Source organism: Pseudonocardia charpentierae, from assembly GCF_031845345.1.
Classification (GTDB): Bacteria; Actinomycetota; Actinomycetes; order Mycobacteriales; family Pseudonocardiaceae; genus Pseudonocardia; species Pseudonocardia charpentierae.
This window is the reverse complement of record NZ_JAVREJ010000005.1, coordinates 57,196-113,778: the sequence shown is the minus strand read 5'-3', so window position 1 is coordinate 113,778 and position 56,583 is coordinate 57,196. Positions and strand designations below refer to the sequence as shown.

The following is a 56,583-nucleotide window of genomic DNA, read 5'->3' as shown; positions in this document are numbered from 1 at the left end:
GGGAGCGACGCCAGCGTGGCGCCGCGGTCCGCGAACGGGAGCGGCTGCGGCGGGTCCATGTGCACCGCGTCGATCGCGGCGTAGGGCATCTCGCCGACGGCGTCGAGCAGCGGCTCGGCGACCGCACGCATCGGGGCCAGCAGCACCTCGCCCTCGGCCGCCGTGCCGAGGTGGGTGAACCGCACGTGCACGGCGTACCGCCCGCGCAGCGGCTCGGGCAGCGCCGGGTCCGGCGGCAGCTGGAGCAGCGCGACCGAGGTGGATGCGTCGTCCGGCAGGGTCGGGGCCCAGGTCCGCCAGGCGTGCAGCACCTCCCGCGCGGCCGCCGCCGGCAAGAAGATCCCGCCGCCGTAGAAGCGGGCGACCGGCATCAGGTCGAACTCCATCTCGGTGACGATCCCGAGGTTGCCCTTGCCGCCGCGCACCGCCCAGAACAGGTCGGCGTTCCGCTCGGGGTCGACCTCGCGGACCTGCCCGTCCGCGGTGACGATCTCCAGGCGCCGGACGTGGTCGGCGGCGAACCCGAAGCGGCGGCTCAGCGGGCCGAGGCCGCCACCGGTGGTGTAGCCGACCACGCCCACGGTCGACGACGAGCCGTTCAGCGGGGCGAGCCCGTGCGGGGCGGCGGCGTCGATCACGGCGCGCCAGCGTGCACCGGCACCGACGCGCGCGGTCCGCGCGTCGGGGTCGACGTTCACCGTGTCCATCCGGCGGGTCGAGATCAGCACGGTGTCGCCGAGGTCGGCGTACAGGCCGTGCCCGGTGGCCTGGACCGCGACCTTGCGGTCGTTCACGACGGCCCAGCGGACGGCCTCGGCGACGTCGTCGGCGCTGGTCGCACCCACGACGACGGCCGGTGCGGTGACGGCGGCGAGGTTGTAGCCGGTGACCTCCTCGGCGAAGCCGGGATCGCCCGGCACGAGGACCGGGCCGGCCACGGCCGCTGCGAGAGCGGTGGTGTCGGGGAGGGAGGAGGCGGTGCTCACGGACGTGTTTCTCCTGTCGGGAAGGGGTTCAGCGGCCGGCCTGGACGGTGATCTCCACGTTCATGCCGGGGATCGCGAGGCGGGTGACGCCGACGAGAGTCGCCGGCGGCGTGGCCCCGGCCAGCGTGAGGCGCTCGACGATCGCGCCGTAGCCGGCGAGGGCGGCGTCGACGTCGGTCGTGTGGACGGTCATCGACAGCACGTCGCGCAGGTCCATGCCGCCCAGGGCGAGCAGGGCCTCGACGTTCGCCATTGCCAGCGCGAGCTGTGCGGTGACGTCGCCCTCGTGCAGCAGGGCACCGGACTCGTCCACCGGACCCTGGCCGGCCAGGGTGAGCAGCCGCTCGGGGGCGCTGCGCAGCTGGGCCTGGTCGAACCCGAGCGGGACGTTCCAGCTGGTCGGGTTGATGCGGACCGGGGTGTGGGTCGCCGTCGTCATGGGCACAACCCTGGTGCCGGTCGGCCGGGCAGCCCATCCCACCGAGCTGGGGAACCGCACCCCCAGAAACCTGGGATGGTCATCCCGCACGCGCGTCACGCAGACTGGATGCCATGCCTCTGATGCCGGCCGAGCGCGCCCGGAGCCGGGTGGAGAGCCTCGCCGTCGCCGGCCTGGACGTCCCGACGTTCTCCCTCGCCGCGACCGAGGTCCTGCGCTCCGCGCTCCCGTTCACCGCGGCCTGCATGGCGCCGGTCGACCCGGCCACCGAGATCCTCACAGGCACGGTCAAGTGGGGCGGCCTGACCGACAACGAGGACGAGATCTGGGCGTACCACGAGTACGAACGAGAAGACCTCTACGACTTCCGCGACGTCCTGCAGCGCCCGGGCGCGGTCCTGGCCGTCCGGCACGAGACCGGCGACGACCCCCGCCGCTCGCCGCGCTTCGCGGAGTTCTACGAGCCGACCTACGGCTTCGCGGACGAGCTGCGCGCCGGATGCCGGACGGACGGCGTCACCTGGGGCTTCTTCGCGCTGTTCCGCGACGGCGGTGGCGCCTTCACCCCTGCTGAGCAGGCGTTCGCCAGCAGCGTCGCACCGGCCTTCGCCCTCGGCTTCCGCACGGGCATCCTCGCCGGCGCCGCGGAGGCGACGCTGACCGCCGTCGAGGGGCCCGGCGTGATCGTGGTCGCCGCGTCGGGCGACGTCGTGCAGGCGAACCCGGCCGCGCACGCCCGCGTCGCGGACCTGCCCGACGGCGGCGACCTCGACATCGGCCCGCTGCCGTTCTCCCTGCGCACCCTCGTGGGGTCCGCCCGCATGCTCGCGCAGGGCCGCACACCGCGGATCCCGCGGGCGCGGCTGCGCACCCGCAGCGGGCAGTGGGTCGTCGCGCACGCGTCGCCGCTGCTGTCGCGGGACGGGACGGGCACGGACGTGGTCGTCACGATCGAGGAGGCCCGGCCGCCGGAGATCGTGCCGCTGGTCGTGGCGGCGTTCGGGCTGACTTCGCGGGAGCAGGACGTCGTCGCGCTCGTGCTGCGCGGCGTCGACACCGCCGAGATCGCCCGCACCCTGCACCTGTCGGCCTACACCGTGCAGGACCACCTGAAGTCGATCTTCGCGAAGGTCGGGGTGCGCAGCAGGCGTGAGCTGACGGCGAAGGTGTTCTTCGACCAGTACGCTGCGCGACTGGCCGCGCAGGAGTCGGTCGGGCCGTCGGGCTGGTTCACGCCGTCGGCCTAGTTCTTCCGAACGCCCACGGGCGCGGGTCTCGCTGTGCCACCGTCGTCGAGTGCAGGTGACGGTCGAGCCCGAGGCGCTGGCGGAGTGGTCCGCCCACGCGCGGCGCACCGGCACACAGCTGCACGCCCGGCTCGCCGCGCTCGATCGCGACCTCGCGCCGCTCGCCCGCAACTGGCACGGCGCCGCGGCCGGCGGGTTCGTCGACCGGCACCGGCAGTGGCGGCACGCCGCGGCGGGCCTGTTCCGCACCCTCGATCGACTCGCCGCGCTGGTGGAGGCCGCCAGGACCAACTACCTCGCCGCTGAGACGGCGAACCACCGGACGTGGCAGCCGTCGTCCGTCGTCGTCGTGCACGCGATGGCGGCCGGGCGCGGCCGCATCCGGGCCGATGTGCAGGACATCCGGGCGTCGGTCCGGGCCGTGCTCCTCGCCTCGGACGACCTGGTCGCCGCGTGGACCGCACTGGCGGCGCGGCTCACCGGCTCCGCGGCGATGGCGGGAGGCGACGACGCCGGCGCGATGTTCGGCGCCGACTACGACGTGATGGCCGCGGCCGCGTGGCAGGGCTGGCGCAGCTGCCAGCTCATGATCGACGGGATCGCCGGCGGCCTCGCCCTGACCGGGAACAACCTGGCCGACGCCGAGCGGAAGTCGACTGCCGGACCGACGGCACCGTTCCTCCCGATCGCCGCGCGCGGGGCATCGGTCCCGGGTCCCGGCCCACCTCCGGCGGCGGGCGGCGCCCCTGCCCAACAGCTCGAGGTGTTCTGGCCGACCGCCGATCCCGATCGGCTGAGGAGCGCCGCCGACGCCTGGCGGGCCTCCCCGGCGGCCGTGCACCGATCCGCCGACGCCGTGTTCGCCGCGGTCGACAGGCTGACGGCGGCGAACACCGATGCGACGCTCGCGGAGGTGCGCCGGTTCACGAGGGCAGCGCTGTCCACCGACCCGACGTCGGGGCTCGCCGGAGTCCTCGCGGGGACGGGCGGGCGGATCGCGTCGGCGTGCTCCGGGCTCGCCGACCTCACCGAGCGCACGCGGGGACGCATCCGCGACACCGTCGTCCACTACGCGTCGGGCGACGAGTGGTACCACCCGGTGGCCGACGTGCTCGACGTGTTCGTGCGGTTCAAGCCGGGCCGGTTCCTGGCGACCGCGGAGGACGCCTACCTGCTGCAGCTGGCCCTGTCCTCCATCCGCGACGACCATCTCCGTGCGGTCGCCTCGCTGCGCGGCGAGCTGCACCCGGCGGGGGCGGACCGGCTGGCGCGGCTCGCCACGGCGATGGCGCCGCCGACCCCGGTGCCGGCGGACACCTGCATGCTGGCGTCGCCGGACGGCGGGGCGGGTGAAGCGGTGCCCGGAGCTCAGCGACAGACGCTGGTCGACGAGGTCGTCGCGGCCGGGCACAAGATCACCCCGACGGACGTCGTGCAGATCGCGCGGGCGCCGGACGGGCGGGTCGTGTGGCTGGAACGGGGCGACGACCGGTCCGGGCTGAGCCACATCCTGCGGGCCGGGCGGATCGGCGACTTCGCCCGGCGCGGGGTGGCGTACGCCGACATCCCCGGGCTGGCGCTCCGGGCCGTCACGCAGGGCCGGTCGCTCGGACAGGTGCGCGACGGCGGCGTCGCGTACGACGTCGACCTCGGTGGCGGCCGCCACACACCGGTCGTCGTAGTGGTCGCCTCCAACGGCTACATCGTGACGGCGCGCCCGCTGAGCGTCGACGAGATGGACCTCCTGCAGCAGGGAGGTCACCGATGACGGTCACGATCCGCCTCGAAGCCGACTGGGGGCTCCTTCCCTACTTCGTCGACGAGGGCGACGACAGGTTCGAGGCCCGCACCGACGCGGGCTTCGCGCGGCGGTTCGCCCTGCCGGACCACGTCATGTCCGCCATCGAGGACTGGAACCAGCTCTACCAGCGCATCCTCGACTGGGACGACCCCCGGAGCTCGGCCTTCGCCGGCCCCGAGGAGGAGCAGCACTTCTACGAGCAGGGCCGGGTCGTGTGCCGCCTCCTGCGCCGGCACGTGCCTACGGAGGTGCGGATCATGTACGTGGGCGACGGCAACATCCCGGCCGAGTACTACTGATTGCCCAACTTCTCCGGTGTGCGGGCCGTGTGGGCCACACTGCTCCCGATGGACGGTGTCCTCTGTCCGGTGGTCGTCGGCCGGTCTGAAGAGCTGGCAGCCCTCGCCGGGCTCGTCGCGGACGCAGCCGACGGTCGAGGCGGGCTCGCCGCTCTGGTGGGCGAGGCCGGCGTCGGCAAGTCGCGGCTGGCCAGGGAGGCAGCAGCGCTCGCCGCCGATCGCGGCCTTCTCGTGCTGTTCGGCCGTGCCGTCCCGGCCGGGTCCCCGCTCCCGTTCCGTCCGCTGAGCGAGGCCCTGCTCGTGGCGAGCCGAGGGAAGGAGCCTCCCGACGCACCCGAGCTGGCCGGCTTCGGCCCCCAGCTCGCCCGGCTCGTGCCGGACTGGGGGACGCGCAACGCGACCGACGGCGCCGACGACTCCCCCGTGCTCGTCGGCGAAGCGGTGGTCCGGCTCCTCCGGGTGCTCGGCGGTACCACCGGGTGCCTGCTCGTGCTGGAGGATCTGCACTGGGCGGACCCGGAGACGCTGGCGGTGGTCGACTACCTCGCCGACACCCTCGCCGCCGAGCGGGTGCTGTGCCTGACCACCACCCGGTCCGTCCGGCCCTCGCGCATCGCGGACCTGCTCGACGGGCTGCGAAGCCGGCGGATCGGCACGGTCCTGCCCCTCACCCCCTTGGCGGACGCCGAGTGCGCGGACATGGTGCACGCCTGCCTGTCGGATGCCGAGGTCGACCGTGCCGTGCCGGCCTTCGTCGCCGAGCACAGCGACGGGTTGCCGTTCCTGATCGAGGAGCTCCTGGCCGGGCTCGTGACGTCGGGTGCCCTGGTCCGGGAGGACGGCCGGTGGCGGGCCGAGCAGGCGCCCACCCCGTCGGTTCCCGCCAGCTTCGCCGGATCCCTGCGCACCCGGCTGCAGGTGCTCGACGCGGACGCCCGGCAGGTGCTCGCCGCCGCGGCCGTGCTGGGCCGGCGCTTCGACTGGGATCTGCTCCCCGGCGTGGCCGCCGTCGACGGCGCGACGGCCGTCGCGTCTCTACGTCGGGCGGTCGACGCCCAGCTCGTCACCGTCGACGGGCAGCGGTTCCGGTTCCGCCACGCACTGACACGGGAAGCCGTGCTCGCCGAGCTGTTGCCACCCGAGCGCGCCGAGCTGTCGGCACGGGCACTCGTCGTGGTGCAGCGGGCGCACCCGGGTCTGCCCGGCCCGTGGTGCGAGCTGGCGGCCGAACTCGCCGAGGGCGCCGGGGACCGTGACTCGGCCGCGTCGCTCACGACCGAGAGCGCCCGGCGCGCCCTGATCCGTGGAGCGTTGGCCAGCGCCGAGCTGACGGCCGAACGCGCGCGTTCCCTGGCTGCGCCCGGCTCCATGGGTGCCGCGGAAGCCGAGGAGGTCCTGGTGGCCGTCCTCGCCGCCGCCGGCAAGCCCGGTCCGGCCCGCATGCTCGGGCACGGGTTGCTGAACCGGCTCGACGAGCTGGGAGCACCGCCCGCGCGGCGCGTCGAGCTCCTGCTCGTCCTCGTCCGGGCCGCCCTCGCCGCGGGCGACGCCGAGGCCGCGGCAGCCGACGTCGAGCAGGCACGAGCCGCAGGCGATCCCGGTGACGCTGCCGGCTCGTCCCTGGACGCCGTCGACGCGCACGTCGCGCTGGCCCGGGGCCGGCTCGTCGACGCCCGACGGCTCGCAACGGCGGCGATCAGCCGTGCAGCCGCCGCGGGGCGACCCGCCGTCGAGTGCGAGGCGCTCGAAGTGCTCGGCCGCCTCACGCAGACGGTGCCCGACGCCGCTGCACTGTTCCGGCAGGCCGCCGACCTCGCCGGGCGACACGGGCTCACCACCTGGCGGCTGCGCGCCCTGCAGGAGCTGGCGCTCGTCGAGGCGCGGACACCCGGTGAAGATCGGGTGCTCGAGGTCCGTCGGGTCGCCGCGGACGCCGGTGCACATCTCACGGTCGCCCAGATGGACCTCGTCCTCGCTGACATCGCGCTGGGCGTGCTCGACCACGACGGCTGCCTGGAGGCGGCACAGCGTTGCGTCGACGCCAGCCGCCGCTACGGGCTCGCCAGCCTGCCCGTGGCGCTGCTCTGGCTTGCGGGAGCGCATGCGCTCGGGGGTCGCGAGGCCGCGATGGAGGCCGTCCTGGCCGAGGCGGCTGCCGCGGCGCCGGGCGACCCCCGGGTCGAGGCCGACGCGTGGGGCCGCGTCCGCGCGACGTACCACGCGCTCCGCGAGGACCGGTCCGCTTTCTGTCACGCCCTCGACCGGTCGATGGAGTTCACCCGCGTGGCGCCGGACGCGGAGTCGGTCTATCCGGGACAGATGCTGTGGGCTCTGGTGCGCGCGCTGTCCGACGACGACCTCGGACTGCACGCCCGCGCCGAGGTGGCGGGGTCGCGGTTCGTCCGGGCGGGCTTCGGTGAACCGATGCTCGCTCTCATCGACGCCGTGGCACTCGGTCGCCGCGGGCGCGGAGACGAGGCTGCCGCAGCGGTGGAGGCCACCTTCACCGCGGTCGGGCGCCGCGAATGGTCGTGGTACGCCCTGCGTCTGACCGCCGAGGCCGCCGTCCGCGACGGCTGGGGTGAACCCGCCGGCTGGCTCCGCGAGGCGGAGGCGTTCTTCGCCGAGCGCGGCTACGACCGCGTCGCCCGCAGATGCCGGGCGCTCCTGGTCGAGGCCGGCGCTCCGGCGATCCGTCGCGGGCGCGGGCAGTCGAGCGTCCCGCCGGGCCTGCGCCGGCTCGGGATCACCAGCCGGGAGCTCGACGTACTCGCACTGGTCGCGGACGACCTGCCCACCCGGGAGATCGCCGCCCGGCTGTTCCTCTCGCCGCGGACCGTCGAGCACCACGTCGCCAGCCTGCTCGCCCGCACCGGCTCCCCGTCGCGCACCGAGCTGGCCGCATTCGGCCGCGCAAACCGGGTAGCGGCCGCTCCCTAACCGGGTAGGACGACGCCCACGACCGGAGGCGCGCTCCCCACCAGGATCGTCGCCATGGAGACCACCGTGCACGAGATCGCCGACGGCTTCTACCGGCTCTCGACCTACCTGCCCGACATCACGCCTGCCGGCTTCACCATGAACCAGTTCCTCGTCGACGCCGAGGAGCCGCTGCTCTTCCACTGCGGCCCGCGCGCGCTGTTCCCGCTCGTGTCGGAGGCCGTGTCGCGGGTGATGCCGGTCGAGCAGCTGCGCTGGATCACCTTCGGCCACGTCGAGGCGGACGAGTGCGGGTCGATGAACCAGTGGCTGGCCGCCGCGCCGGCCGCTCAGGTGGCGCACGGCGAGCTGGGCTGCATGATCTCGATCGCCGACATGGCCGACCGACCACCGCGGCCGCTGGCCGAGGGCGAGGTGCTCGACATCGGCGGGCACCGGCTGCGCCAGATCTCCACCCCGCACGTGCCGCACGCCTGGGAGGCGCAGGTCCTGTTCGACGAGTCGACCGGGACGCTGCTGTGCGGCGACCTGTTCACCCGGGTCGGGAACGACGCCGCGCTGGTGCACGACACGGACATGGTCACCCCGGCGCTCGCGGCCGAGGACATGTTCCACGACACGTGCCTGACGCCGTCGACGGCGCCGACGATGCGCACGCTGGCCGATCTCGCCCCCCGGACCCTCGCACTCATGCACGGCCCGTCCTTCACCGGCGACTGCGCCGCCGCGTTGCGCGACCTCGCCGACGGCTACGCGCAGCGACTGACTCTGGCCAGTGCAGCGGCCGAGGTGTGAGATGGCTGCCGTGACCCGCACCGCGGTCCAAGACGTCCCACCGATCGGCCGACCGGAGGCCGCACGTCTGGCCCGTGCCGAGTACCAGCGGTTCCTCGAGATGTTGCGCGGCCTGGACCCGGACGGCTGGGAGCGCCCCACCGACTGCACCCGGTGGACGGTCAAGGACGTCGCCGCACACATCGTCGGCGAGACCGAGGCGTTCGCGTCCCTGCGGGAGTTCGTCCACCAGTGGCGGCTCGCACCCCGGGTCCGCCGGGAGATCGGCGCGCACGAGCTGATCGACGGGGTCAACGAGGTGCAGGTCCGCGAGCGCCGGGCGCTGTCGCCCGCACAGCTGATCGAGCGGATGGCGGATCGCACGGAGGCCGCCGCCCGGCTGCGGGAGCGACTGCCGCGCCCGGTGCGCGCCGTGCCGGTGACGTTCCCCGTGGTCGGCCGGCGCTCCGTCGGCTACCTCGTCGACCTCGTCATCACCCGCGACGTCTGGATGCACCGCGTGGACATCTCCCGCGCGACGGGCGCGAATCTCGACCTCACCTCCAAGCACGACGGACGGCTGGTGGCCGACATGGTGTCCGACTGGGCAGCGACGCACGTCGACCCATTCGTCCTGGAGCTCACGGGCCCTGCCGGTGGCGTCTTCGTACGCGGCGACGCCGTCCCGACCCGGGTCGACGCCGTCGAGTTCCTCCGTGTCGTGTCCGGGCGTGGATCGGGCGACGGCGTCCTGGCGCACCCGCTCCCGCTGTGAACGCCGCCCGAGCCGTCGAGGAGATCCCGTTCCTCGACCACGACGAGGCCATGGCACTGGCGGAGGCGGAGGCGGAGTGACGACGGCGCGGCAGGAGTGCATCGGGGTCGTCAGAACGGGGGCGGATCGGGGTCGAGATCGTCGCACCGTGACCCGGAGGCCGGACCCGGCGGGGGTGGAGGGTCCGGGCGGTAGTCGTGAGGTGCGGTGGTGTGCCGGCGCCCGGTCGGAGTCGTCCAGGCCAGAACACCGCCGGACTCGGCTTCGACGCGCCAGCCAGCTCGGTGTTTGAGCCGGTGGTGGTGCGTGCAGTAGCCGCGCAGGTTCTGCTCGCTGGTCTCCCCGCCGTCGGCCCAGGCCACGACGTGATCCAGTTCGGCGTCGACGGCTCTTCGGCGACACCCCGGGAACCGGCAGTACACGTCGCGGGCTCTCACGTGGTCGGCGAGCCCGACGGGTGGGTGGTAGGTGCTGCGGCCGTGATCGAGCAGCGTCCCTGACAGCGGGTCGGTGACCAGCCGCCGCCAGACACTGTCGGCGGCGACCTCACGGGCCAGGCTCGCAGGGATCGGGCCGTGTCCAACCAACTCGCACGGTTGGTCGTCGGCGCCGGTCAGGGTCGAGTAGGGGATCACGACCTGGATCAGCGGCTTGCCCGGCGCGACGGGCTGAACCGGCCGGCCGGGCTCCGCAGCGGGCGTGGCGCCCGTACCCGCATCGGCCCGGCGAGTTCCGGCGTCGCCACTCCCGCCGGTCCCGCCACCGTTCTCGTTGCCGCTGGTCTCGCTGGCGCTGGGCTCGTCGCCGCTGGGCTTGTGGCTCTCGATCTGGTCGGTGGTGCTCGGGTCGGCGGTGCTGTCGGGATCGGCCACGGGGCGGCCGGTGAGCAGGGCGGCGAGGATGTCCGCACGGCGGGCATCTGTTGATCGTGGGTCGTCCGGGCCCAGCCCGCGGGCCAACCGGGTCAGCCAGGTGAACGCCCCCATTGCCTGGGGGGCGGTCAGCAAAGCCCACAACGAGGCCATCCCGTCGGCCTCGGGCGTGACCACCACCCGCCGGTCCCGACGGGCCTCCCGATGCCGAGCCTCGGCACCCTCCGGGTCGACCGCAAGCACAGCCCGCCCGAGCGCTGCCTTCAGCTCGGCCAACGTCTGCCCAGGCGCCTCCGGCAGGACCCGGTCCTGCACCGCCCGCGCCAACGCCGGGGCCAGCATCCAGGTCGCGTCGTCCACCGTCCGCGCCTTGGAGGTGTCGATCCGCCCCGCTTCCCACGCCGCGTGGGTTTCCGGCAGCACCGCCAGCAGCCGACACGCGGTGCCGATCCGGGCGCAGGCGGTACCCCGGGACAGGTGCAGAGCGACTCCGGCCTCGTCCGGGGCGTACTCGCTCCCGATGCACGCCCACCGCGCCGAGTGCGGCGCCAGATCCGAAGGCCGCCGCGCGGCCAGCTCCGCAAGCAACCGGGCCTGCCGCGCCGCCGCCCACGACGCCAGGCGGTCGAACCCGACCATCGCCTCGATCAGCGTTGCGTCGTCGAGCAGGCGGGGGTCGGCGGTGGCGGAGTCCAGATCCAGCGCCAGCCACCCCGACGGCTCGCAACTCCCGAATCCCGGCTCCGACTGGTTGATCGCCCACTCGACGGGCAAGAAGTCGGACATCGGCTCGTCGGTCGGGTCCGACAGCCACTCCGGAACGCCGTCGACGTCGGCGAGCAGCCGCTCGCACGCCCCGTCGAGATCGTCAGCGGTCAGGTGGTCGCCGCACCCCGCACAACGCTCGCCGACAACGCTTTCGAACATGTGTTCGATTCCATCGCAAGATCGCTATCTCCCCCTCGGCAGGTCAACCGACCGACGGCTTCTCCGGCGCCCCGCGGTCCGTGTCCGACGCCGTGAAGAACGAGACCTTGCCGTCGGTCTCCAGCACCGCGAGGTCCACCTCCGTCAGCCGTCGGACCCCCCTTCTCCCGCGCCGACGCCATGAGGTCGGAGATCGACATCCGCTCGCGGGTCATGACGTCCAGCAGCGGCTCGCCCGCCTTCATGATCACCACCGGCACCCCGTGCACCAGCGGCCGGATCCGCCGCCAGCGGGTGTTCGCCCACGAGACGAGGATCGTGAGCAGGGCGAACACACTCACCGCGAGCACCCCGGACGTCACGGAGTAGTCCTGCTGCGTGACCGACTGCTGGACGAGGTCGCCCATCGTCACGTAGAGCAGGAGCTGGAAGGTGCTCAGCTCCCCCAGCGTCGACCGCCCGACGACCCGGGTCACCAGCCACAGGAACAGGAAGATCACGACCGCGCGGACGACGACCTCCATCAGGGCACCAGCCAGGTCCGGAAGGGCACGGTGACGATCTCGGAACCGCCGTCGAGGACGGTCACCTCACCGGAGGCGCCGAGCTGGCTCGACGGCTGGATGTAGGCGTCGAAGTGCACCAGCACGACAGGCACCTCCTCGCGAACTGTCGGTCCTCCGGGGCAGGATGAAGTGGTGACCAACCCGACGCGTTCCGGGCTCGACCTGCGCTGGGTCGACGCCGCCGTCCGCCCGCAGGACGACCTGTTCACCCACCTCAACGGCGTCTACCTGCGCGAGCATGAGATGCCGGCCGACCGCTCCCAGGACGGTGCGTTCCGCGACCTGCGCGACCGCGCCGAGGAGGACGTGCGCGCGATCGTCGACGAGTCGGCGTCGGCGGACGGCCCCGATGCACAGCGGATCGCCGCGCTGTACGCGTCGTTCATGGACGTCGAGCGCGTCGAGGTCCTCGGCGTCACACCACTGCAGCCGCTGCTCGACGAGGTCGCCGCGGCTGACGACAAAGCCGCGCTCGCCGCCGTGCTGGGCCGTCGGCAACGGCAGGGTCGCGTGGCGCTGTTCGGCACGTACGTCGGCACGGACGCGAAGAACTCCAGCCGCTACCTGGTGCACCTGAGCCAGTCCGGGCTGGGCCTGCCGGACGAGTCGTACTACCGCGACGACGCGAACGCCGAGATCCGCACCGAGTACGTCGCGCACCTCGCCCGGCTCGCCGAGCTGGTCGGCATCGAGGGTCCTCAGGAGATCGCCGAGCAGGTCATGGACCTGGAGACGGCGCTGGCGGCCGCCTCCTGGGACCGGGTCACCAACCGTGACGCCGAGAAGACCTACACGCTCATGACGCTGCCTGCGCTGCAGACCAACGCACCCGGCTTCGACTGGGAGCCCTGGCTCGCGGCGCTGCAGGCCCCCGACGGCGCCCTCGCCGAGATCGTGGTGCGCCAGGCCAGCTTCGTCGCTGCGGCAGCGGCCCTGTGGGCCGACCGTCCGCTCGCGCAATGGAAGGCGTGGCTCGCGATCCGCACGGCGTCGGCCTGCGCCGACTACCTGAACGACGCCGTGGTGCATGAAGACTTCGCCTTCTACGGCCGCACCCTGTCGGGCACCCCGGAGCTGCGCGAGCGGTGGAAGCGCGGCGTGTCGCTGGTGGAGGGCGCGCTCGGCGAGGCGGTCGGCAAGCTCTACGTCGAGCGGCACTTCCCCGCGGCGGCCAAGGAGCGGATGGTCACCCTCGTCGCGAATCTCGTCGAGGCGTACCGGCAGAGCATCTCGACGCTCGACTGGATGGGCTCGGCGACGCGGGAGCGGGCGCTGGCGAAGCTCGCGAAGTTCACGCCCAAGATCGGTTACCCGGACGTGTGGAAGGACTACTCGGCGCTGCACGTGCAGGCGGACGACCTGCTCGGCAACGTGTTGCGGGCGGGCGAGTGGGAGACGGACCAGGAGCTGGCCAAGATCGGTAAACCGGTCGACCGCGACGAGTGGCTGATGACCCCGCAGACGGTCAACGCCTACTACCACCCGCGCATGAACGAGATCGTGTTCCCGGCCGCCATCCTGCAGCCGCCGTTCTTCGACGCCGAGGCCGACGACGCCGCGAACTACGGCGGGATCGGCGCGGTGATCGGGCACGAGATCGGGCACGGCTTCGACGACCAGGGCAGCAAGTACGACGGCGACGGCAACCTCACCGACTGGTGGGAGCCGGAGGACCGGGCCGAGTTCGAGCGCCGCTCCAAGGCCCTGATCGCCCAGTACGACGCGCTGACCCCGGCGGGGTTGTCCGAGCACCACGTCAACGGCGCGCTGACCGTCGGGGAGAACATCGGCGACCTCGGCGGGCTCACGATCGCGCTCAAGGCCTACCGGATCGCGACCGAGGGCAGCGAGCCTCCGGTGCTCGACGGGTTCACGGGGCTGCAGCGGGTGCTGCTCGGGTGGGCGCAGGTGTGGCGGGCCGTCACCCGCGCCGAGGAGGCGGTGCGGCGGCTGGCCGTCGACCCGCACTCGCCGCCGGACCTGCGCTGCAACGCCGTGGTCACCAACCTCGACACGTTCCACGAGGTGTTCGACGTGCAGGAGACGGACGCGCTGTTCACCCCGCCCGGGCAGCGGGTCCGCATCTGGTGAGCACGGCGAGGGTCGCGGGCCAGCCCGAAGGGGGTGTCTGGCCTGTGCCATGATGTCCGACTCGTCCGCCGTCTGCACGACCGGTGGGCCGGCGTCGGGCACAGTCGTGCGTGGGACGGGAGCCGTGGCGCAACTGTCGGTCGACCACGCTGATCCGCACCCCGTCGACGAGAGGCGGACCCCGGTTCTGGCCGCCGACGGCCGCCGACTGGTGCCGGTTCTGACCTACCACTCGGTCAGCGACGACCCGCCGGGGCCGATCCGCCGCTGGTCGGTGACGCCTGCCCGGCTGCGGGCGCACCTCACCGCACTCCGGCACGCGGGCTTCACCGGGCTCACCGTCACCGAGCTCCTGGCCTGCTACCGCGGCACGCGCACGCTCCCGGAGCGGCCCGTCGTCCTCACCTTCGACGACGGGTACGAAGACTTCCTGCTCGAGGCGCTGCCTGCGCTGACCGACGCGGGCTTCCCGTCGACGCTCTACGCGAGCTCGGGTCTGCTGCGCGACGAGAAGTCTGCGGCGCAGCGGCCCGGCCGGATGCTCGACTGGGGCCAGCTCGGCGAGGTCGCCGCTGCGGGTGTCGAGATCGGGGCGCACAGCCATACGCACCGCGAGCTGGACACGCTCTCGCGGCGGGAGGCGGCCTGGGAGGTCGAACACTCGGGACAGCGGCTGCGCGACGAACTCGGGCTGCCGGTCAGCACGTTCGCCTACCCGTACGGCTACTCGAACCGTGACGTCCGGGCCGCGGTCCGCGACGCAGGCTACGACGCGGCGTGCGGGGTGAAGAACGCCTACAGCCACACCGGCGACGACCGGTGGGCGCTGTCGCGGATCCTCGTCGAACGCGACCTCGACACCGCCGCGTTGACGCGCCTGGTCACCTGGCCCGTCCTGCCGATCGGATGGCGGCGTGAGCGGCCCCGGACCGTCGCCTGGCGCACCTACCGGCGCGCCCGGGCGCTGACGCTGGCCGCTCGCGGAGGCGCCACGCCCGTCGCGCTGAACGGCCACGTCCCGGTCGCCGTGCTCGACGTCGAGCTCGCCCTGCCGCTTCCGCCGCTGGACGCGCGCCGCCCGGCGGACGTGCTGGTGCGGTTGCACGGCCGCCCGCTCGGGAGGGTGCGGGTGGACGCGGGCGGCTCGCTGGCGGACTCCGTGGTGGAGCACCTGGGCTCGGCGGTCGGGCAGCACCTCGCCGACGACGGCCTTCCGCCGACGGATGAGGCGCCGGGCGTCCCGGAGCAGCACGGGCCGCCGTGGCCGTGTCACCGTGCCCCGGCGGCTCTGACCCGCTCCACCAGCGTCGTCATCCCCACGGTGGGCCGCCCGCGCTACGTCGTCGACCTCGTGCACTCCCTGCTGGCCGGCGACGTGGCCCCCGACGAGGTCATCGTCGTCGACAACCGGCCGGCCGACACCGCGACGGCGACGGTCCTCGACCGCGACTTCGCCGACGAGCCCCGCGTGCACTACCTGGCCGAGCCGGTCGCGGGGGCGTCGCTGGCCCGCAACGCCGGCCTACGCGCCGCCCGCAGTGATCTGGTCGCCTTCCTGGACGACGACGTGGTCGCCGACCGGGGCTGGCTCGCGTCGGTGCACGAGGCGTGGGACGCCGTGCCGGACGTCGGCGCCGTCACCGGCCTGATCCTGCCCACCGAGCTGGAGACGCACGGGCAGCAGCTGGTCCAGGCCTACGGCGGTTTCGACAAGGGGTTCACGCGCCGCGTCTTCGACCTCGACGAGCATCGGCTCGCGCACCCGCTCTACCCCTACCTGGTGGGGGCCTACGGCTCGGGGGCGAACGCCGTGTTCGACCGCGCCGGAATCACCGCGCTCGGTGGCTTCGACACCCGGCTGGGTCCGGGCACACCGACCAAGGCCGGTGAAGACCTCGACGTGCTGCTGCGCACGGTCCTGGGTGGCCGGGCGATCGTCTACGAGCCCGCGGCGCTGGTGCGCCACCACCACCGCCGCGACGACACGGGTCTACGGACGATGGCCTACGACTACGGCATCGGCCTGAGCGCCCTGTTCGTCAAGCACCTGGTGACCGACCCGCGGTCGCTGCTGTCGATCGGCAGGCGCGTCCCGGCAGGCCTGCGCCTGCTGCTGGCTCCCGACTCGACCCGCAACGCGAACCGCCGCGAGGCCCACTACCCCACCGAGCTGACGGTGCGGGAGCTGCTCGGGATCGCGGCGGGCCCGCTGGCGTTCGCCCGCAGCGCCCGCCGCGCCCGGAGCCGCGTCAGACCGTGATGACCTCGACGAGCCCGTCGAGGCCTCGGAAGTCGTCGGGATTGCGGGTGTACAGCGCGGCGTCGTGCGCATGCGCGGTCGCCGCGATGAGCAGGTCCATGGTGCGGGCACGGGGTTGCCGACCGGCCGCGACGACCGCCGCAGCGAGCTGCCCGTAGCTGGCGGCGACGGCGTCGTCGACGGGCAGGGGATCGAAGGCCCTTTGGAGAACGCTCAACCGGCGCAGTCGCTCGGCCCGGATACTCTGCTCGCGCGCCACCAGGACGCCGAAATGCAGCTCGGCCACGGTCACCACGCTCACCGCCAGATCCCCGTCCAGCGGCGGGACGTCGGCCGCGATGACGAGGTTCGTGTCGAGGATCGCTCTCATGCCGGTGGCCACCGGTCGAGCAGGGAGTCGTCGATCGCCTGCCGGTCGTCGGTCCATTGCGGATCTGCTGCGCCGTCGAACAGCTCCGCAACCGCGGAGTAAGGGCGCCACGCACGTGGAGCCGCAGGCACCATCCGCACACTGGGCCGACCGGCGACAGTGATCATCACCTCTTCGCCCGCCTCCACCCTGCGGACGAGTTCGGACGCCTGCTGGCGCAGCTCACGCAGGCCGACGACCACCATGACCCGAGAGTAGCACTTGTGCAACCCTCGGTGCGGTCAGCTCGCCTTCTCCCGCACGTACGCTCCCGGAGCCTCCTCGACCGGGGTGTACGTGGCGCTGCCCGGCTTCTTCCGCGCGACGACCTGCGTGCCGGCCTGCGGCGCCAGCCACGCGTACCACGCCGGCCACCAGCTGCCCGCAACCTTCTCCGCGCCGTCGAACCAGCCCTCCGGCTCGGCGTCCAACGTGTCGTTCGTCCAGTAGTTGCGCTTGTTCTTCGCCGGCGGGTTGATCACCCCGGCGATGTGGCCGCTGGCCCCGAGGACGAACGTGACGTCGTTCGACAGCAGCTGGGTGCTCGCGTACGACGACTTCCACGGGACGATGTGGTCTTCCTTCGACGCGTAGAGGAACGTCGGCACGTCGATGCTCCGCAGATCCACCGGCTGGCCGAGCTGGGTGGTGCCGCCCGGCTCGCGGACCTTGTTGTCCAGGTAGCAGTTGCGCAGGTACCAGCAGAAGAACGGGCCGGGCAGGTTCGTGTCGTCGCTGTTCCAGTACAAGAGGTCGAACGGCGGCGGCGCCTGGCCCTTGAGGTAGCCCTTCACGACATAGGGCCAGATCAGGTCGTTGGCCCGCAGCGAGGCGAACACCTGCGCGAGCTCGCTGCCCTTGAGCAGGCCGCCCTTGCCGATCGCCGACTCCCGCTTGGCCAGCATCTCCGGGGTGACCAGCAGACCGAGGTCACCGGTCTCGCTGAAGTCGAGCAGCGTCGTCAGGAGCGTCATGCTGGCGGCGGGGTGCTCGTCGCGCGCGGCCAGCACCGACAGGGCACTGGCCAGCAGCGTGCCGCCGATGCAGAACCCGAGCGTGTTCACCTTGTCCGCGCCGGTGATCTCCTGCGCCACGCCGATCGCCTTGATCACACCCTCGGACACGTAGTCGTCCCAGGTGAGCGTGCCCATGTCCGCGTTCGCGTTGCGCCACGACGCGAGGAACACGGTGTGCCCCTCGGCGACCGCGTGCCCGACGAAGGAGTTCGCGGGCTGCAGGTCGAGGATGTAGTACTTGTTGATGCACGGCGGGATGATCACCAGCGGGCGCTTGTAGACCTTCGCCGTGGTCGGCGTGTACTGGATGAGCTGGATGATCTCGTTCTGGAACACGACGGTGCCCGGTGTCGTGCCGACGTTGCGGCCCACCTCGAACGCCGTCTCGTCGGTCATCGCGATCCGGCCCTTGGCCAGGTCTTCGGTGAAGAGACGCATCCCCTCCAGCAGGCTCGCCCCACCGGTCTCCATCGCGAGCTGCAGCGCCTCGGGGTTGGTCGCGAGCGTGTTGGCCGGGCTCAGCGCGTCCATGACCTGCTGCAGCGCGAACCCCCATTGGGCCTTGCTGCGCTCGTCGAGCGGTGCGGCGGCGAGCGCCTTGCGCATGAGGTCGGTCTGCGTCAGGTAGGTGCGGGCGACCGCCTCGTAGCGCGGGTCTTTCGACCAGGCGTCGTCGGCGAAGCGCCGGTCCTTGATCGGCCCTGCCGCGGGGGACGGGGAGCCCGGCATCAGCGCCGTCCACGGGGCGGCAAGCGTCTTGAGCGCCTCGAGCTGCAGCGCGGTGATGTCGGCGACCGCCTTCGTCCACGGTGCTGCCGCGGCGGTCATCGCCTTCGCGGTGTCCGCGATGTGCAGGTCGGGCCACATCACGTGCTCGGTGGACATCAGCTCGGTGAGCCAGCGGGTCGGGTCAGGTGTCGGTTGGGACATCGTTGCTCCCTGGGCAGCCGGGTCGATTTCCGATCCTGCTCCGACTCCCCCGTTGAGGCATAGTCAACGCGCTCGAGTTCCCGCTCAATGAACAGCGCGGGCCTCCCGCTCGCTGCGCGCCTTGAGTCCCTCGGCCTCCATTCGGAGGTACCGCCGGGTGATCCGGTCGAGCAGCACCCCGACGAATCGGGCCCCCGGCCCACGCTGCGTCAGCCGCAGCGTGGCCGTGCAGCCGCCGTTGATGCGCGGGGCGAGCACGTGCTCGCCGACCCCGCGGGACACCGCGGACCCGGCCGACCAGGTGAACGACCGGCCCTCGTCGACCTCGGTCACGGTGTAGGTGAGCGTCGGCAGCCGCGGCTGGGCCACCACCACCCGCTCCCCCACGGCCAGTGGCCCTGTCTGCGACCGCTTCACCGACGAGATCGACGCCGTCCACTCCGGCCAGCGCTCGACGTCGCTGACCACCGCCCAGACGGTCGACGCGGGCGCGTCGATGTCGATGCTGCGCTGAACCACCACCGTCACCTCGCGATTCTCGCACCGACTCCCGACCGCGCCGTGAGCAACTGTGCGGCGTTCACCGCGCTGTTGATCGACACTTCGGCGCGGAAGCCGGGTGCGGCCACCAGGTCTCCGACCAGGAAGACCCCGTCGCCACGGTCGACCGCCGGCCGGTCGCGCCAGGTGTGGCCTGGCAGGTCCAGGGCTCCGGACCGCCCGGCGGCGACCCCTCGACGCCGCCAGGCGAGCCGGTCGCGCCATCCCGGAAGGCCGAGGTCGAGCAGGTGCTCGAGGCGGGCGTGGGCCGCGTCCCGCGGCTCGCCCGGCTTGAGCGGCATGTCGGCCTGCACGAGCGAGTGCCCGGCCGGGGCGAGCGTGGAGTCGATCCCGCTGGCCCGCTCGACGAGACCCGCGTCGTCGAGATCGGCGATGAAGAACGCGTCGCGGCGGTCGGGCACGAGACCGACGTCGAGCAACACGCATGCTCCGCTCTCCCAGGCGAGCGTGTCGTCGCCCAGCAGGGACCGCGCCGACTCCAGCTGGGTCGCGACGATGACCGGGGCCGTCGGCAGGCTGTCGACCCGCGACGACGTCGCGATCCGCACCCCCAGCTCGCGGGCCCGCCCGGCGAGCCGGTCGACCACGGCCGGCCAGCCGCCGACGGGCCACCGGACGATGGGCGTTCCGGCCGCGGTGACGCGGAGCAGCAGGTCCCAGACGAAGGCGGCCGAGAGCCGGCCCGGGTCGGAGTCGAAGGTGATGACCCCGACGAGCTTCGCGGCGGCCCGCGCGGCCTCCGCCCCGTGCAGTGCAGTGGCCCACGTGTGGAAGTCGACGTCCACCGGAGCCCGGCGGCGCCGGTGGGCGAGCAGTGGGAGCAGGCCGGCCGGCGGTGTCCGCCGGAGGCGCCCGCCGCGGTGGAACCACGTTCCCCGGATCCCGCGCAGCGGGAAGGTCGCGACCGGGCCGACCAGGTTGCGCTCGACCAGCCACTGCCAGTGCGGCCCGTCCGCGTAGAAGGCGTGCGGGCCCTCCTGAGCACGCCACGGCGCGGCCGACGTGCGGGCGCGGCCGCCCAGCGTCGCGTGCGCCTCGTGGACGACGACGTCCGCGCCGCCTTCCGCGCAGGCGACGGCGGCGGTCAGCCCCGCCAGCCCGCCGCCGATGATGGTGATCTCGGACATGTGATGGTCCTCCGTTCTGTGGTTCCGCGTGTGCGGACCCACGACACGGACGCACGGGAACGCCATGCTGTGACATGTCACGGCGGCGGCACGGCGCGCGTCCTCGATGCGACCCGCGAGGAGGAGTTCATGCCCGACACCGCCGAAGCCGCGTTCACCGCCCACCGCTCCCGGCTCGTCGGGGTCGCCTACCGGCTGCTCGGCTCGGTCGGCGACGCCGAGGACGTCGTGCAGGAGGCCTGGCTGCGGTGGGCCCGGGTGGACACGGCCACGGTCGCCGACCCCCTGGCGTTCCTCGTCCGCACCGTCAGCCGGCTCGCCCTGGACCGGATGCGCCGGGTCGCCGCCCGCCGCGAGACCTACGTCGGCCCGTGGCTGCCCGAACCCGTCCTCACCGGCGGCCCGGACGATCCGGCGGCGGAGGCGGAGCGCGCGGCGTCGGTCTCGATGGCGATGCTCGTGGTGCTGGAGACGCTGACCCCGCTGGAGCGCACCGTGTTCGTGCTGCACGAGGCCTTCGCCTACTCCTACGGCGAGATCGCGGAGATCGTCGACCGCAGCCCGGCGGCGGTCCGCCAGCTCGCCCACCGGGCGCGGGAGCACGTCGCCGCACGACGGCCGCGCTTCGCCGCGGACCCGGCGATGCGACGCGCGGCGACCGAACGGTTCCTGCACGCCACCCTGGAGGGCGATCTCGACGCCCTGCTGGAGCTGCTCGCCCCCGACGCGACCCTGTGGGCCGACGGCGGCGGGAAGGCGAAGGCGCCGCGGCGCCCGATCCACGGCGCCGACAAGATCGCCCGCTTCTTCGCGGCGGTCGGCACCGAGCCTCTCCCGCCCGGCGCGTTCGTCGAGATCGTGGAGGTCAACGAAGGTCCGGCGGCCGTGCTGGTCGGTCCGGCGGGGCCGATCGCGGTGCTGCAGCTCGACCTGGGCGACGACCACCGCGTCACCGACGTCCGGTTCGTCGGCAACCCGGACAAGCTGGCCGGCCTCGCGGCGCTGCGCTCGGGAGACTGAGCCTCGACGCTGCGGTGTCTGCTGCGGAAGGATGCGCCATCGGCCCGCCTGCGGGCGCCTCCGAGCGGAAGGACGACGCCCATGAGCGAGCCCCGGACCGTCGCCGTCGTGGGAGCCGGTCTCGCCGGCGCCAAGACCGTGGAGGCACTGCGCGCCGAGGGGTTCGACGGCCGCATCGTCCTGTTCGGCGAGGAGTCGCACCGCCCCTACGAGCGGCCCCCGCTGTCCAAGGGCTACCTGCAGGGCAACGACGAGCTCGAGACGGTCTTCGTCCACCCGGAGGGCTGGTACGCCGAGCACGACGTCGACCTCCGGCTGGGCGTGCCGGTGACCGGCCTGGACCGGCACGCGCGTGAGCTGATGACCCGCGACGGCGACGCCGTGCACTACGACCGACTCGTGCTGGCCACCGGCGCCACACCGCGTCGGCTCCGTCTGCCGGGCGGAGACCTGCCGGGGGTGCGCTACCTCCGCTCCGTCGACGACAGCGACGCGCTGCGCGCCGCGTTCCGTCCCGGGGCGAACGTGGTCGTGGTCGGGGCGGGATGGATCGGCCTCGAGACCGCGGCCGCCGCCCGGGGCGCCGGCGCCACCGTGACCGTGCTGGAGAGCGCCGAGCTCCCGTTGCTGCGCGTGCTCGGCCCACGGATGGCGCAGGTGTTCGCCGGGCTGCACCGGGAGAACGGCGTCGACCTCCGCTTCGGGGTGGGTGTCGCCGCCATCCACGGCGACGGATCCGCGGTCACCGGTGTCGAGCTCGACGACGGTAGCGTGATCGAGGCGGACACGGTGGTGGTCGGGGTGGGGGTGACACCCAACGTCGACCTCGCCCAGATGGCCGGGCTGGACGTCGACAACGGGGTGCTGGTCAACGCGAGCCTGCGCACCTCGGACCCGCACGTCTTCGCCGTCGGCGACATCGCGAACGCCGAGCACCCGGTGCTGGGGCGCCGCATCCGTGTGGAGCACTGGGCGAACGCGCTGCACCAGCCGGAGGTGGTGGCGAAGTCGGTCCTCGGCCGCGAGGCCGTGTACGACCGGCTGCCCTACTTCTTCACCGACCAGTACGACCTCGGCATGGAGTACGTCGGCTACGCGAGCGCCGACGACGACGTGGAGGTCCGCGGCGACCTCGACGGACGCGAGTTCGTCGCGCTCTGGACACGCGAGGGCAAGGTCGTCGCCGGGATGAACGTCAACGTCTGGGACGTGACGGACCGGATCCGTGACCTCATCCTGGCCGGGCAGCCCGCGGACGCCTTCGAGCTGCCGGCCCCGTCAGCCTGATCTGTCAGCCTGATCCGTCTTCGTCCAGCAAGGTGACGGTGCCCGCGTCGCCGTCCACCCGCACCCGCGCGCCGTCCGGGATCCGCCGGGTGGCGACGTTCGTGCCGAGCACGGCCGGGATGCCGTACTCGCGGGCCACGATCGAGCTGTGGCTCAGCGGGCCGCCGACGTCCGTCACCACCGCCGACGCCATCGCGAACAGCGACGTCCAGGCCGGTGTGGTGATACTCGCGACCAGGACGTCGCCCGGCCGGAGGCGGCCGAAGTCGGCCGGGCCGCCCAGCACCCGAGCGGTCGCGGTGACCTGGCCGACGCTCGCGCCGATCCCCCGCAGCACCGCGCCGGTCTGTTCCCCCGACGAGGCGGGCAGCCACCGCGCGAACGCCTTCTCCCACCAGCTGCCGAGCGGCAGCACCTGGGGCGGCGTCACCTGCCGCTGCCCGCGCCACACCGCGCGCCGCTGCGCCACGACGTCGGACCGCGGGACGGGCGGGTCGGCGAGGATCTCGGCGCGGTGCAGCCAGAACACGTCGTCCGGCCGCTCCACGACCCCGGCAGCCACCAGCCGGGCGCCGAGCTCGCGCAGCATCCGGCGCAGCTGCGGCCAGGCGAGCCCCACGTCGGCGAGGGCATCTTCGCGCAGCGGCGCGGCCGACTGCGCCCAGCGCAGCAGCCGGCGGAAGGCGGCCCGACGCACCGGGTCCAACCGCGCGGCGACCGCGGTGGTCGCCTCCTCGCGGCGCTGGGCCGCCTGCCGCTGCCGCCGGGTCGGATCAGCGCCACCGCCGTCGAGGTAGAACCGCAGCGTGCCGAGCAACGGGGCCGGATCGTCGGCCGGGACGGCCACCGCGATGTCCAGGTTGTAGACGGTGTGGCCGTGGACGGCCAGGTGCTGCTGGAACCGGTCGCACCACTCCTGCCACGTCGCGGCGTCTACTCCGGCCGGGGGCCCGTCGGCCTCGATCGCGGCGACCGTGCTCGCCGTCGAGGCTGCGCTCAACGCGGCCACCAGCGCCGGACGCGTCCGCGTCCAGGTGGCGAGGTCGTAGAGCGACCGCTCGGCGCGGATCGGCGCGCTGTCGAAACCCAGGAGGAAGGTCGCCGCCGGTGGGCCGCCCGGCCGGCGCACGAGCCGCTCGTAGAACCGCGTGAACACCGACTCGCTGCTGACCGCGAGCGGGATGATCGTCTGCACCGCGGTGTAGTAGGTCGTGCCCGCGTCGAGCAGCTCCGCGGCGCCGTCGAGCAGCTCCGCGTCCGTCAGACCCTCGACGGGCCGGGCGCTCGCACGTTCGACAGCCTCGACGTACTGCGGGTGCGCCCGCTCCTGCCACCGGGCCCGCAGGCTCTGCCGTCCGCGGCGCAGGAGTGCGCGGAACGCCGGGAGCGAGGCCAGTGTCAGCCGGGCCATCCCGCGGCGGCTGTAGCGGTAGTAGGCGTAGCCGTTGACCGTCGGCAGCGCGACGTCGCCCTCCCCCACCACGTCGCTGCGGCCCAGGAGCTCGCCGAACACGGCCTGCAGCGACCGGGTGACCGATCCGTCGACCAGCTCGGCGAACAGCGGCGTCAGCGGATCGGGAAGCTGCTCGACGATGCTCGCCCGCACGTAGAACGACGACCGGTCGGGCACCGACCAGTCGGTGGGTGGCGGGGCCGCGGGCTCGGGCAGCGCGGTGATCGGCCGCGACTGCACGATCGCGAACGCCCCGTCCGCCCGGGCCCATTCGACGTCCTGCGGCGCGCCGAACCACTCCTCGATCCGGGTGCCGAGCGCGGCCAGCGCGGTGGCCTCGGCGTCGTCGAGCACGGGACGGCTGCGCTGCTCGGCGGGCACCGGCCGATCTTCCGTTCCCCGCCCGGTCGCGACGGTGCGCACGGCCTTGTCCGCCGTGGAGCGTGACCGGACGCGGCCGGTGCCCTTCTCGACCACGAGGTCGTCCGTGGTCACGGCGCCGCTCACCACCGCCTCGCCGAGGCCCCACGCGGCGGCGAGCACGATCTCGTCGCGGGCGCCCGTGGTCGGGTTCGCGGTGAACATGACTCCGGCGGCGTCGGCGTCGACCATCTCCTGGACGACGACCGCGAGCGCCACCTCCTCCGGATCGATCCCGCGCCGGACCCGGTACGCGACGGCCCGGGACGTCCACAGCGACGCCCAGCAGTCGCGGACCGCGATAAGCAGCGCGTCGTCGCCCCGGACGTCGAGGAACGTGTCCTGCTGGCCGGCGAAGCTCGCGTCGTCGAGGTCTTCGGCGGTGGCCGACGACCGGACCGCGACGGCCGGCCCCAGCTCCGTGCGGGCGGCACGCAGCTCCGCCGCGATCTCGTCCGGGACCGGTGCGGTGAACAGCGCGCGGACGTCGTCCGCCCTGCCGTCGGACGCCGCCGCGACGATCTCGTCGCCGATACCGCTCGCGGCGACGTAGGCGCGATAGGCCGCCGTGGTGAGCACGAAGCCGGGCGGCACCGGCAGGCCCGCCCTGGTCAGCTCCCCCAGGTTCGCTCCCTTGCCGCCCGCGACCGCGAGGTCGCCCCGCCCGAGATCGGCCAGCTGCGTGATGTACCGCATGCCGCCAGTGTGGACCCCGGCACCGACAGGAAGCGGCGGCCGCAGCCGGGGTCAGGCGAAGCGGCGCGACAGCAGGCCGGCGATGCCGACGAGCAGCGCGAACAGTGGGTAGACCAGCGACGAGCTGTACGGCAGTCCGAGCACCAACGTCGCCGCGAACGACGCGCCGGCGAGCACAAGCGTGGCGACCCCGATCCCGACGGGCAGAATCCGGTCGCGGACGGCGGCGAGGCCGACGAAGGCCATCACGGCGAGCGCGGGCAGGAACGACGCGGTGGAGAGCTGGTCGGCGAGCACGGCGATCGTGGCGGACGCCTCGGGGGTGTACATCGGCGAGTCCATGGCGCCTGGCAGCCCACCCGCGGCGATGTAGCGGATGGCCGCCCCGAGCGTGCCGGAGGCGAGCAGCGCGATCGACGCCCAGCGCAGCGGCTCGGCGGTCCGCGGGGAGTGGGTCGCGACGAAACGGGTCAGTCCGAACAGGAACGCGAAGGCCGCGACGATCCCGAGCAGGTGCAGCCCTGCTCCGATCTTGACGGGCAGCTCGCCGTTGAGGTTCGCCAGGACGAAGGCGGTGCCCGGCTGGCCGTCGACATCGCGGAACGTGCCCGGACCCTGGGCCAGGATCGTGCCGGACACCCCGACGGCGACGGCCGAGAGGATCCCGGCGTACGGCCACACCGTGTCACGAGGCCGCACCCGGTTGAGGTGCGCGGACAGGACGGGGGTGGTCGTGCTGGCCATGGTTCCTCCGATGACGTGCGGCTGCCGCAACACTCGTCGGATCCGTCCGGTTCCCCCAGCGCACCATCATGACGATCACCTGTGGTGGAAGGGCGGCGCCCGACGGGGATGCCACCACCCCTGCGGAATCAGTCCGGGACGATCTCGCCCTGGACGACCTCGCCGCCCGCCTGCACGGCCCCTGTCTGAACCACCTCGGCGCGCACCACCCGCGGGACGACGGGCGGGAAGGTCCGCATCGCATACCCCGCGATGGTCTTGCAGCTCACGCCGTCCACCGCCGCCCCGATCGGGCCGCCGACCAGCGGGACGAGCTTGGTCAGGTTGATGACGCCCTTCTCGCCCGCCTTCGAGACCAGCCGGTAGCCGACCCGCTTGTTGAGCTCGGTGAGCACGCGGACGGGCAGCCGCTCCAGCGCCGCGGCCGTGGACCGCTGGCCGATCTGGACGCCCGTGTTGCGCAGCACCGCCGTGCCGGCGCTGCCCAGCAGCGCCACGAGGATGCCGCTGCGGACCTCGTCGGTCTCGACGTCGTACCCGCGGAGGTGGGCGATGCCGGCGCACATGCGCGTCGCGATGATGTACATGCCGGCCATGGCCGCCGGCACCGTGACCGGCATGGTGACGATCCCGCCGAGACCCGTCACGAATCCGGACACCGCGGCGAGCCGGACGTGCGTGGCGACGAGCCGCCGGATCGCCTCCTCGCGGTCACCGCCCGCGGTGATGAGGTGCTCCTCGGCGGTCTCGACGGCGGTCGAGAGGGGGCCGACCCCCCGGATCCCCAGCTCGACGACCTGCGCGACGAGCCGATCCCCCAGCGCTGCGAACGTACTGTCGTCGACCACGGTTCCATTGTGCCCGGCCGCGAGGAGGCGGCAGGCCTCGTGCCGGTGGTCGACGCCCCGCGCCGGCACACAGAAAGCCGGGCCGGCACACACGTCGTGCACTGTGTGCCGGCCCGGCTTCTCCTGTGCGAGCGCGCCCGTTCCTCTGTGTCGGCGCTGCACGTCAGTTGTCCGGCGTCAACGCGTCCTTGAGCTTGCCCACGACGTTCTGCGCACCCTGGGCGTAGGCGCCACGCGCGTCGCCCGGCTTGGCGGGGCCCTGGCTGCCGTCGTAGGTGACGAACTGCTTCGGGTCCGGCGGCGGCAGCAGGCCGGTGTCGTCGGTCAACGGCTCCAGCGGCTCGGTGCGGAACGGCTGGCCGTCGATCAGGCTGTTCGACGTCGCCCACAAGCCCTCACCGGCCCGGCTCCCCGGGGTGGACGTGTAGAACACATGCGCGGCGTCCGCATTCTCCCACTCCCCGTTGGAGTGCTCGATCACCCCGTCGGTGAAGCCGTCCATCTGCAGCTGCTCGATGCCGAGGAGCCACTGCTGCTGGTGGTAGGTGTCGCGGGCGAGGTTGAACGCGAGCATGTCCTTGACGCCCCGGTCGTCGGTCATGTTCGCGATGCGGCTGGTCATCAGCCGGCTCTGCCCCTCGGCCGCCGCGTTGGAGCGGAAGTCGGTGAGCAGGTTCCCGCTGGCGACGATGTAGCCGGTGTTCCACGGCACGCCCTGGCTGTTCGTCGGCATGGCGTTCCCGCCGCTGACGATGGCGTGCTGCGGGTTCTGCCCACCGAGCACCGCAGCGAGCACCGGGTTCGCGGCCGCCGCCTTCTCGGTCGTCTCGCCGGGAGCGCCCTCGAGGAGCCGGGCGAGCATGACGGTGAGCATCTCGACGTGGCCGATCTCCTCCGTTCCGATGTCCATGATCATGTCCTTGTACTTGCCGGGGACGCGACAGCTCCAGCCCTGCCACAGGTACTGCATCATCACGGTCATCTCGCCGAACTGGCCGCCCAGGATCTCCTGGAACTTCATCGCGAACAGCGCATCGGGCTTCTCGGGCTTCGACGTGAACTGCAGTTCGCGGACGTGGCGGTACATCCGTACTCCCTTCGTCGACGCCGGCAGTCGCGTGCCCGGCCTCGAGGTCCCGCCGGCAGCGTCCCTGCCGACGGCGGAGCAGGTGCCCCGAAAGTGGTCGATGAATCCCCGATTCGCCGATCGTTTTACGGCGCCGTCGCCGTTCGCCGCACGGGCTCATCCCGCGGGGTGGGGCGCAGGTTCACCCTCTTCGTCGGCGGCGTACGCGTCCGCCACGATCCGCCGCAGCTCCGACCGCTCCGGGCGCCACCCGAGCTCGGTGCGGATCCGGCTCGCATCGGCGAGCAGCTCGGCGGGCTCGGCCGCCGGTGGCAGGTGGCGCACCGGGAGTCGGCGGCCGGCCACCGCCTCCGCCGCGGCGACGACGTCCATGATCGTGCTCCGCCGGCCACAGCCGACGTTGTAGACGGTCCAGTGGCCCGGGCGGCACGCGTCGAGAGCCAGGGCGAACGCGTCGGCCATGTCCGCGACGTGCAGATAGTCGCGCACCACGCTCCCGTCGCCGTTCACGGTCAACTCCGCCGCCCGCCCCCGCGCGACGGCGACGGCCTTCGCTACCAGGCGTGTCTCGTCGCGGTCGCCGTGCCCGGGCAGGCCGCCGGCGACGTTGAACGCCCGCAGGCTCACCGCACCGATCACCCCGGTGTCGGCCAGGTCGGCGACCGCCCGGTCCGCGGCGAGCTTGCTCGCGCCGTACGGATGCGTCGGCTGCGTGGGCGCATCCTCGGTGATCAAAGCCGCGCCCGGCTCGCCGTACACGGCGCAGGTCGACGCCACGACCAGCCGCGCGGGCGGGCCCCCCTGCGCCGCGAGCGCCTGCAGCACCGCGAGAGTGCCGCCGACATTCGTCCGCCAGTACCCGACGGGGTCGGCCCGCGAGTCGCGCACCCGCACCAGCGCGGCGAGGTGGCACACGGCGTCGAACCGTTGCATGAACGCCGCCCGGACCGCCGCGTCGTCGCGCACGTCGCCGACGATCCGGCCCACCCGGTCGGGCAGACGGCCGCCCGACCGCGCCAGCCCCCACACCTCGTGGCCGTCGCGGCACAGCCGGGCGGCCACCGCGTACCCGACGAAGCCCGTCGCCCCGGTGACGAGCACCCTCATCGTCGCTCCCGCACGTGAGATGGACACCAGCGACGTCGATCATGCCGGGCCACGGACCGCCAACGCCCCCACCAGGCAGCCGAATGCCGCCGTCGAGCACACGGCGCGCACGATGTTCCACCGCACCCAGACGCCTTCGAACGCCGCACGGACCGCTGCGGGATCCGCGAGGGTGGCGGGATCGCCCGCTGCGGCGAGGCGGTCGTTCAGCGGCACGTTGATCCGGAGGGTGATCACCAGCACGGCCGCGTACAACACCAGCCCGGCGACGATCCACGGCAGCCCCGGCCGCCCGAGGTGCAGTACCGCCGCGGCGGCGGCGAACATCAGTGCTCCGCCGAAGCAGATCCCGAACCAGCCGTTGAGGATCGCCGCGTTCGTCTGCTGCATCGCCTCGACGAACGTCCGGTCGCCGGCCCTGGCCAGCCCCGGCATCACCGCGTAGGAGTACGCGGCGAACAGACCGGCCATGAGCCCGTTCGTGATCGTCGCCCCGATGAGTGTCGCCGTCGCCCAGCCCGTGGTCATGGCGTCGAGTCAACAGCAAGTATGTGAGAGGAACCATCGCACAGAGCCTCGACCACATGCGCGAGCGTCTACGCTGTCGCGTGTGGACGCTCTCGCCGGGCTGCTGGACGGGCCGCGCGCCCAAGGCGCTTTCCTGCTCAAGGTCGTGCTCGATCCGCCGTGGTCGTTGCGGATCGCGGACGAGGCACCTCTGGCGGTCTTCACCGTCCTCGACGGCGAGGCGTGGTTCGTCCACCCGGCGATGGACGGGCCGGTCGAGCTGGCGCTCGGCGACACGGTGGTCACCTGCGGGCCCGATCACTACGTCGTCGCGGACCGGCCCGACCGCGCCCCGACGCTCTTCATCGGTCCCGGCGGCGACTGCCGCGACGCGGCGGGGAACCACCTCGCGGACCTCATGAGCCTCGGTGTGCGGACCTGGGGGAACGATCCGAGCGGCTCGGCGACGCTGCTGACCGGCGCGTACGCCCTCGACGGTGAGGTCGGTGCGCGGCTGCTGCGCGCCCTGCCGCCCGCGCTCGTGCTGCCGCGGGCCGAGTGGAACTCGCCGATCGCCGCACTTCTGGCCGCCGAGATCGGGCGCGACGAGCCGGGCCAGGAAGCGGTGCTCGACCGGCTGCTCGACCTCCTGCTGATCAGCGCGTTGCGCGCGTGGTTCGCCCGCCCCGACGCGGAACCGCCCGCCTGGTACGCGGCGAACGCGGATCCGCTCGTCGGCCGGGCGCTGCAACTGCTGCACCACAACCCGGCGCGGCCGTGGACGGTGGGCTCGCTCGCCGCGGCGACGGGCGTCTCCCGCGCGACGCTGGCGCGCCGTTTCACCGAGCTGGTGGGCGAGCCGCCGATGCAGTTCCTGACCGGCTGGCGCCTCGCGCTCGCCGCGGACCTGCTGCGCGACCCGGACACGACGCTGGCCGCCGTCGCCCGCCGGGTCGGGTACAGCAGCCCGTTCGCGCTGAGCACGGCCTTCAAGCGGGCCCGCGGCGTGAGCCCCCGGGAGCACCGCGCCACCTCGGCCTGACCGGCGGCCGCCGCCGGTCACGAGCCCGACCGCCCGTCGAGTGCGCCGCGCACGACGTCGCCCACGCCGAGCCCGTGGTCGAGGATCCGCTGCTCGGCCAACCCGGCGACGGTCGCGGCGATGTTGTACTGGCTGGTCGAGCCCGGGGTGAGGTACTGGGCGTGCAGCACCGAGCCCGCCGAGGCGGTGCCGTCGGGCAACGTTGCGGCGCGGGCCGACAACCCGGTGACACCCTCGAGCCGGTTCGGGTCGTCGCCGAACCACCCGAGGTCCGCGACCGGGTCCCACGACGCCTCGACGACCCCCGTGTGGTCGGCGGGCACGTGGAGAGCGTCGACGTGGTCGATCCCGATGCCGGGCGATCCGAACAGCACGGCGTCGTCGACCCCGACGGCCTGCTGCAGGGCGTAGCCGGTGGTCAGGGATCCGTAGGAGTGGCCGAGCGCGGTGAGGTGCGGATCGGTGCGCCGCGACGCGTCGACCCCCTCGTAGAAGCGGGCCAGGTCCGCGCCACCCGCGCGGGCGGCGTCCGGAGTGCCGACGCCGAGCAGCCCGACCGGCACGTCGTAGCCCAGCCAGGCCACCGCAGCGACGGACTCGCCGTGGCGGCCGGCGCCGTCCAGCGCGGCGAGCGACCGAGCACGCAGCGCGTCCGCCTGATCGGCCACCCCGGTGAGGTCACCCCGGACGGTGTTGCCGAATCCGGGGGTGAGCACGGCGACGTGCTCGGCGGCGTCGACGTCACCGACCGCGACCGCGGCCCGGGGGCGCGCCAGGTCCAGGTCCAGCAGCAGGAGCCGACGGTCGGAGCCGGAGATCGTCGCGCGGACGGCGTCGAGCACCTGCCGACGCCGGTGCAGCTCGCCGAGCCGGCCGAGCAGATTGTTGCGCTCGGTGAGCCACACCGCCTCCAGCGAGGCCGGCCCCGCGGCCGTGAGCGCGTCGTAGCGCGCCCGCACCGACCGGAGGTCGGCGTCGAGCCGGGCGACCTGCGCGCCGAGCAGGGCCCGGTTCGCCTCGTCGCGGACCGCGGACGGGAGGCCGTCGCGGTTCCCGACCCACTCGGGATGCTCGGCGACGACCGTGCGCTGTGCCGCCGGGGACAGCGCGGACCACCAGCCTGCGCTGTCTGCGGGCGTCCCGTCCGGCGGCGCGACCACACCGATCGCGGCGGCGGACGACCCGGTGGAGGCGGCCGGGTCCGCTCCGCTCTGCGCGACGGCCATGAGCAACGCGGCGAGGTCCGCGTCGAGCACCGCGGACGCGCGCAGCACCTGCTCGACGCGGTCCACGATCTCGGCCTGCACCGCCGGCCTGGTGTCGGCGGTACCGGGGCCCGACAGCGCGGTGTCGGCGACGGTGCCGTCGGCCGCGATGGTGAACCCGTTCGCGTCGGCGAGATCATGGGCCTGGGCGAGGGCTGCCTGGATCCCGCCGACCGCGTCGGACGCGGCACGGGCCCCGGCCTGCACCGAGACGACGTCGGTCGCCAGCATCCTCAGCAGGGTCGCCACGCGCTCGTGGCCGGCACGAGCCGCATCCGCGGCGGCACCGCGCCACGCGTCCGGCGGCCGGGCCCGCTCGAGTGCCTCACAGATGGTGGCGAGTGCCCGGCCGGTGGCCTCGAGCCGGACAGCCACGGCGTCCAGTCCGGCCGCCGACCACCGCCGCACCTGCCCCAGGGCGGCCGCCGTCACTGCTCCCCCACCAGCGACGCGACCGCCCTGCGCTCCGCCGCGTGGTAGCCGTCAGCCGCGATCTGCAGCGCCCCGGCCTGCCGCGCCACCGCATCCGTCGCCGCCGTGAGCCGCGCCCCCCACGCCACGGCCAGCGTGGCCGCCGCAGCGCCTGCCGCGCCACCGGGCAGTGCCGTCCCGACTGCCGCGACGGCCTCCTCCAGTGGCAGCACGGCCAGGCCGTCGGCCACCGGGGCACCCGCCCGGCCGGCCTCGCGCAGCACCTCGACCGGGACCTCGAATCCGTTCATGGCGCCGGACGCTACGACCTCGGCGGCGGCACGCGGGGCGGTTTCCGCACTTCACAGAGGTATTCGGATCCTCGCAACCGCTGTGGCGGGTGTGCGGGCCACACAGGGTGCGCGGCTCACCGGTGCCCCGGCGAGCACGCGCGGAACGGCCTCCGCCATCTGCAGCACCCGCCGCGCCCGCTGCGCCACGGGCAGGTCGACGAACTCGCCGTCGGGCAGCCGCAGCGCCGCCCCGCCTGCGGCGTCGAACGCCTCCAGCACCTCCTGTGCCCACGCGACCTCCCGCTCCGACGGCGTGAACACCTCGTGCAGGACCGGCAGCTGCCGTGGGTGGATCGCGGACTTGCCGGAGAAGCCCAGCGACCGTGCGAACTCGGCCTGGGACCGCAGTTCGGCGTCGTCCGAGAGCCGCGGGAACACGCTGTCGATCGGCGGCTCGATCCCCGCCGCGCGCGAGCAGACCACGAGGTGGCTGCGGACGTAGGCCGTCTGGGCGTTGCCGCCGCTCGTGTTGAGATCGCGCTGCAGGTCCACCCCGCCCATGGCCAGGCGGCGCACGCCCGGCGCCGCCGCGATCTCCTGGGCGGCCAGCACCCCGCGCGCGTTCTCGATCGCGGAGATGATCGGCAGGCCCGGCGCCCGTGCCGCCACCCACGCCACGTCGTCGGGCGACTCCGTCTTGGGGAAGCGGATGCCGTAGGCGTGCTCGGTGACCGCGTCCAGGTCCGCCGCGCACATGTTGGTGCGGGCGGCGTTGACCCGCACCCAGGCCCGCGCCGGCGCCGCCGGGTCGGCCAGCGCGGCGGCGACCATCCGGCGCGCCTCGGCCTTGTGCTGCGGCGGCACCGCGTCCTCGAGGTCGAGCATCAGTGCGTCGGCCCCGGCCGTGAACACCCGGTCGAGCAGCTTGGCGCTGTGCCCGGGAGCGAACAGATAGCTGCGATCCGTCTCACCGGCTCCATCAGACGACACCCTTCTCGCGGAGCACGGCCAGCCGCTCGGCGTCGACCCCGAGCTCGGCGTAGACCGCGTCGTTGTCCTGGCCGAGCCGTCTGCCGGTCCAGCGGATCCCACCGGGGGTGTCACCCAGCCGGAAGATCAGGTTCTGCATCTTCAGCGGGCCGAGGTCCTCGTCGTCGACGGTCGTGATGCCTCGCCGCCCGCACGTCACCCGGCAGACGACGGAGGCGCTCCGCGCGCAGGCGCACGAGTTCGCGAACCGGCCAGCACCCGCAGCTGCCCGCGCCGAACTCGAGCGGCGACTCGCCGTGGCGGGTCACCACGTGTCGATGTCGGTCGGCTTCACCGCCGACCGTCGATGGGCGCAGTAGAGGTCGCGCTTCCGGACTCCGGAAACGTGGTTGCCCTGGAGGGGACGAGGGGAACACCCGGCCCGTGGGCACCAAGACGGACGAATCGGGCATCTCCATCGACCTCGAAGACCTCACCGGCCTGACCGTCGAGGAGGACGACGACGGCGACCCCATACTCGTCGGGGCGGACGGTTCGCCCGTCGACACCTGGCGCGAGGACTACCCCTACGACCACCGGATGTCGCGCGACGAGTACGACCACACCAAACGGCTGCTGCAGATCGAGCTGTTGAAGCTGCAGTCGTGGGTCAAGGAGACCGGCCAGCGGATCGTCGTGCTCTTCGAGGGCCGCGACGCCGCGGGCAAGGGCGGCACGATCAAACGGTTCACCGAGCACCTCAACCCGCGCGGCTCGCGGGTGATCGCGCTGGAGAAGCCCAGCGAGCGCGAGTCGACCCAGTGGTACTTCCAGCGCTACATCGCGCACCTGCCGGCCGCCGGGGAGATCGTGCTGTTCGACCGGAGCTGGTACAACCGCGCCGGGGTCGAGCGGGTGATGGGCTTCGCCGAGGCCCGCGACTATATGGAGTTCCTCCGTGAGGCCCCGGAGCTGGAGCGGATGTTCGTCCGCAGCGGCATCCACCTCATCAAGCTCTGGTTCTCGGTGTCGCGCTCCGAACAGCGCACCCGGTTCGTCATCCGCCAGGTCGATCCGGTGCGGCAGTGGAAGCTCAGCCCGATGGACCTCGAGTCGCTCGACAAGTGGGACGAGTACACCGAGGCCAAGGAGGCGATGTTCTTCTACACCGACACGGCCGACTCGCCGTGGACGGTGATCAAGAGCAACGACAAGAAGCGCGCCCGGCTGGAGGCGATGCGGTTGGTGCTCAGCCGCTTCGACTACCCGGACAAGGACCACGACATCGTCGGCGAGCCCGACCCGCAGATCGTCGGGTCGGCGGCGTCGATCCTCGAGACGGACAAGACCCCGGCGCTGACGCCGCGGCCCGGCAGGGACTGAAACGCCCGTCGGCCCATCGGGTTTCGGCGGTTCGGCCGGTTCACGGGTCCCGTCCGGGCTCTAGCGTCGGCCTTCTGCACCCGCGCGAGAGGTGGACGCGATGTCCGAGGGTCTGGAGACGAGTAGGCGCTGGACCACTCGCCGCCAGCTCGTCGCGTTCGTGGTGGTCGCGCTGGCGGCGTCGTGGTGGCCATGGCCACTGACGTTGCTCAACCCGGACAGCGCGCCGCTGCTGCCGATCGGGCCGACACTCGCCGCCGTGATCCTCACCGCCGTGGCCTGCGGCCGACGGGACGTGAAGGCGCTGCTGCTGCAGCTCGTCCGCTGGCGCGTCCGACCGGTCTGGTACGCGGTGGCACTGCTGGGCCCGATCGCCATGATCGGGCTCTCCGTGCTGCTGAACCGCGCCCTCGGCGCGCCGCTCGCCGGACCGGTGACGTTCCCGCCGTGGTCGCTCCTGCCGATGCTCTTCCTCGTGCGCACCGTCGTCGGCGGACCGCTCGGTGAGGAGCTGGGCTGGCGCGGCTTCCTCCTGCCCCGGCTGCTCCCCCGGTTCCGCCCTGTCGTCGCGAGCCTGCTGATCGCGCCCGTCTGGTTCCTGTTCCATCTCCCGGCGTTCGTGGCGGGGCCGTCGACCGCGCAGCGTCCGCCGCTGCTGTTCCTGCTGTGGATCGTGCCGCTCTCGCTGCTGCACACGTGGCTCTACCTGCGCACACACTGCAGCGTGCTGCTCGTGACCCTCTTCCACGGCACGGTCGACACCGCGAGCTCGGTTCTGTTCCCGCTGTTCACCGGCGCGGCCTACACGCAGCTGTGGGCGATGGCCGTCGTGGTCGCCGCGGTCTGGGCGGCCGGCACCGTCGCGCTCGACCCGATCATGCGTCCCGTCATCCCGCGCACCAGGTAGACCAGTACGGGACGCGGGCCACTCGTCGGGCGTGGTCATTCCCAGGCGCCGACGACCGTCTGGTCCCAGTCGATGACCGACCCCGTCACCACGCCGCTGCGGTCGGACAGGAGGAACACCACGAAGTCGGCGATCTCGTCGACCTGGCCCAGCTTGCCCATCGGCACCGACGCGGCCGCCTTCTCCCGCCAGTCGTCGCCGGCACCGTGGAACCGGCGCTGGGTCGCGTCCTCGCCCTCGGACTCGGTCCACCCGATGTCGAGGCCGTTGATCCGGATCCGGTCCCACCGGTGCGTGAACGCGGCGTTGCGGGTCGCGCCGGCGAGCCCGGACTTCGCCGCGACGTAGGGCGACAGGTAGGGCTGCCCGCCGAGCTCGGAGATCGAGATGATGTTGACGACGGTCCCGGGTGCCTTGCGTCGGACCATGTCGGCGACGACGGCCTGCATCGTGAAGTACGGGCCGCGGAGGTTGACCGCGACGTGCTCGTCGAACAGCTCCGGCGTCGTGTCGAGCAGCGTTCCGCGCGAGGTGAGGCCGGCGGAGTTCACCAGGCAGTCGATCCGCCCGAACTCGGCCACGGCCGCCGCCACCGCCGACCGGGCCTGCCCGACGTCGGCGATGTCGGCCTGCACGAAGCGCGCCGTGTGCCCCTGCTCGGTCAGCTCGCCGACGAGCTTCTCCCCCACCTCCGGACGGCGCCCCGTCACGACGACCGCGGCGCCCTCGCGCACCGCAGCGCGGGCGACGGCCGCGCCGAGGCCCTGGCTCCCGCCGCTGACGAACACGACCTTGTTCTCCAGCAGGGTGATCATCGGTCGCCCTTCAACCGCCGGCTGCCCGCCTCCCACTCCTGCACCACGCCGACCTCGCCCTCGGCGACGCCCAGCGCGCGCAGCTGGGGCAGCTCGCGCAGGCTGCGCTTGAACTCCGCGAAGCCGGGGAACCGGGCGAGGCCGACCACGTGATTCCACAGCTCCTCGGCCTCGTCCGCCGACGGCAGGCGGCTGATCACCGGGCCGAAGAAGGCGGCCCCGTCCGGGGGCTCGAAATGCAGGATCGGCGTGCCGACGTCCTTGCCGGTCAGCGCGAGCGCCTCGTCGGTCTCGGCCTGCACCACCGCGTCCCACGCGGGGTCGTCCAGGGCGTCGGCGAGGCGCGCCGGCAGTCCCGCCTCGGCCAGCACGGGTTCGACGAACGCCCGGGTGCCTCGCCGAGCGTGGTCGTCGGCAGCGTCGGGGACGAACTCGCCGTCGAAGATCCGCGCGCCCAGCGCTTCGTAGAGCCGTCCGACCGCCTCGCGCCCGTGCTCGGCCCGCGTCCGCGCTGTCATCCGCAGGAGCCGCAGGCCTGCGGTGTGGCCGGCCTCGTACTCCGGCGGGAAGTGCGCGGCGTAGTCGACGTGGCTGTTCACCAGCCGTAACGAGATGAAGCGCCAGTCGACGCGGTACCGCCTCCGCGCCGCGACCATCCGCACCCACTTGCTGGTCAGCCAGCAGAACGGGCAGACGGGATCGAAGTAGAGGTGCAGGTCGGCTGCCTCGACGTTGGAGCTGGCCACGAGTGACGCTAACGCGCCGCCCGTCCCTGCGCGTATCGGAGCGCGTCCGACGACACCGGCCCCGAGGTCGGGTAGGCAGTGCCGGTGCCCATGTCACCGACGCTGCAGCTCGTCCTCGACCTCGTCGGGACGTTCGTGTTCGCCCTCAACGGTGCGCTGACCGCGGTACGGACGGCGCGGCTCGACATCGTCGGCGTCGTGACCCTGGGGATGATCACTGCACTCGGCGGCGGCATCCTGCGCGACCTCGTCATCGGGGCAGTGCCGCCGGCCACGTTCGACGACTGGCGCTACCTCGCGGTCGCCACGGCGGGCGGGCTGATCGCGTTCGCCCTTCCTCGCGGGCTGGACAGGCTGAACCTGCCGATCAACCTGCTCGACGCGGCGGGCCTGAGCCTCTTCGCCGTGACGGGGGCGAGCAAGGCTCTCGACTTCGGGCTCGGAGCCGGTCAGGCGATCATCCTCGGCGCGGTCACCGGGGTCGGCGGCGGCACCGTGCGCGACGTCCTGATCGGGCGGATACCCGCTGTGCTGCACAGCGGGTTGTACGCGATTCCCGCGCTCATCGGGGCCGCGGTCACCGTCGCCGCGAGCCGGCTGGACATGTACGGCCTGGCCGCCGCGGCGGTGGCCGCGACGGCCTGTTTCGCCGTGCGCCTGCTCGGGATCGTGTTCGCCCTCGACGCTCCCCGGCCGCCGCAGTCGCGGCCGAGCGGGTGACCGGCAGCGTCGTCAGAGCACGTGCTGGCCGTACATCTCGCCGAGCGGGTCGGAGATCAGCTCGATGCGCGCACCGTCGGGGTCGCGGAAGTACACCGACACCTCACTGTGCACCTCGTGCGGCACCCCGGCTTCGGTCAACCGTTCGACGAGCTGCTGCCACCGGTCGGGCGCGACGCTGATCGCCATGTGGTGCAGGCCGCCGAGGACCTCGGCGTAGGGACCGACGTCCAGGCCCGGGAAGTCGAAGAAGGCCACGAGGTTGCCGTTGCCGATGTCGAAGAAGAAGTGCGAGGAGCCCGGGTAGTCGCGGTTCTCGATCAGCTCCGTGAGCGGGAAGCCCAGCACGTCCTGGTAGAAGCGCACGGTCCGCTCGACGTCGCTGCTGATCAGCGCGGTGTGGTGCAGCCCGCGTGCGGTCGACTGCGGCCGCTCGTCGAGCGGCTTCAGGTAGGCGTCGCGGATGCGGGTGCGCTCGGCTTCGCGGGTCGCGGGGTCGGTGACGGCCATCGCAGGGTCCTCTCGGGTCGGATCGGGTCAGGCGCCGCGCAGCAGCGCTTCGAACGGCATCGCGCTCGCGAACGGGTCGGCCGCGGCGGCCGCCGGTCGCTGCGCGACGAGGTCGGCGAGCTCGCCGGCGGCGCGCTCGATGCGCCGGACGAGGTCGCGGTTCGTCGCGTCCCCTGCTCCCCAGTCCTCCGCCGCCGCGAAGACGGCGGTCGGCGCGACGACCGTGCGCAGGTAGGCGAACAGCGGCCGCAGGGCGTGCTCGAGTGCGAGCGAGTGCCGGGCAGTCCCGGCGGTCGCGCCCAGGAGCACGGGCTTGCCCGTCAGGGCGTCCTTGTCGACGACGTCGAAGAACGTCTTGAACAGGCCGCTGTACGAGGCCGAGAAGATCGGCGTGACGGCGATCAGGCCGTCGGCCCCGGTGACGGTGTCGAGCGCCTCGCGCAGGCTCGTGTTCGCGAACCCCGTGACGAGGTTGTCGGCGAGGTCGCGGGCGTGCTCGCGCAGCTCCACGACCTCGACGGTGGCGTCGGCACCGCGCTCGCGCAGCGCGTCGACGGTCGCTGCGGTGAGCCGGTCGGCCAGCAGCCGGGTCGACGAGGGGACCGACAGCCCGGCGCTGACGACGGCGAGGGTGCGGGTGCTCATGCGTTCACGACCTGTCCGGTGACCTCGTTCGATTCCATGGGGTCCGCCGGGGCGTGGACGGTCGCGTCGTGCGCGCCGCCCTGCGCAGCGACGAGCGAGGCGTGCGTCGGGGCGTCGGGAACGTGCGCGGGCTTGAGCGCGGCGAACTCCTTGCGCAGCACCGGCACGACCTCCTCACCCAGGATGTCGAGCTGCTCGAGCACGGTCTTGAGCGGCAGTCCGGCGTGGTCGATCAGGAACAGCTGGCGCTGGTAGTCGCCGACGTAGTCGCGGAAACCGAGCGTCCGCTCGATGACCTGTTGCGGGCTGCCGACCGTCAGCGGCGTCTCCCGGCTGAAATCCTCCAGCGACGGGCCGTGCCCGTAAACGGGCGCGTTGTCGAAGTAGGGCCGGAACTCCCGGACGGCGTCCTGGCTGTTCTTCCGCATGAACACCTGTCCCCCGAGACCGACGATGGCCTGGTCCGCCTGGCCATGGCCGTAGTGCTCGAACCTGCGGCGGTAGAAGTCGACCATCCGCTGGGTGTGCTGCTTGGGCCAGAAGATGTGGTTGTGGAAGAAGCCGTCGCCGTAGTACGCGGCCTGCTCGGCGATCTCCGGGCTGCGGATCGAGCCGTGCCAGACGAACGGCGGAACCCCGTCGAGGGGGCGCGGCGTCGAGGTGAAGCCCTGCAGCGGCGTGCGGAACTTGCCCTCCCAGTCGACGACGTCCTCGCGCCACAACCGGCGCAGCAGCGCGTAGTTCTCGATCGCGAGCGGGATGCCGTCGCGGATGTCCTGCCCGAACCAGGGGTAGACGGGGCCGGTGTTGCCGCGGCCCATCATCAGGTCGACCCGGCCGTCGGCCAGGTGCTGCAGCATCGCGTAGTCCTCGGCGATCTTCACCGGGTCGTTCGTGGTGATGAGCGTCGTGGCCGTCGAGAGCTGCAGCCGCTCGGTACGCGCGGCGACGTGGGCCAGCGTGGTGGTGGGCGACGACGAGAAGAACGGCGGGTTGTGGTGCTCGCCCAGTGCGAAGACGTCGAGCCCGACCTCCTCGACCTTCTCCGCGATGCGCAGCACCGCCTTGATCCGCTCCGCCTCGGTGGGGGCGCGGCCGGTCGTGGGGTCGGTCGTGATGTCGCTGACCGAGAAGACCCCGAACTGCATGACAACCTCCGGTAGTTGATACGTCAACTAGCTCGTTCAACGCCCGCCTCGCCGAGCTATTCCCTTGTCGTTGACGCGTCACCGACCCTACCCATAGCGTTGATGACGCGTCAACGAACTGGAGTAGACTCCTTCCCATGACCGATCCTCGCTGGCTCGACGACCGCGAGCAGCGGGCATGGCGCGGATACCTGGCGATGCAGGGCCGGCTCCAGGCCCACCTCAACCGCCGACTGCAGGCCGACTCCGGCCTGTCGCTGGCCGACTTCGAGGTGCTCGTGGCACTGACCGACGTCCCGGACGGGCGCGCGCGGGTGCGCGAGCTCGCGGAGGCGGTGCAGTGGGAGAAGAGCCGCCTGTCGCACCACCTGGCCCGGATGGAGCGGCGGGGCCTGATCGAGCGCCAGGAGTGCGAGGACGACGCCCGGGGCGCGTTCGTCGCCCTGACCCCGGAGGGCCGCCGCGCGATCGAGCAGGCCGCCCCCCCGCACGTCGAGACCGTCCGTTCGGCGATGTTCGACGGGCTCGACGCGGACGAGGTGGAGACGCTGGCGCACATCGCCGAGGTGGTGCTGGGGCGGATCGGCACGCGGTAGCCGGGTGGGTCACCAGCGGGGCGGACCGATCGGCGTCGGGTCGACTGCGCCTCGGGCGACGAGTTCGCGGTGCACCCGGATCGCCACCTCCCGCGGGCTGAACACCGTGCCCGCACCGAGCCGGAGCACGTCCCAGTCGCGCCGGGTCACGTAGGCCTCCCGACGCAGGTCGCGTATCGCTCGCTCGGCGGTGCGGTGCCCTCGGCCGTCGTACTCGATCGCCAGCCGGTCTCGGGATAGGCCAGGTCGAGCAGGAACGGGCCCACCGGGAACTGCAACTGCGGCGGCGGCAGCCCGTAGCGGTGACCTCCGCCGGTGCGTCCGCCGGCGCGCACGACGCACCGAGCACTTCGGCGGCCGAGTACCCGACCAGCACTCCGCGCGCGCCGACGTACACGGCGGCGGCCCGCGACCGCAGCAACAGGTTCGGCTCGGCCGCGGCCGGGGCGTAGACGTCGGGCAGCAGTCGGCGGAACCGCGGTCCGTACAAACGATCACGGGTCAGGATTCCGGCGGCCACCGCCGCCGACCCTCGGAACGGCCCTCGAGATTCATGCGGAACCAGACGGATCCCGACCCCGCCCGGTTCCCCCACACCGCGAGCGGACCTTCAGTCGCGTAGCGACCCGACCCACGATTCGCTCACCAGCCGCGCCCGCGCGCCGGGTCGACCCCAGCACCGCGAGCGGAGCACCAGTCGCCCACCAACCCGACTCCCGCTCCGCTCAGCCACGGATCGTCGTCCTAGACACCGCGAACGGAGCACCAGTCGGGCAGCAACCCGACCCACGACCCGTTCACCGCCGGCGGGACTCCAGTCCCTCGCCCGGACCGTCACGTTGCTTCGGGCACCGGACCCAGCCGGCGGTACTCCCGGATCACCAACACGATCACGAGCACGTCGATCGCGGCCAGGACCGGGAGCAGCACCGATCCTGTCTGGACGGCCCGGTAGATCTCGTACCCCACGAACCCACCCAGCACCACCACCGCGACCGGGTAGGCCGGCCGCACGCGCCGGGCCAGCGCGATCACCAGGCCGCACTTGGTGAGCCCGTGCAGGAGCAGGTACACCACCGCGAAGGTCCGGTCGGAGCCGACGAGGTGCTCCTCCCCCGTCGCGAACCGCTCGGCCAGCGCGCTGTGCGGGCCGCCGAGGAGGTGGTGGTCGAGGACCAGTTGCACCAGCCCGTCGAGCAGGTGCGCCGAACCGAACGCCAACGCCAGGGCGGCGAGGAGCTCCACCGCACCGTCGAGCCCCTTGACCAGCAGGGCGGCGCGGAACAGGTTCTCGCCCGACGAGCGGCTGGTCCCCGGCCCCGCGGTCAGGTCCGCCGCCCCGGTCCGTGCATCGCGGTGCGTCTACTCGGCCGCGTAGCGCTGCTGGTACGGCGCGCGGCCCACCCGGATCGCGCTGCTCGCGGCACCGCCGACGAGGCTGCCGATCGCGAGGCCGATCACGAGGTGGATCACCGACTGGGCCAGGGCGATCGCCAGCGGTACGCCGGCCAGGAGCGGCATCACCACCGCGACCGCCGTGAGCAGGCCGACGATCCAGCTGAAGTACGACAACGGCCGCGGGGTGGCCAGGAGCAGCAGGTGCACCAGGCCGGTCGCCACGAGCGCGGCCGCCGCGGCGCCCACGCAGAGGACGACGGTGTCGCCGTCGCCGAGCGCCCCGGCCTCCTTGGGCGCGTACAGCGCGATCCGCAGGACGGCCCGGACGATCAGCACGCCGACGAGCGCGATCAGCGCGGCGACGACCGCCGTGGCGAGCCCGCCTGCCCAGAGCCGGGTGGCGTCGACCGGAACGCGGTCCGAGCCACCGGGTTGCGGCCCGCCAGGGGGTCCACCGGGCGGCCCGCCCGGATACCCCCCAGGTGGCCCGCCGCCGTACTCGCCATGAGCGGTCATGACGGTCTCCCCCCGCACCCCGCGTGACGCAGCGTCCGCTGCTGATCGTGTGCATGGTGCCCGAGCCCCGAACTCCCGTCCAGGGACACCGTTCTCACTCACTCCGGAAAGCACACCGGAATGCACCTGAAAGAGACGAGGGGTAGCTATATCGGCAGGTGCACGCAAAGCTGATCACCCGTAGTCGGTGAGGGGGCGGGGATGACCGAGCGGATGGTCGACAGCGGTACCTCGGAGAACGACGGTCGCGGCGGTGGCAAGCCGGAAGGACCACCCCCGGCACCGGCAACACCCGTCGCGGAACCCCGCGCCGCAGCACAACCCGCGCCGGCGGCGCCCCGCGCGGAGCCGACCGCCGCTCCGCGCCCGGAGCCCCAGCCGGCACCGGCGGTGGACGCCTCCTTCGAGGCGCGGGCGTCGCGGTTCACCGCAGCACTGCCAGAGGCACTGCGGCGCATCCCGTTCACCGCCTCGGTGGTGGTCGTGACGCTGGTGGTGGGCGTCGTCGCCCGCACCGTGTGGACCCCCATCTGGCGGGAGGCGTGGTTCCACCAGGTCGCCTACGGCCTGCCGGGGCTGCGCGAGGGGAAGATCTGGACGCTGCTGACCGGCTGGTTCTTCTACCTGACTCCCGGCCAGTACCTCAGCGGCCTGATCATGTTCGCGATCATCGTGGGCGCCTGCGAGATGCGGCTGGGCACCCGTGCCGTCGCGGTCGCCGCCGTCGCCGGCGAGATCGGCGGGATCCTGCTGGCGTCGTTGCTGGTCTGGGCGCTCTCGGCCACCTCGTGGCCGTGGGCGGTCGCCCTGACGCAGGTGCGCGACGTCGGCTTCACCACCGGGGCGCTCACCGTCCTCGCCGTCACGACCGCCGCGCTGCGCTCACCGTGGCGGCTGCGGGTGCGGGCGGCGCTGTGGTTCTACGTCACCGTCGCGTTCCTGTTCGAGGGCACGCTCTCCGATGTGGCCCACGCGATCGCGGTCGTGATCGGGGTCCTCGTCGGACAGCGGCTGTTCGGTGTGGAACCGGGATTCGGGCCACGAACGCGTCGCGAGACCCGCATGCTCGCCTTCGGCGGTCTGATCGCGCTCGGCCTCACGGAGCTCGTGGTGCTGCTCTTCCCCGGGCGCGGACCGTTCGGCTCCGTGGCCGGGCTGGCCGGTCCGACGGCGGACGTCGTCATCGACCTCGTGATCATCGCCGTGGTGGCCAACGCGCTGCGGGTGGGCAAGAAGTGGGCATGGTGGCTCACGGTCCTCTACGGCCTGCTGAACATCGGCGCCGCGGCGCTCGCACTCGTGGCCATCTTCACCGGGAATCTCCCCACCGGGGCTCCCCTGCTGCTCGGCAGCGCGCTGCTGTGGCTCGGCGAGATCGGCCTGCTCGTCTTCAACCGAGGAGCGTTCCGGGTCCCGCTGCGGCGTCGCGTACCGGGTGGGGTCGCGGCGGCGGAGGGCGACAGCATGGCCCGCGCCCGCGCCCTGCTCATGGCCGTCGGCGGCTCGACCATGTCGTGGATGACGACGTGGCCGGAGATGCGCTACTACTTCATGGCCGACGGGCGCGGGTACGTCGGCTACGAGCGGCACGCCGGCGTCGCGCTCGCGCTGTCGGACCCGGTGGTGCCCGACGGCACGATCGCCGACGCGGTGGCCGAGTTCACCAGGCGCGCCGAGCAGGGCGGCCTCACTCCCTGCCTGTTCTCGGTGACCGACGCCGCGGCCGACGCCGCGCGGACGGCGGGCTGGCGGACCGTGCAGATCGCCGAAGACACGATCATCGATCTGGCCGGGCTCGCCTTCAAGGGCAAGAAGTGGCAGGACGTGCGGTCGGCGCTGAACAAGGCCAAGCGCGAGTCGATCACGTTCCGGATGACGACCCTCGCCGAGGAGCCCTTCGCCGTTCTCGCCCAGGTGCGGGCGATCTCCGAGCAGTGGGTCGGGGAGAAGGGGTTGCCGGAGATGGGCTTCACCCTCGGCGGCGTCGACGAGGCCCTCGACCCGGCGGTGAAGGTGGGTCTGGCGATCGACAACACCGGCAGCATCCACGGGGTGGCCTCGTGGCTGCCGGTGTACGCCGAGGGCGGTCAGGTGCGGGGCTGGACCCTCGACGTGATGCGACGCCGCGACGACGGCTTCCGGTCCGTCATGGAGTTCATGATCGCGTCGGCGTGCCTGTCCTTCCAGCAGACCGGAGCCGAGTTCGTCTCGCTGTCCGGTGCACCGCTGGCCCGCAGCGAGCAGTCCGGCGAGGAGCTCGACCGCACCGACCGTCTGCTGGACAAGCTCGGTGCGTCGCTCGAGCCCTTCTACGGCTTCCGCTCGTTGCACGCCTTCAAGGCGAAGTTCGCGCCCCGGTACGAGCCGATCCACCTCGCCTTCCGCGACGAGGCGGATCTCCCCCGGATCGGCGTGGCCCTCACCAGGGCCTATCTGCCCGACGCCACACCCCGTCAGCTGCTCGCCGCCGGCCTCTCGGCGCGCGGCGAGCAGGCCGACGCGGGTGTGCGGTGAGCGCGCGAGGCGAGGGCGCGACGACCCGGAACACCTACGAACTGCAGGGCGCGGTCGCTGCGGCCGCGCGCGCGTCCGGTCACCCCGTGCTCGACGGCGGGCGGGGCCAGCCGAACTGGACGGTCACCACCCCGCGGGCCGCCTTCTTTCGGCTCGGCGAGTTCGCGGTGGGGGCGACGGGCGCGACGTCCGCGATCACCACGGCCGACCCCTACTGGGGCACCGCGCCGGCGGCGGACGGGCTGGCCACGAGACTGGCCGCCGAGCTCGCCGTGGACCCGGCACCGGGAGCACGGTTCCTCGTCGACGCCGTGCAGTGGGGCCAGGACGAGCTGGGCTTCGAGGCCGACGCCTGGGTCGCCGAGCTCGTGCGCGGCGTGCTCGGGGCGGGGTATCCCGCGCCGAACCGGATCCTCCGGCACGTCGAGCGGGTGCTCGAGGCCTACCTCGTCGACGTGGCGGGTGCCGAGCCGGGACCGCCCGGCCGCTTCCGACTGTTCGCCACCGAGGGCGGCGCCGCCGCGATGGCGTACGTGTTCCGCACGCTCCAGGAGAACCGGCTGATCCGGCGCGGCGACAGGATCGCCATCGCCACGCCGATCTTCACCCCGTACCTCGAGATCCCGCTGCTCGAGGACTTCGGGTTCGACGTCGTGGAGCTGCGCTCGGCGCACAACGCCGATCACCGGTTCGACGAGCACACCCTCGAGGCTTTGCGCGATCCCAGGATCAAGGCCTTCTTCGTGGTCAACCCGGGCAACCCGGACTCCCGTGCCATCCGGCCCGCCCGCCTGGCGCAGCTGCGCGACCTGGTGCTGCGCGACCGCCCGGATCTGATCGTCGTCGCCGACACCGCCTACGCCACGTTCGTCGACGGCTTCCGGAGCATCCTCGCCGAGCTGCCCCGCAACGTGATCCTGGTGCACTCCTTCTCGAAGAACTTCGGGGCGACCGGCAACCGGCTGGGGTTCGTCGCGGTCGGCGACGACACGGTCGCGGACGAGCTGATCGCGGCGCAGGACGACGTCGACCAGGAGGCGGCCCGCCGCCGGTACGGCTCGATCACCTCCGACGTCCCCGCGCTGCCGTTCGTCTCGCGGCTGGTGGCCGACAGCCGCGAGGTCGCGCTGCACAACATCACCGGCCTCGCGACCCCCGACCAGGTGCAGATGACGCTGTTCGCGCTGGCCCATCTCATGCCGGAGGGGCAAGCACAACGCGCGGCGATCCGCACGGAACTCGCCGCCCGGCACCGGGCGCTCCTGGGCCCGCTCGAGGTCGAGCCGCCCGGCGGGAACGACGCCCAGTACTACGCGCTGATCGACCTTGCCGGCGTGGTGACGGCATGTCACGGGGCCGACGCCATGACGGCGCTCGCCGAGCGCGCGGATCCCGGCGACATCCCGATGCTGCTCGCCCGGGACCACGGCGTGGTGGTGATGCCCGGCGCCGGGTTCGGCGGCCTCACCTGGGACGTCCGGGTGTGCCTCGCCGCGCTGACCCTCGACGAGCTCGCCGCGGTCGGCTCGGCGATCAGGGCCGTGGTCGACCGGCTCGTGACCGGCTGAACCGGATCTTGCCGGGCGGGGGCCGGTCGGTTACGGTGTGATCAGCACGACCGAGGGGGATGCGCACTTGGGGCGCCTCGCCAGGTTCAATTCCTGGGTCCTCCACCACATACGGGCAGCCGTGGTTTCGATCCCGGCAGTGGTCATTGCTTACTGCTCATTGCCCACCGTCACGAATCCACCACGAGATCTGGTCGGATGGTGCCAGCGGTCCGCCCCCGTGGCACCGTGATCACCATGCGTCCGGCGCTCCGGTGGGAACATGGCTGACATCTCGGTGATCGACGGTCCCGTTCCCGTCGTCGTCCTGATCCTCGGGGCGTTCGCCCTGCTGATCCTGCTGGCCCGCCGAGGGCGTACCGCGATCGTCACGCTCGCCGTCGCCGTCGCGGTGGCCGTGGTGACGTTCCTCGGGCTCAACTGGCTGCTGACCCGGGGCCTGAGCCTGTTCCCCGAGACGCTCCCCACCGTGGTGCTGTTCTGGATCTCGCTCGGCGCCGGCGCCGTGGTGCTGGCCGTCGGCAACCTCGTCGGCACGGCGGCCGGCCGGAAGGTGCTGGCGATCTGCAGCGGCGTCGCCGTGCTGCTCGCCGCGGGGTCGCAGATCAACATCTACTTCGCCGAGTACCCGACCTTCGGCGCGCTCGCGGGCAGCACCGGCGACGTCAGCCCGCTGACCGGCAGCGTCCAACGACCGTCGGCCAACGCCGCGACACCGGTCGTCGACCGCTGGACGGGTCCGGCGACCGGGACGAGCCAGGTCCTGACGACGCCCATCCCCGGCACCGTCTCCGGCTTCACCGGCCGCGACGCCTACATCTACCTGCCCGCCGCGTACTTCGACCCGTCGCCGCCCCTGCTCCCCGTGCTCGTCCTGGTGTCGGGCCAGCCCGGCGGCCCGCAGGACTGGATCGTGTCCGGGAACCTGCAGACCCAGATGGATCAGTTCGCCGCGGCGAACGCCGGCCTCGCCCCGGTCGTGGTGGTGGTCGACCCCAACGGCCCGAACGACACCATCACGATGTGCATGGACTCGAACGTGGCCAAGGCCGACACCTACCTCTCGCAGGACGTGCCCAACTGGATCACCTCGGAGCTCGGCGTGGACTCGAACCACGCGCACTGGGCGTTCGGCGGCTTCTCCTACGGCGGCACCTGCGCCATCCAGATGGCGACCCGGCACAGCCAGCTCTACCCGTCGTTCATCGACATCTCGGGTGAGCGCGAGCCCGCCATCAGCGCCGACCGGACCCAGACCATCCAGACGGCCTTCGGGGGCGACACCGCGGCGTTCGACGCGCTCACGCCGCTGACGCTCCTGAGCCAGCGCCGGTATCCCGACGTCTGGGGCTTCTTCGCGGTCGGTGCCAACGACGGGGAGTTCCTCCCCGCCATGAACGAGGTGTCGGCGGCCGCCCAGAAGGCGGGCATGACCGTGCACACCGAGACGGTGCCCGGGCAGGGGCATTCCTGGGCGGTGCCCGAGGCCGCCATCCTGCCGGCGTTGAGATGGCTCGGGCCGCGTCTCGGGTTGACGCGCGCTTCGTCCTGACCGCGCGCGGGCGAGCGGCCGGCTACGCCTGAGCGGCCGCCCTGGCCTCGTGCGAGCGGTTCCGCTGGCCGTCCATCAGGTCGTCGTACTCGGCCTGCCAGGTCGGGCGCAGCGCCATCCCCATCCGGCCGGCCTCCTCCACGCACAGCTCCACCGGCATGCCGAACCGGTCGTGCAGCTCGAAGACGTCCTGCCCGGACAGGGCCGTGCCGTCCTTGGCGCGCCGGCGCATCTGGCCGAGGCCCTTGCGCAGGGTGCGGGCGAAGGTGCGCTCCTCCTTGCTCAGCACCGCGATGATGTGGTCGCCGTGGTCGCCGATCTCGGGATAGACGTCCTTGTAGATCTCCGCGACGACCGGCACGAGCTTCTCCGCGAGGCCACCGGTGAGATCAAGCTCGAGCGCGTAGCGCAGTCCCCGGCGGACGAGCCGGCGCATCACGTACGACTGCGTCTTGTTCCCGGGCATCACTCCGTCGGCCGCCAGCAGCGCCGCTCCCCGCAGGTGGTCGGTGACCACCCGCATCGCGACCGTCGCCTCGTCGTAGGTCTTGCCGGACATCGACTCCAGGGCCTGCACGATCGGCCACAGGCGGTCGATCCGGTACACGTCCGGGTTGTCGATCGAGGCGGCGGCGATGCGCTCGAGGCCGCCGCCGAAGTCGACGTTGTGCCGCGGCAGCTCGGCGAACCCGGTCTCGGTCTTGCGGTACTGCATGAAGACCGAGTTGCCGATCTCGAGGTACTGGCCGCCGTCGGAGTTCTGGTGGGGGAAGCGGCCGAACCGGATGTCGTGCGGCACCTGCGGGAAGTGGAAGAACACCTCGGAGTCCGGGCCGCCGGGGTCGCCGACCGGCATCTCGTCGGGCCCGCCGAAGCGGCTCCACCAGTTCTTGTGGCCGTAGAAGGCGATGCGCGCGCCCTGGTTGCCGACCTCGTTGCCGTGCTCCTCGGTGCCCAGGTCCACCCGTTCGTGGCTGATCCCGGCCGCCCGGAACAGGTCGGTCCAGATCTCGGCGCTCTCCTCGTCGCGCGGGATGCCGTTCTCCGGATCGCCGATGAAGGCGCTCACGTAGATCCGCTCAGGAGGCAGGCCGACGAGGTCGGTCAGGAAGTGCCACAGCATCGGGATCTGCACCGACTTCGAGTAGTCGCCGAGGCTCCAGTTCCCCAGCATCTCGAAGAAGGTGGTGTGCCGGTTGTCCCCCACGTCGTTCATGTCCTGCGCTCGCAGGCACGGCTGGACGTCGCCGAGCCGGCTGCCCGACGGGTGGTCTGCCCCGAGCAGGTACTTCAGCAACGGCTGCATGCCGCTGCCGGTGAACAGCGTCGTGGGGTCGTCGCGCAGCACCAGTGGAGCGCGCGGGATGATCACGTGGCCGTGTGCGACCAGCATGTCGAGATAAGCCCGCCGGATCTCCCTAGCCTGCATTCCCGCAGCCTGCCAAAGATCGCGGGCCGGCGGAACTCCCCCGATCAAGGCCGCGGCACCACGGACGGGCCCAATCGTGATCCGTTCCGCCTTGCCCGGGTGGGCCGGATGGGCCACGGTGATCGCCACCGACGACGATCTTGAGGGGGCGCCGTGACGCAGCTCGACCTGCGCAAGGTCGCGCATTTCATCACGGTCGTCGAGGAGCGGACCATGACGGGCGCGGCCCGCCGGCTCCAGCTGTCCCAGCAGGCGTTGAGCATGTCGATCCGGGCGCTGGAGCGTGACCTCGGCGTCGTGCTGCTCCACCGGGACCGCCGCGGCGTCGCGCTGCTGCCGGCCGGTCGGCAGCTGTACGCCGACGGTGTGCAGCTGTTGGCGGCGGCGACCACGGCCGCCGAGCGGGCCCGGCAGGCCGACCGGAGCACCGGAGCGCTGCTGCGGATCGGCCACACCCCGTCCGTCACCGGGGTGGAGGTCACCGAGGTCCTGGCGGCCGCCAGGGCGGCACCGGACGGCGTCACGATCCAGGTGATCCAGGTGCCCCCCACCGATCTGAGCGACCGCCTGTGGGACAGGTCGATCGACCTCGGGCTGCGCAGGTCCCTGTCACCCGCCTCGGGGCTCGCCGGCCACGTCGTGGCCCGGCACCGGCTCCGGGTGGCTGTGCGTCGCGAGCACCCTCTTGCCCAGCGCGAGGTCCTCACCCTGCGCGACATCGCCGCCGAGACCCTCGTCGTGCCGGCCCCGGGAGATTCCGCCGACGCCGATCTGCTGCTCGCGATCTGCCGCGACGCCGGGGTCGAACCGCGGCACCGCGTGGATCCGGTGCAGGGCACGCCACCGGTCACCGCCGTGCTGGGCAACGACGACGTGGCGCTGGTGACCGACGCACCGGGATCCGCGGTCGGCGGGGCGGTCCGGGTCGTCGAACTGGAGCCGGCGACGACGCTCCCGCTCCTCGCGACGTGGCGCGGCGACAGTCGCTGCCCGGCCCGTGACGCGGTCGTCCAGGCGCTGGCCGGCTGACCGCCGCTGAATCAGGACCACTGCGTCAGGACCGGGAGCCGACCGGGCACGGCTGCACGGTGGCGTCCAGGTCGAGCGGCTTGCGGATCGACCGGAATCCCAGACGTTCGGTGACGGGGCAGAACGCGTTCGTGGCGAGGTCGTACTCCACGTGCAGAACCGGTTTGCCCTGTGCGGTGAACGGGGTCAGCGCCTCACATTCGCGGTACTCCACGCAGCTCTCGTTCACGGCGAAGTCGAAGTCGCCCACCAACGCCGCGACCTGGTCGAGGTCGTTCTTCAGTCCGATCGTCATCGATCGCTCGTGGGCGAGCGCGGCGACCGCGCGGTTGAAGCGCAGCTGGTCGTCGGCCGTCAGCGGGAAGCCGCTGTCCTGGGTGTAGCCGTCGACGTTGTCGGCCTCGACCCCGTCGAACCCCTTCCGCCGGCACATGTCGAACCGCTCGGCGAGGATCGGCACCACGACGTCGAGCCGGCGGACGTCGAGCCAGCGCTCGCCCTTCCAGCCGTCGAGCTCGGTGCCGACGACCTCGGCGGGGAACCGCGCCGCGTCGGGCCGCCAGTTCTCGACCGCGCCCGCGTTGACGTAGCAGACGACGGTGCGGCCGCGGCGGTGCAGATCGGCGACGGTCGCCTCGTCGACGTCGAAGCCGTCGACGACGAAGGTGCCCGCGTCGACGCCCGCGTCGACCGGGCCCTGCAGCTGGTACTGCCACGGCACGGTCGGCGCGCTCGCCGTGGCCTGCGGCCGGGCGGGTGTCCCGGCGACCCCCTCCTGGTCGCAGCTCACGAGCGCCAGCAGGCAGCAACAGGCCACGACGAGCCAGCTCCGCGGTCGACGGCCGTTCACCGGTGGCTCACCGGGACGGCGACGTACCGGCGGACGAGCACGAGGTGCACGACGAGGGTGACCGTCGCGACGATCGCCAGCCAGGCCAGCGCCTCGGTATCGGTGGCCGTCACGGACACGGCGTGGACCTCGAACGCGACCAGTGCCGCGACGGTCGCGGCGAGCGTCGCCAGCACCCGGCGGCCACGGCCCAGGAGGTTGAGCAGCATCGCGGTGAAGATCGCCGTGCCCAGCACCACGTAGCCGCCGGCCAGCAGGCCGTACCGCGCGTCCAGGGTGCCCGTCACGCCCTCGACGACGACGCCCAGTGCCGCGGACGTGGCGGCCAGCGGCACGGCGAATGCGACCTCGTACCGCAGGAGGGTGCGGCGGGCCGACCGGGCGAACGCGGCCGACGAGGACGTGGTGGCGAGCAGCGCCGACATCCGCGAGCGGAAGCGGGTCAGCAGGATCTCGGCGATCCCCATGGAGACGACGAGGGGCAGAGCCGCAAGCGTGACCGACAGCGGGAGCGCGTCGTAGTTGTCGTTCACGAGCTCGTTGATCGCCGGGAACAGCACCGCCACGGCGACGAGCAGCCCGTAGCAGGACTGCTGCAGGGCCGTCGCCCATGCGGCGGCACCCAGCCGCTGCCGCGGTCGAGCCGCCCGTCGGGTGGCGGCGAGCGCGAAGAGCACGGCCAGCAGCACCCCGGCGCCGACCCAGCGCAGGGCGTCGGCGGGCATCCTTCCGGTCAGCCCGAGCCCGAGTGCGGCGACCGCCGGGCAGACCGCGACGAGCAGCAGCAGCTCGTGGCCGGTCATGAGCAGGGTGGCGGCGGCCAGGAGGTAGGTGCTCTGGCCGGTGAGGAGCAGGACCGTCAGCAGGTCGACCTGCAGGGTCGAGGTGACGATCAGGGCCGCGTAGACGACCGCGGTGGCGACGACCGCGGCCAGCAGCACACCGCCGATCAGCGCGCGCCGCAGGAACCGTCGCGCCCCCGCGGGGTCCTGGTTGCCGAGGTGCGCCCACGCGATGCCGGCGACGCCATAGGACCACGCCCAGCTCAGGACGAGGCCACCGAGCACGAGTGCGGATTCGACGGGATCGACGGCCGGCAGCAGCGTGAGCGTGACGAGCGCCGGGACGGCGTAGAGGACACCGCGCAGGTGGAACCAGAACGTCGTGCGCCGGGCCGCCCCGCCGGCGTTCTCCGGCCGGACCGGGACCGGGTCGGCGACCGGGCGATCGGGGCCCTCGTGCGTCATCACGCGTTCGGCGAGCATCAGGACGTCGTGCGCGCCGAACAGGTCACGCGCCACCCGGTCGTTCATTCCGGCGCTCTCCAGCACCACGGCGGCCTCGATCGGGTCCACCGACGACGCCGTCGCGTCCGCCAGCGCCGATTCCTCGCGCAGGACGTGCTCGGCGCGATGCCGGGTCATGCGCGGGCCGCGATGAGGCTCGGGACGTCCGCGTGCTCCGCGTCGGACCGGCGCACCTCCGCACGCTGCAGGGGCCGCTCCCCCGCTCTGCCGCGCCGATCGTCCGGCGCCACGGTGTGCGCCGCGTAGACCTGCCGGATGTCGCCGAGGAACCGGTCCAGCGTGAAGTGCGCGAGGGCGTGTGCCCGACCGGCGAGGCCGAGCCCGCGGCGCCGTCCGTCGTGGGTCAGCAGGTGGATGCATGCGGCGGCGAACGCGGCCGGGTCGCGGGGCGGCACCACCAGTCCTCCGCGCCCGGCGGCCTCGGGGGCACCGCCGACGTCGGTCACCACCGTGGGCCGGCCGGACATCCCGGCCTCGATGACGGTCAGCGGCAGCCCTTCCGACAGACTGGACAGCACCACGACGTGCCCGGCCGCGAACGCCTGCGTGACCGGTGAGACCGGTCCCTCGAAGGTCACGGCAGCGCCCAGCCCGAGGTCGTCGACGAGCCGGTGGATCTCCGCCGCGTAGGCCTCGTTGCCCGTCGGCACGCCGCCGAAGAGCCGGAGCCGGGCGGCCGGGACCTGACCGCGCACCAACGCGAAGGCCCGGACGAGCGTGTCGATGTCCTTGAGCGGGTCGATCCGCCCGACGAAGGCGAGCGTGGGTTCCACGGGCTCGTTGGTCAGCAGCGGGAGGTCGCCAGGGTCGACGCCGTTGTGCAGGGTGCGGACCCGCCCCGCCGGTGCACCGCCGCGGACGGCCCACCGCGCGTTGAAGTCGCTCACGGGCAGCACGGCGTCGACGTGGCGGTAGCCGAGTTCGGTCAGCCGGTGGAAGAACCGCACGAGCACCGTCCGCATCGCCCTCGAGTAGCCCTCCCGACGGGTCGCGAGTAGACGTTCGCGCAGGTAGACGCCGTGCTCGGAGAGCACGACCGGCGTCCCGGCCTCCCACTTCGCCATCAGCCCGACCAGCACCGACGGGCCGTTCGCGGTGGCGTGCACGAGATCGGCGGCGGGGGCGGGGAGCTGCAGCGGTCGCAGGAAGTGCTCCACGAGGTCGGTGACGGCCAGCGCATCGGCGAGGGTCAACGCGGGCGTGGTGGCCATTCCCGGCACCGGCGTGCGCGACCAGACGTCGAGCGACCCGTAGCCGGCGAGGAGCCGCATCGTCTGCAGTGCCGACTCGAACCAGTCCGCGGCCTGCGGGCCGCCGCACAGCACCGACTCGAACAGCTGGGTGTAGGCACCGGCGAAGATCTCGGTCGCGGAGCGCGTGAACGGATGGGACCGCGGGGGCGGGGCCCACAGGCCGATGCGCCGGACCGCCGCGACGTTCGACGGCGGGACGTGGTCTGCGGGCTCGCGACCGGATCCCGTCAGCGCCACGACCTCGAACGTCACCTCGGGAAGCCCGCGCACGAGCTGGTCGCACCAGGTGGACACGCCTCCGGGGTGGACCGGGTAGGTCCCCTCCGTCACCAGCGCCACTTTCATGCCTGCCCCCGCACCTCGGCCGTGAACCGCTGCTCGGCGCCCACCGGCGCCCATGCCGAGCGACCGGTTCCGTAGGGCACGCCGAACGGCGTGCCGTCCGGACCGCGCCCACCGGGGCCGAGGGTCAGCGGTACCTCGGTCGCGCCGTCGGCGGCCCGCACGACGACCGTCCCGTCCTCGATCCACGCCTGCACGCGCCCGGCGGCGACCGTCTGGGCCCACCGCTGTTGCCGGCCGAGCTCCTGCCCGGCCTGGGTCATCGTCGGGGTGATCAGCGGCCGGGCGTCGGCGAACCAGCTGCGGTAGTCGCCGATGACCCGGTCGAGCAGCGGGTAGAGGGTCCGGTCCTCGCTGAGCTGGGGCTGGTGGACGTAGTGCGGCCGCGGATCGTTGGTCAGCATGTGGCCGAGGACCTTGTGTGCCTCGACGGGAACGATGTGGTCGGCGAAGCCAGTGCCGGGGGCTGCGGGTTTCTGGCAGCCGCCGTCGGCCTCGCACTCGCCGTTGCCGCCGTCGGCGCGGGAGGTGTGCACCCAGTTGTACTGGTCGATCGTCTCGGTCACCGTCGCGGTGTCGAAGTCGAGGTCGATCGGGTGCCGCGGCACCGTCACGGCGGCGCCGACGAGGCGGCTGTCGAGTTCCACCGACGAGTCGGCCGCCACCGTGCGCACCCCGGACGCCGCCAGCGCTCCCGCGAGCCGCGGGTTGTCGTCGGGCATCTGCGGCATCGCCCGCAGCCCGCCGTGCTCACCGGTGACCAGCTCGGACGGGTCGATCGGCAACCCGTGGCGCCGGGCGAACCCGACGTTGCGGTCGATCTCCGACTCGATGGTCCAGCTGCTGGCGTAGCGGGTCCAGCCCAGGATCGGCAGCCGCGCGCACGACCACGGCGTCGTCGTGGTGTCGCGGACGCAGCCGAGGTAGAGGTGCGACCAGGTGTGGTTGATCCAGCCGAACTCGCCCTTCGCCGCGACCAGTGCGGTGGTCAGCGGGTCCGTGCCGGAGCCGGCCTCGGCGGCGAGGCTGCCCGACCCGTTGAAGGCGAGATCGAGCCGGAACCCGGTGCGCCGCTGCCAGTCGACCGCGAAGGCGACGTCGTCGGCCGTCATCCTGATCATCGGCGGAGCCGGGACCGAGGGCGGGCAGTCCGCGCCGGGCGTGCAGTGCACGCCGGGCACCCAGCGGACGTTGGGCAGCAGCACGTCGTCGACGTGCACGGCGAGGTAACCGCGGTCGAACCCGAGATGCACTCCCCGGGTGAGCCAGGCGACCAGGCCGGGGGCCAGCACCTGCAACTGCGTCGAGTCGTCGTCGTAGGAGAACGCCAGCACGAGCTCCTCGCGTCCTCGCGTCGACAGCACGCCGGCGAGCGCACCCGTGTACCTGCCGCCCGGAGCCGTCGCGGTGAGGAGCGGGCGGAACCCCGCGAGCGGCCGGGCGATCTCCACCCAGGGGCCGGCGCCCTCGGATCCCGGGTCGTCGCCGGTGAACGGGACGGGGCCGCGGGCGTAGGCGAAGTCGGCCGCGAGCGCCTCGGCGCTCAGCTGCGCCACTCCCCCGCTGAACGGTCCGCTGTACCCCGAGGTGTCGGTGACCGGCGCGAGCCCGACCGCCGCGGTCGCGACGACGGAGGCGTCGATCTGGCGGACGGCGAAGCGCTGTTCGAAGGTGTGCAGAGCCGTGAGCTCCGCCGCGACCACCCCGACCGGCGCCTGGCTGGGCAGGACGACCCCCTGGAACCGGGCCACCGCCGGATCGGGTGCGAGCAGCGCGGCGTCGATCGGGCGCCGTCCCGGCTCCCGGAGATCGACCACCTCGGTCGGGACGCCGGTCCGCGACAGCACGGTGCGCAACGCCTCGACGGGCGCCGAGCCGTCGGTCACCACGAGTACGCGGAGCTCGATCCGCTGCCCGGCGGCGTGTGCGCGCGAGGGCGCGAGCAGCGGGGCGCACAGTAGGACGAGGACCAGTGCCCGCCCCAGGAGAAGCCGGTGACGGCTCACCGCGCAGTGATCCACTCGAGTGTCCGGTGCAGGCCCTCCACCAGCGGCACCGGTCTGCCGAGTTCGAGCTCCGCGGCGGCCCGTCGCACGTCGAGGCAGCTGCGGAACACCTCACCGGAGCGGGCCGGCGCCGGCAGCGGCGGGACGGAACGTGGATCGACGCCCGCGGCCAGTGCCGTC

Annotated in this window: 54 protein-coding genes (2 of these 54 cut by a window edge); 19 read left to right on the top strand and 35 right to left on the bottom strand. The window is 73.0% G+C overall.

Annotated elements, in window-relative coordinates; all coding sequences use genetic code 11:
- A protein-coding gene (locus RM445_RS09905; protein WP_311555866.1) for an FAD-binding oxidoreductase crosses the window boundary here: on the bottom strand, positions 1-986 show its 5' portion. Its footprint begins 385 nt before the window's first position; 986 of the gene's 1,371 nt are visible here — the first part of the coding sequence; its start codon is at positions 984-986; its stop codon lies beyond the left edge, outside the window.
- 28 nt (positions 987-1,014) lie between these two features.
- Positions 1,015-1,425, bottom strand: a complete 411-nt coding sequence (locus tag RM445_RS09900; protein ID WP_311555865.1) for a RidA family protein — start codon at positions 1,423-1,425, stop codon at positions 1,015-1,017.
- Between the two features lie 113 nt (positions 1,426-1,538).
- Here RM445_RS09900 and RM445_RS09895 point away from each other — a divergent pair, with 113 nt between their 5' ends.
- The 6 genes from RM445_RS09895 to RM445_RS09870 are packed head-to-tail and all read left to right on the top strand — an operon-like array spanning position 1,539 to position 9,261.
- Entirely contained in the window at positions 1,539-2,672 is a 1,134-nt protein-coding gene (locus tag RM445_RS09895; RefSeq protein ID WP_311555864.1) for a response regulator transcription factor, read from the top strand.
- Positions 2,673-2,721: 49 nt separating this feature from the next.
- On the top strand, positions 2,722-4,440 hold the full coding sequence (locus tag RM445_RS09890; protein WP_311555863.1) for a WXG100 family type VII secretion target: 1,719 nt from the start codon (positions 2,722-2,724) through the stop codon (positions 4,438-4,440).
- The gene (locus tag RM445_RS09885; RefSeq protein ID WP_311555862.1) at positions 4,437-4,772 is read left to right on the top strand and encodes a hypothetical protein; all 336 of its coding nucleotides are present in this window, start codon (positions 4,437-4,439) and stop codon (positions 4,770-4,772) included. Before RM445_RS09890 ends, RM445_RS09885 begins: the two co-directional genes overlap by 4 nt.
- Positions 4,773-4,820: 48 nt before the next feature.
- A complete protein-coding gene (locus RM445_RS09880; RefSeq protein ID WP_311555861.1) occupies positions 4,821-7,712 on the top strand; it encodes an ATP-binding protein in 2,892 nt (963 codons plus the stop codon).
- Between the two features lie 54 nt (positions 7,713-7,766).
- A complete protein-coding gene (locus RM445_RS09875; RefSeq protein ID WP_311555860.1) occupies positions 7,767-8,507 on the top strand; it encodes an oxygen-binding di-iron domain-containing protein in 741 nt (246 codons plus the stop codon).
- Between the two features lies 1 nt (position 8,508).
- The gene (locus RM445_RS09870; RefSeq protein WP_311555859.1) at positions 8,509-9,261 is read left to right on the top strand and encodes a maleylpyruvate isomerase family mycothiol-dependent enzyme; all 753 of its coding nucleotides are present in this window, start codon (positions 8,509-8,511) and stop codon (positions 9,259-9,261) included.
- A 110-nt stretch (positions 9,262-9,371) separates the two neighbouring features.
- On the opposite strand, the gene RM445_RS09865 is transcribed toward RM445_RS09870, so the two are convergent.
- Genes RM445_RS09865 through RM445_RS09855 form a run of 3 tightly spaced genes read right to left on the bottom strand, consistent with a single transcriptional unit; the run spans position 9,372 to position 11,709 of the window.
- Positions 9,372-11,060: an HNH endonuclease signature motif containing protein gene (locus RM445_RS09865; protein WP_311555858.1), complete on the bottom strand. Its 1,689-nt coding sequence runs from the start codon at positions 11,058-11,060 to the stop codon at positions 9,372-9,374.
- On the bottom strand, positions 11,009-11,584 hold the full coding sequence (locus tag RM445_RS09860) for a DUF421 domain-containing protein (RefSeq protein ID WP_311555857.1): 576 nt from the start codon (positions 11,582-11,584) through the stop codon (positions 11,009-11,011). The genes RM445_RS09865 and RM445_RS09860 overlap by 52 nt, the downstream gene beginning before the upstream one ends.
- Positions 11,584-11,709 carry a hypothetical protein gene (locus RM445_RS09855; RefSeq protein WP_311555856.1) on the bottom strand — a complete coding sequence of 42 codons (126 nt, stop codon included), beginning with the start codon at positions 11,707-11,709 and terminating at the stop codon, positions 11,584-11,586. The genes RM445_RS09860 and RM445_RS09855 overlap by 1 nt, the downstream gene beginning before the upstream one ends.
- A gap of 49 nt (positions 11,710-11,758) precedes the next feature.
- On the opposite strand from RM445_RS09855, the gene RM445_RS09850 reads away from it, so the two are divergent.
- On the top strand, positions 11,759-13,717 hold the full coding sequence (locus RM445_RS09850) for a M13 family metallopeptidase (protein ID WP_311555855.1): 1,959 nt from the start codon (positions 11,759-11,761) through the stop codon (positions 13,715-13,717).
- A 124-nt stretch (positions 13,718-13,841) separates the two neighbouring features.
- A complete protein-coding gene (locus RM445_RS09845; RefSeq protein ID WP_311555854.1) occupies positions 13,842-15,977 on the top strand; it encodes a polysaccharide deacetylase family protein in 2,136 nt (711 codons plus the stop codon).
- Here the strand turns inward: RM445_RS09845 and RM445_RS09840 are convergent.
- From RM445_RS09840 to RM445_RS09820, 5 genes are all read right to left on the bottom strand, one after another.
- Positions 15,967-16,347, bottom strand: a complete 381-nt coding sequence (locus tag RM445_RS09840; protein WP_311555853.1) for a type II toxin-antitoxin system VapC family toxin — start codon at positions 16,345-16,347, stop codon at positions 15,967-15,969. The two genes, RM445_RS09845 and RM445_RS09840, sit on opposite strands and share 11 nt — an antisense overlap.
- Entirely contained in the window at positions 16,344-16,592 is a 249-nt protein-coding gene (locus tag RM445_RS09835; protein WP_311555852.1) for a type II toxin-antitoxin system Phd/YefM family antitoxin, read from the bottom strand. Before RM445_RS09835 ends, RM445_RS09840 begins: the two co-directional genes overlap by 4 nt.
- Positions 16,593-16,628: 36 nt before the next feature.
- Entirely contained in the window at positions 16,629-18,332 is a 1,704-nt protein-coding gene (locus RM445_RS09830) for a PHA/PHB synthase family protein (protein WP_311555851.1), read from the bottom strand.
- 84 nt (positions 18,333-18,416) lie between these two features.
- On the bottom strand, positions 18,417-18,860 hold the full coding sequence (locus tag RM445_RS09825) for an SRPBCC family protein (protein WP_311555850.1): 444 nt from the start codon (positions 18,858-18,860) through the stop codon (positions 18,417-18,419).
- Entirely contained in the window at positions 18,857-20,020 is a 1,164-nt protein-coding gene (locus tag RM445_RS09820; RefSeq protein ID WP_311555849.1) for an NAD(P)-binding protein, read from the bottom strand. The genes RM445_RS09825 and RM445_RS09820 overlap by 4 nt, the downstream gene beginning before the upstream one ends.
- A 129-nt stretch (positions 20,021-20,149) precedes the next feature.
- Here RM445_RS09820 and RM445_RS09815 point away from each other — a divergent pair, with 129 nt between their 5' ends.
- Complete coding sequence (locus tag RM445_RS09815) at positions 20,150-21,040, top strand: RNA polymerase sigma-70 factor (RefSeq protein WP_311555848.1); 891 nt, start codon at positions 20,150-20,152, stop codon at positions 21,038-21,040.
- An 81-nt stretch (positions 21,041-21,121) separates the two neighbouring features.
- Positions 21,122-22,327: an NAD(P)/FAD-dependent oxidoreductase gene (locus RM445_RS09810; RefSeq protein ID WP_311555847.1), complete on the top strand. Its 1,206-nt coding sequence runs from the start codon at positions 21,122-21,124 to the stop codon at positions 22,325-22,327.
- 4 nt (positions 22,328-22,331) lie between these two features.
- On the opposite strand, the gene RM445_RS09805 is transcribed toward RM445_RS09810, so the two are convergent.
- From RM445_RS09805 to RM445_RS09780, 6 genes are all read right to left on the bottom strand, one after another.
- The gene (locus RM445_RS09805) at positions 22,332-24,896 is read right to left on the bottom strand and encodes a PEP/pyruvate-binding domain-containing protein (RefSeq protein WP_311555846.1); all 2,565 of its coding nucleotides are present in this window, start codon (positions 24,894-24,896) and stop codon (positions 22,332-22,334) included.
- A 51-nt stretch (positions 24,897-24,947) separates the two neighbouring features.
- Entirely contained in the window at positions 24,948-25,640 is a 693-nt protein-coding gene (locus RM445_RS09800) for a hypothetical protein (protein WP_311555845.1), read from the bottom strand.
- A 128-nt stretch (positions 25,641-25,768) separates the two neighbouring features.
- Entirely contained in the window at positions 25,769-26,488 is a 720-nt protein-coding gene (locus tag RM445_RS09795; protein WP_311555844.1) for an EcsC family protein, read from the bottom strand.
- 163 nt (positions 26,489-26,651) lie between these two features.
- The gene (locus tag RM445_RS09790; protein WP_311555843.1) at positions 26,652-27,575 is read right to left on the bottom strand and encodes a manganese catalase family protein; all 924 of its coding nucleotides are present in this window, start codon (positions 27,573-27,575) and stop codon (positions 26,652-26,654) included.
- 156 nt (positions 27,576-27,731) lie between these two features.
- Complete coding sequence (locus RM445_RS09785; protein ID WP_311555842.1) at positions 27,732-28,682, bottom strand: NAD-dependent epimerase/dehydratase family protein; 951 nt, start codon at positions 28,680-28,682, stop codon at positions 27,732-27,734.
- Positions 28,683-28,721: 39 nt separating this feature from the next.
- Positions 28,722-29,210, bottom strand: coding sequence for an anthrone oxygenase family protein (locus RM445_RS09780; RefSeq protein WP_311555841.1), 489 nt, complete (start codon positions 29,208-29,210; stop codon positions 28,722-28,724).
- An 82-nt stretch (positions 29,211-29,292) separates the two neighbouring features.
- Here RM445_RS09780 and RM445_RS09775 point away from each other — a divergent pair, with 82 nt between their 5' ends.
- Positions 29,293-30,231, top strand: coding sequence for an AraC family transcriptional regulator (locus tag RM445_RS09775; protein WP_311555840.1), 939 nt, complete (start codon positions 29,293-29,295; stop codon positions 30,229-30,231).
- Between the two features lie 17 nt (positions 30,232-30,248).
- Here the strand turns inward: RM445_RS09775 and RM445_RS09770 are convergent, their stop codons facing one another.
- From RM445_RS09770 to RM445_RS09755, 4 genes are read right to left on the bottom strand one after another with little or no spacing between them, the layout of a single operon-like run.
- Positions 30,249-31,928 carry an alpha/beta hydrolase gene (locus RM445_RS09770; RefSeq protein WP_311555839.1) on the bottom strand — a complete coding sequence of 560 codons (1,680 nt, stop codon included), beginning with the start codon at positions 31,926-31,928 and terminating at the stop codon, positions 30,249-30,251.
- Positions 31,925-32,218: a hypothetical protein gene (locus RM445_RS09765; protein WP_311555838.1), complete on the bottom strand. Its 294-nt coding sequence runs from the start codon at positions 32,216-32,218 to the stop codon at positions 31,925-31,927. The genes RM445_RS09770 and RM445_RS09765 overlap by 4 nt, the downstream gene beginning before the upstream one ends.
- 51 nt (positions 32,219-32,269) lie before the next feature.
- On the bottom strand, positions 32,270-33,190 hold the full coding sequence (locus tag RM445_RS09760) for an HpcH/HpaI aldolase/citrate lyase family protein (RefSeq protein ID WP_311555837.1): 921 nt from the start codon (positions 33,188-33,190) through the stop codon (positions 32,270-32,272).
- Positions 33,180-33,389 (bottom strand): hypothetical protein, encoded by a 210-nt coding sequence (locus tag RM445_RS09755; protein ID WP_311555836.1) that lies wholly within the window; start codon positions 33,387-33,389, stop codon positions 33,180-33,182. The genes RM445_RS09760 and RM445_RS09755 overlap by 11 nt, the downstream gene beginning before the upstream one ends.
- A gap of 224 nt (positions 33,390-33,613) precedes the next feature.
- Between RM445_RS09755 and ppk2 the strand changes: the two genes are divergently transcribed.
- The gene (gene ppk2, locus RM445_RS09750; protein ID WP_311555835.1) at positions 33,614-34,552 is read left to right on the top strand and encodes a polyphosphate kinase 2; all 939 of its coding nucleotides are present in this window, start codon (positions 33,614-33,616) and stop codon (positions 34,550-34,552) included.
- A gap of 100 nt (positions 34,553-34,652) precedes the next feature.
- Positions 34,653-35,459 carry a CPBP family intramembrane glutamic endopeptidase gene (locus RM445_RS09745; RefSeq protein ID WP_311555834.1) on the top strand — a complete coding sequence of 269 codons (807 nt, stop codon included), beginning with the start codon at positions 34,653-34,655 and terminating at the stop codon, positions 35,457-35,459.
- Between the two features lie 35 nt (positions 35,460-35,494).
- Here RM445_RS09745 and RM445_RS09740 read toward each other — a convergent pair whose 3' ends face one another.
- Positions 35,495-36,274 (bottom strand): SDR family oxidoreductase, encoded by a 780-nt coding sequence (locus RM445_RS09740; protein WP_311555833.1) that lies wholly within the window; start codon positions 36,272-36,274, stop codon positions 35,495-35,497.
- Positions 36,271-37,020: a mycothiol-dependent nitroreductase Rv2466c family protein gene (locus RM445_RS09735; protein WP_311555832.1), complete on the bottom strand. Its 750-nt coding sequence runs from the start codon at positions 37,018-37,020 to the stop codon at positions 36,271-36,273. The genes RM445_RS09740 and RM445_RS09735 overlap by 4 nt, the downstream gene beginning before the upstream one ends.
- A gap of 90 nt (positions 37,021-37,110) precedes the next feature.
- On the opposite strand from RM445_RS09735, the gene RM445_RS09730 reads away from it, so the two are divergent.
- Complete coding sequence (locus tag RM445_RS09730; protein WP_311556021.1) at positions 37,111-37,740, top strand: trimeric intracellular cation channel family protein; 630 nt, start codon at positions 37,111-37,113, stop codon at positions 37,738-37,740.
- A gap of 12 nt (positions 37,741-37,752) precedes the next feature.
- On the opposite strand, the gene RM445_RS09725 is transcribed toward RM445_RS09730, so the two are convergent.
- The 3 genes from RM445_RS09725 to RM445_RS09715 are packed head-to-tail and all read right to left on the bottom strand — an operon-like array spanning position 37,753 to position 40,043.
- The gene (locus RM445_RS09725) at positions 37,753-38,250 is read right to left on the bottom strand and encodes a VOC family protein (RefSeq protein WP_311555831.1); all 498 of its coding nucleotides are present in this window, start codon (positions 38,248-38,250) and stop codon (positions 37,753-37,755) included.
- 27 nt (positions 38,251-38,277) lie between these two features.
- Positions 38,278-38,895: an FMN reductase gene (locus RM445_RS09720; protein WP_311555830.1), complete on the bottom strand. Its 618-nt coding sequence runs from the start codon at positions 38,893-38,895 to the stop codon at positions 38,278-38,280.
- Positions 38,892-40,043 carry an LLM class flavin-dependent oxidoreductase gene (locus tag RM445_RS09715; RefSeq protein WP_311555829.1) on the bottom strand — a complete coding sequence of 384 codons (1,152 nt, stop codon included), beginning with the start codon at positions 40,041-40,043 and terminating at the stop codon, positions 38,892-38,894. Before RM445_RS09715 ends, RM445_RS09720 begins: the two co-directional genes overlap by 4 nt.
- A gap of 137 nt (positions 40,044-40,180) precedes the next feature.
- On the opposite strand from RM445_RS09715, the gene RM445_RS09710 reads away from it, so the two are divergent.
- A complete protein-coding gene (locus RM445_RS09710) occupies positions 40,181-40,639 on the top strand; it encodes a MarR family winged helix-turn-helix transcriptional regulator (RefSeq protein ID WP_311555828.1) in 459 nt (152 codons plus the stop codon).
- A 9-nt stretch (positions 40,640-40,648) separates the two neighbouring features.
- On the opposite strand, the gene RM445_RS09705 is transcribed toward RM445_RS09710, so the two are convergent.
- The 4 genes from RM445_RS09705 to RM445_RS09690 form a co-directional block, all read right to left on the bottom strand.
- Positions 40,649-40,789, bottom strand: a complete 141-nt coding sequence (locus RM445_RS09705) for a hypothetical protein (RefSeq protein ID WP_311555827.1) — start codon at positions 40,787-40,789, stop codon at positions 40,649-40,651.
- Positions 40,786-40,974: a hypothetical protein gene (locus RM445_RS09700; protein ID WP_311555826.1), complete on the bottom strand. Its 189-nt coding sequence runs from the start codon at positions 40,972-40,974 to the stop codon at positions 40,786-40,788. The genes RM445_RS09705 and RM445_RS09700 overlap by 4 nt, the downstream gene beginning before the upstream one ends.
- Positions 40,975-41,473: 499 nt before the next feature.
- Positions 41,474-41,911, bottom strand: coding sequence for a DUF2127 domain-containing protein (locus RM445_RS09695; RefSeq protein WP_311556020.1), 438 nt, complete (start codon positions 41,909-41,911; stop codon positions 41,474-41,476).
- A gap of 90 nt (positions 41,912-42,001) precedes the next feature.
- On the bottom strand, positions 42,002-42,553 hold the full coding sequence (locus RM445_RS09690) for a DUF6069 family protein (RefSeq protein WP_311555825.1): 552 nt from the start codon (positions 42,551-42,553) through the stop codon (positions 42,002-42,004).
- A gap of 201 nt (positions 42,554-42,754) precedes the next feature.
- Here RM445_RS09690 and RM445_RS09685 point away from each other — a divergent pair, with 201 nt between their 5' ends.
- From RM445_RS09685 to RM445_RS09675, 3 genes are all read left to right on the top strand, one after another.
- On the top strand, positions 42,755-45,067 hold the full coding sequence (locus RM445_RS09685; protein WP_311555824.1) for a bifunctional lysylphosphatidylglycerol flippase/synthetase MprF: 2,313 nt from the start codon (positions 42,755-42,757) through the stop codon (positions 45,065-45,067).
- Positions 45,064-46,635, top strand: a complete 1,572-nt coding sequence (locus RM445_RS09680) for a bifunctional aspartate transaminase/aspartate 4-decarboxylase (protein WP_311555823.1) — start codon at positions 45,064-45,066, stop codon at positions 46,633-46,635. The genes RM445_RS09685 and RM445_RS09680 overlap by 4 nt, the downstream gene beginning before the upstream one ends.
- A gap of 262 nt (positions 46,636-46,897) precedes the next feature.
- A complete protein-coding gene (locus RM445_RS09675) occupies positions 46,898-48,187 on the top strand; it encodes an alpha/beta hydrolase (protein ID WP_311555822.1) in 1,290 nt (429 codons plus the stop codon).
- Positions 48,188-48,209: 22 nt separating this feature from the next.
- Here RM445_RS09675 and RM445_RS09670 read toward each other — a convergent pair whose 3' ends face one another.
- Positions 48,210-49,802, bottom strand: coding sequence for an alanine--tRNA ligase-related protein (locus tag RM445_RS09670; protein ID WP_311555821.1), 1,593 nt, complete (start codon positions 49,800-49,802; stop codon positions 48,210-48,212).
- On the opposite strand from RM445_RS09670, the gene RM445_RS09665 reads away from it, so the two are divergent.
- Entirely contained in the window at positions 49,770-50,645 is an 876-nt protein-coding gene (locus tag RM445_RS09665) for a LysR family transcriptional regulator (RefSeq protein WP_311555820.1), read from the top strand. The genes RM445_RS09670 and RM445_RS09665 overlap by 33 nt on opposite strands.
- A 25-nt stretch (positions 50,646-50,670) precedes the next feature.
- Here the strand turns inward: RM445_RS09665 and RM445_RS09660 are convergent, their stop codons facing one another.
- The 5 genes in view from RM445_RS09660 to RM445_RS09640 are tightly spaced (at most 11 nt apart) and all read right to left on the bottom strand, a layout consistent with a single transcriptional unit that may run on beyond the window.
- Complete coding sequence (locus RM445_RS09660) at positions 50,671-51,495, bottom strand: endo alpha-1,4 polygalactosaminidase (protein WP_311555819.1); 825 nt, start codon at positions 51,493-51,495, stop codon at positions 50,671-50,673.
- Complete coding sequence (locus RM445_RS09655; RefSeq protein WP_311555818.1) at positions 51,492-52,919, bottom strand: hypothetical protein; 1,428 nt, start codon at positions 52,917-52,919, stop codon at positions 51,492-51,494. Before RM445_RS09655 ends, RM445_RS09660 begins: the two co-directional genes overlap by 4 nt.
- Positions 52,916-54,385, bottom strand: coding sequence for a GT4 family glycosyltransferase PelF (gene pelF, locus RM445_RS09650; protein ID WP_311555817.1), 1,470 nt, complete (start codon positions 54,383-54,385; stop codon positions 52,916-52,918). The genes RM445_RS09655 and pelF overlap by 4 nt, the downstream gene beginning before the upstream one ends.
- 11 nt (positions 54,386-54,396) lie before the next feature.
- Positions 54,397-56,403, bottom strand: coding sequence for a hypothetical protein (locus RM445_RS09645; RefSeq protein WP_311555816.1), 2,007 nt, complete (start codon positions 56,401-56,403; stop codon positions 54,397-54,399).
- A protein-coding gene (locus RM445_RS09640; RefSeq protein ID WP_311555815.1) for an NAD-dependent epimerase/dehydratase family protein crosses the window boundary here: on the bottom strand, positions 56,400-56,583 show its final stretch. The gene runs 770 nt beyond the window's last position; only the last 184 of its 954 coding nucleotides appear in the window; the start codon falls outside the window, past its right edge; its stop codon occupies positions 56,400-56,402. Before RM445_RS09640 ends, RM445_RS09645 begins: the two co-directional genes overlap by 4 nt.

Bases quoted from the DNA above. Each gene is read 5' to 3' on its own strand.
- RM445_RS09900 (WP_311555865.1), bottom strand. From the start codon at position 1,425: ATGACGACGGCGACCCACACCCCGGTCCGCATCAACCCGACCAGCTGG.
- RM445_RS09790 (WP_311555843.1), bottom strand. From the start codon at position 27,575: ATGTACCGCCACGTCCGCGAACTGCAGTTCACGTCGAAGCCCGAGAAG.
- RM445_RS09840 (WP_311555853.1), bottom strand. From the start codon at position 16,347: ATGAGAGCGATCCTCGACACGAACCTCGTCATCGCGGCCGACGTCCCG.
- RM445_RS09740 (WP_311555833.1), bottom strand. From the start codon at position 36,274: ATGATCACCCTGCTGGAGAACAAGGTCGTGTTCGTCAGCGGCGGGAGC.
- RM445_RS09675 (WP_311555822.1), top strand. From the start codon at position 46,898: ATGGCTGACATCTCGGTGATCGACGGTCCCGTTCCCGTCGTCGTCCTG.
- RM445_RS09870 (WP_311555859.1), top strand. From the start codon at position 8,509: ATGGCTGCCGTGACCCGCACCGCGGTCCAAGACGTCCCACCGATCGGC.
- RM445_RS09820 (WP_311555849.1), bottom strand. From the start codon at position 20,020: ATGTCCGAGATCACCATCATCGGCGGCGGGCTGGCGGGGCTGACCGCC.
- RM445_RS09725 (WP_311555831.1), bottom strand. From the start codon at position 38,250: ATGGCCGTCACCGACCCCGCGACCCGCGAAGCCGAGCGCACCCGCATC.
- RM445_RS09715 (WP_311555829.1), bottom strand. From the start codon at position 40,043: ATGCAGTTCGGGGTCTTCTCGGTCAGCGACATCACGACCGACCCCACG.
- RM445_RS09860 (WP_311555857.1), bottom strand. From the start codon at position 11,584: ATGGAGGTCGTCGTCCGCGCGGTCGTGATCTTCCTGTTCCTGTGGCTG.
- RM445_RS09810 (WP_311555847.1), top strand. From the start codon at position 21,122: ATGAGCGAGCCCCGGACCGTCGCCGTCGTGGGAGCCGGTCTCGCCGGC.
- RM445_RS09745 (WP_311555834.1), top strand. From the start codon at position 34,653: ATGTCCGAGGGTCTGGAGACGAGTAGGCGCTGGACCACTCGCCGCCAG.
- RM445_RS09690 (WP_311555825.1), bottom strand. From the start codon at position 42,553: ATGACCGCTCATGGCGAGTACGGCGGCGGGCCACCTGGGGGGTATCCG.
- RM445_RS09875 (WP_311555860.1), top strand. From the start codon at position 7,767: ATGGAGACCACCGTGCACGAGATCGCCGACGGCTTCTACCGGCTCTCG.
- RM445_RS09885 (WP_311555862.1), top strand. From the start codon at position 4,437: ATGACGGTCACGATCCGCCTCGAAGCCGACTGGGGGCTCCTTCCCTAC.
- RM445_RS09880 (WP_311555861.1), top strand. From the start codon at position 4,821: ATGGACGGTGTCCTCTGTCCGGTGGTCGTCGGCCGGTCTGAAGAGCTG.
- RM445_RS09895 (WP_311555864.1), top strand. From the start codon at position 1,539: ATGCCTCTGATGCCGGCCGAGCGCGCCCGGAGCCGGGTGGAGAGCCTC.
- RM445_RS09780 (WP_311555841.1), bottom strand. From the start codon at position 29,210: ATGACCACGGGCTGGGCGACGGCGACACTCATCGGGGCGACGATCACG.
- RM445_RS09830 (WP_311555851.1), bottom strand. From the start codon at position 18,332: ATGTCCCAACCGACACCTGACCCGACCCGCTGGCTCACCGAGCTGATG.
- RM445_RS09730 (WP_311556021.1), top strand. From the start codon at position 37,111: ATGTCACCGACGCTGCAGCTCGTCCTCGACCTCGTCGGGACGTTCGTG.
- RM445_RS09815 (WP_311555848.1), top strand. From the start codon at position 20,150: ATGCCCGACACCGCCGAAGCCGCGTTCACCGCCCACCGCTCCCGGCTC.
- RM445_RS09785 (WP_311555842.1), bottom strand. From the start codon at position 28,682: ATGAGGGTGCTCGTCACCGGGGCGACGGGCTTCGTCGGGTACGCGGTG.
- RM445_RS09865 (WP_311555858.1), bottom strand. From the start codon at position 11,060: ATGTTCGAAAGCGTTGTCGGCGAGCGTTGTGCGGGGTGCGGCGACCAC.
- RM445_RS09835 (WP_311555852.1), bottom strand. From the start codon at position 16,592: ATGGTGGTCGTCGGCCTGCGTGAGCTGCGCCAGCAGGCGTCCGAACTC.
- RM445_RS09805 (WP_311555846.1), bottom strand. From the start codon at position 24,896: ATGCGGTACATCACGCAGCTGGCCGATCTCGGGCGGGGCGACCTCGCG.
- RM445_RS09670 (WP_311555821.1), bottom strand. From the start codon at position 49,802: ATGCGCGACCTTGCGCAGGTCGAGCTGCGTCACGGCGCCCCCTCAAGA.
- RM445_RS09800 (WP_311555845.1), bottom strand. From the start codon at position 25,640: ATGGCCAGCACGACCACCCCCGTCCTGTCCGCGCACCTCAACCGGGTG.
- RM445_RS09710 (WP_311555828.1), top strand. From the start codon at position 40,181: ATGACCGATCCTCGCTGGCTCGACGACCGCGAGCAGCGGGCATGGCGC.
- RM445_RS09720 (WP_311555830.1), bottom strand. From the start codon at position 38,895: ATGAGCACCCGCACCCTCGCCGTCGTCAGCGCCGGGCTGTCGGTCCCC.
- RM445_RS09765 (WP_311555838.1), bottom strand. From the start codon at position 32,218: ATGAACGGATTCGAGGTCCCGGTCGAGGTGCTGCGCGAGGCCGGCCGG.
- RM445_RS09685 (WP_311555824.1), top strand. From the start codon at position 42,755: ATGACCGAGCGGATGGTCGACAGCGGTACCTCGGAGAACGACGGTCGC.
- RM445_RS09655 (WP_311555818.1), bottom strand. From the start codon at position 52,919: ATGACCCGGCATCGCGCCGAGCACGTCCTGCGCGAGGAATCGGCGCTG.